At 39.5% G+C, this 57,671-nt stretch carries 57 protein-coding genes (2 of these 57 cut by a window edge); 31 read left to right on the plus strand and 26 right to left on the minus strand.

Going from position 1 to position 57,671, the window contains the following annotated elements; all coding sequences use genetic code 11:
- Together BN988_RS14190 and BN988_RS14195 are read left to right on the plus strand one after the other, a co-directional pair.
- A protein-coding gene (locus BN988_RS14190) for a C45 family autoproteolytic acyltransferase/hydolase (protein ID WP_036577414.1) crosses the window boundary here: on the plus strand, positions 1 to 294 show its 3' portion. 759 nt of this gene lie to the left of the window's left edge; the window shows 294 of its 1,053 coding nt (coding positions 760-1,053); its start codon lies off the left edge, out of view; its stop codon occupies positions 292 to 294.
- Positions 295 to 478: 184 nt separating this feature from the next.
- The gene (locus tag BN988_RS14195) at positions 479 to 1,150 is read left to right on the plus strand and encodes a hypothetical protein (RefSeq protein WP_036577415.1); all 672 of its coding nucleotides are present in this window, start codon (positions 479 to 481) and stop codon (positions 1,148 to 1,150) included.
- A gap of 222 nt (positions 1,151 to 1,372) precedes the next feature.
- Here BN988_RS14195 and BN988_RS14200 read toward each other — a convergent pair whose 3' ends face one another.
- The 5 genes from BN988_RS14200 to kynU form a co-directional block, all read right to left on the minus strand.
- Positions 1,373 to 2,722, minus strand: a complete 1,350-nt coding sequence (locus BN988_RS14200; protein WP_036577416.1) for a CoA-disulfide reductase — start codon at positions 2,720 to 2,722, stop codon at positions 1,373 to 1,375.
- 15 nt (positions 2,723 to 2,737) lie between these two features.
- Positions 2,738 to 4,081 (minus strand): sodium-dependent transporter, encoded by a 1,344-nt coding sequence (locus tag BN988_RS14205; RefSeq protein ID WP_036577417.1) that lies wholly within the window; start codon positions 4,079 to 4,081, stop codon positions 2,738 to 2,740.
- A 192-nt stretch (positions 4,082 to 4,273) separates the two neighbouring features.
- Positions 4,274 to 5,122, minus strand: coding sequence for a tryptophan 2,3-dioxygenase (kynA, locus tag BN988_RS14210; RefSeq protein WP_036577418.1), 849 nt, complete (start codon positions 5,120 to 5,122; stop codon positions 4,274 to 4,276).
- The gene (gene kynB, locus BN988_RS14215) at positions 5,122 to 5,766 is read right to left on the minus strand and encodes an arylformamidase (RefSeq protein ID WP_036577419.1); all 645 of its coding nucleotides are present in this window, start codon (positions 5,764 to 5,766) and stop codon (positions 5,122 to 5,124) included. The genes kynA and kynB overlap by 1 nt, the downstream gene beginning before the upstream one ends.
- A complete protein-coding gene (gene kynU, locus BN988_RS14220; protein ID WP_036577420.1) occupies positions 5,766 to 7,037 on the minus strand; it encodes a kynureninase in 1,272 nt (423 codons plus the stop codon). Before kynU ends, kynB begins: the two co-directional genes overlap by 1 nt.
- A 377-nt stretch (positions 7,038 to 7,414) precedes the next feature.
- Here kynU and BN988_RS14225 point away from each other — a divergent pair, with 377 nt between their 5' ends.
- Together BN988_RS14225 and BN988_RS14230 are read left to right on the plus strand one after the other, a co-directional pair.
- Positions 7,415 to 8,905 carry an aldehyde dehydrogenase family protein gene (locus tag BN988_RS14225; RefSeq protein WP_036577421.1) on the plus strand — a complete coding sequence of 497 codons (1,491 nt, stop codon included), beginning with the start codon at positions 7,415 to 7,417 and terminating at the stop codon, positions 8,903 to 8,905.
- A gap of 26 nt (positions 8,906 to 8,931) precedes the next feature.
- Positions 8,932 to 10,080: a saccharopine dehydrogenase family protein gene (locus BN988_RS14230; RefSeq protein WP_036577422.1), complete on the plus strand. Its 1,149-nt coding sequence runs from the start codon at positions 8,932 to 8,934 to the stop codon at positions 10,078 to 10,080.
- 327 nt (positions 10,081 to 10,407) lie between these two features.
- Here BN988_RS14230 and mreBH read toward each other — a convergent pair whose 3' ends face one another.
- Positions 10,408 to 11,415 carry a rod-share determining protein MreBH gene (gene mreBH, locus BN988_RS14235; RefSeq protein ID WP_036577423.1) on the minus strand — a complete coding sequence of 336 codons (1,008 nt, stop codon included), beginning with the start codon at positions 11,413 to 11,415 and terminating at the stop codon, positions 10,408 to 10,410.
- Positions 11,416 to 11,848: 433 nt separating this feature from the next.
- Between mreBH and BN988_RS14240 the strand changes: the two genes are divergently transcribed.
- The 3 genes from BN988_RS14240 to BN988_RS14250 all read left to right on the plus strand — a co-directional run bounded on the left by BN988_RS14240 (position 11,849) and on the right by BN988_RS14250 (position 14,952).
- Positions 11,849 to 12,814, plus strand: coding sequence for a CAP domain-containing protein (locus BN988_RS14240; protein ID WP_036577424.1), 966 nt, complete (start codon positions 11,849 to 11,851; stop codon positions 12,812 to 12,814).
- 444 nt (positions 12,815 to 13,258) lie between these two features.
- Positions 13,259 to 14,254: a glutaminase gene (locus BN988_RS14245; RefSeq protein WP_036577425.1), complete on the plus strand. Its 996-nt coding sequence runs from the start codon at positions 13,259 to 13,261 to the stop codon at positions 14,252 to 14,254.
- A gap of 29 nt (positions 14,255 to 14,283) precedes the next feature.
- A complete protein-coding gene (locus BN988_RS14250) occupies positions 14,284 to 14,952 on the plus strand; it encodes an SOS response-associated peptidase (protein ID WP_036577426.1) in 669 nt (222 codons plus the stop codon).
- Positions 14,953 to 15,076: 124 nt separating this feature from the next.
- Here the strand turns inward: BN988_RS14250 and BN988_RS14255 are convergent, their stop codons facing one another.
- Both BN988_RS14255 and BN988_RS14260 read right to left on the minus strand, forming a co-directional pair.
- Complete coding sequence (locus BN988_RS14255; protein ID WP_036577427.1) at positions 15,077 to 15,277, minus strand: hypothetical protein; 201 nt, start codon at positions 15,275 to 15,277, stop codon at positions 15,077 to 15,079.
- Between the two features lie 178 nt (positions 15,278 to 15,455).
- Complete coding sequence (locus BN988_RS14260; RefSeq protein WP_036577429.1) at positions 15,456 to 16,817, minus strand: alanine/glycine:cation symporter family protein; 1,362 nt, start codon at positions 16,815 to 16,817, stop codon at positions 15,456 to 15,458.
- Between the two features lie 216 nt (positions 16,818 to 17,033).
- Here BN988_RS14260 and BN988_RS14265 point away from each other — a divergent pair, with 216 nt between their 5' ends.
- From BN988_RS14265 to BN988_RS14280, 4 genes are all read left to right on the plus strand, one after another.
- Positions 17,034 to 17,330: a YtxH domain-containing protein gene (locus BN988_RS14265; RefSeq protein WP_036577430.1), complete on the plus strand. Its 297-nt coding sequence runs from the start codon at positions 17,034 to 17,036 to the stop codon at positions 17,328 to 17,330.
- Between the two features lie 30 nt (positions 17,331 to 17,360).
- Entirely contained in the window at positions 17,361 to 18,182 is an 822-nt protein-coding gene (locus BN988_RS14270; RefSeq protein WP_036577431.1) for a YihY/virulence factor BrkB family protein, read from the plus strand.
- A gap of 219 nt (positions 18,183 to 18,401) precedes the next feature.
- Complete coding sequence (locus BN988_RS14275; protein ID WP_036577432.1) at positions 18,402 to 19,286, plus strand: transporter substrate-binding domain-containing protein; 885 nt, start codon at positions 18,402 to 18,404, stop codon at positions 19,284 to 19,286.
- Between the two features lie 12 nt (positions 19,287 to 19,298).
- Positions 19,299 to 20,000 carry an amino acid ABC transporter permease gene (locus BN988_RS14280; protein ID WP_036577433.1) on the plus strand — a complete coding sequence of 234 codons (702 nt, stop codon included), beginning with the start codon at positions 19,299 to 19,301 and terminating at the stop codon, positions 19,998 to 20,000.
- 301 nt (positions 20,001 to 20,301) lie between these two features.
- Here BN988_RS14280 and BN988_RS14285 read toward each other — a convergent pair whose 3' ends face one another.
- Complete coding sequence (locus BN988_RS14285) at positions 20,302 to 21,465, minus strand: MFS transporter (RefSeq protein ID WP_036577434.1); 1,164 nt, start codon at positions 21,463 to 21,465, stop codon at positions 20,302 to 20,304.
- Positions 21,466 to 21,595: 130 nt separating this feature from the next.
- Between BN988_RS14285 and BN988_RS14290 the strand changes: the two genes are divergently transcribed.
- The 4 genes from BN988_RS14290 (at position 21,596) to pdaA (ending at position 25,543) form a co-directional block, all read left to right on the plus strand.
- Positions 21,596 to 21,985 (plus strand): OsmC family protein, encoded by a 390-nt coding sequence (locus BN988_RS14290; RefSeq protein WP_036577435.1) that lies wholly within the window; start codon positions 21,596 to 21,598, stop codon positions 21,983 to 21,985.
- Between the two features lie 70 nt (positions 21,986 to 22,055).
- Positions 22,056 to 22,847: a YfkD famly protein gene (locus BN988_RS14295; RefSeq protein ID WP_036577436.1), complete on the plus strand. Its 792-nt coding sequence runs from the start codon at positions 22,056 to 22,058 to the stop codon at positions 22,845 to 22,847.
- 509 nt (positions 22,848 to 23,356) lie between these two features.
- A complete protein-coding gene (locus BN988_RS14305; RefSeq protein ID WP_036577438.1) occupies positions 23,357 to 24,667 on the plus strand; it encodes a Na+/H+ antiporter family protein in 1,311 nt (436 codons plus the stop codon).
- Between the two features lie 81 nt (positions 24,668 to 24,748).
- Complete coding sequence (gene pdaA, locus BN988_RS14310; RefSeq protein WP_036577439.1) at positions 24,749 to 25,543, plus strand: delta-lactam-biosynthetic de-N-acetylase; 795 nt, start codon at positions 24,749 to 24,751, stop codon at positions 25,541 to 25,543.
- A gap of 281 nt (positions 25,544 to 25,824) precedes the next feature.
- On the opposite strand, the gene BN988_RS14315 is transcribed toward pdaA, so the two are convergent.
- The 3 genes from BN988_RS14315 to BN988_RS18425 form a co-directional block, all read right to left on the minus strand.
- Entirely contained in the window at positions 25,825 to 27,114 is a 1,290-nt protein-coding gene (locus BN988_RS14315) for a sensor domain-containing protein (protein ID WP_187120253.1), read from the minus strand.
- Between the two features lie 131 nt (positions 27,115 to 27,245).
- Positions 27,246 to 29,765: a sensor domain-containing protein gene (locus BN988_RS14320; protein ID WP_147629726.1), complete on the minus strand. Its 2,520-nt coding sequence runs from the start codon at positions 29,763 to 29,765 to the stop codon at positions 27,246 to 27,248.
- 134 nt (positions 29,766 to 29,899) lie between these two features.
- A complete protein-coding gene (locus BN988_RS18425) occupies positions 29,900 to 30,226 on the minus strand; it encodes a hypothetical protein (RefSeq protein ID WP_051557969.1) in 327 nt (108 codons plus the stop codon).
- 179 nt (positions 30,227 to 30,405) lie between these two features.
- Here BN988_RS18425 and mbcS point away from each other — a divergent pair, with 179 nt between their 5' ends.
- The 8 genes from mbcS to BN988_RS14365 all read left to right on the plus strand — a co-directional run bounded on the left by mbcS (position 30,406) and on the right by BN988_RS14365 (position 39,419).
- Complete coding sequence (gene mbcS, locus BN988_RS14325) at positions 30,406 to 31,980, plus strand: acyl-CoA synthetase MbcS (RefSeq protein WP_036577441.1); 1,575 nt, start codon at positions 30,406 to 30,408, stop codon at positions 31,978 to 31,980.
- Positions 31,981 to 32,615: 635 nt separating this feature from the next.
- Positions 32,616 to 34,751, plus strand: coding sequence for an ATP-dependent Clp protease ATP-binding subunit (locus BN988_RS14330; protein WP_036577442.1), 2,136 nt, complete (start codon positions 32,616 to 32,618; stop codon positions 34,749 to 34,751).
- Between the two features lie 296 nt (positions 34,752 to 35,047).
- Positions 35,048 to 35,926, plus strand: a complete 879-nt coding sequence (locus BN988_RS14335; protein WP_036577443.1) for a ComEC/Rec2 family competence protein — start codon at positions 35,048 to 35,050, stop codon at positions 35,924 to 35,926.
- A 68-nt stretch (positions 35,927 to 35,994) separates the two neighbouring features.
- Positions 35,995 to 36,840, plus strand: a complete 846-nt coding sequence (locus tag BN988_RS14340) for an SPFH domain-containing protein (protein WP_036577566.1) — start codon at positions 35,995 to 35,997, stop codon at positions 36,838 to 36,840.
- Positions 36,841 to 36,865: 25 nt separating this feature from the next.
- The gene (locus BN988_RS14345; protein WP_036577444.1) at positions 36,866 to 37,045 is read left to right on the plus strand and encodes a hypothetical protein; all 180 of its coding nucleotides are present in this window, start codon (positions 36,866 to 36,868) and stop codon (positions 37,043 to 37,045) included.
- A 460-nt stretch (positions 37,046 to 37,505) separates the two neighbouring features.
- Positions 37,506 to 37,883 carry a GntR family transcriptional regulator gene (locus BN988_RS14355; protein ID WP_036577446.1) on the plus strand — a complete coding sequence of 126 codons (378 nt, stop codon included), beginning with the start codon at positions 37,506 to 37,508 and terminating at the stop codon, positions 37,881 to 37,883.
- Positions 37,873 to 38,730, plus strand: a complete 858-nt coding sequence (locus BN988_RS14360) for an ABC transporter ATP-binding protein (protein WP_036577447.1) — start codon at positions 37,873 to 37,875, stop codon at positions 38,728 to 38,730. The genes BN988_RS14355 and BN988_RS14360 overlap by 11 nt, the downstream gene beginning before the upstream one ends.
- A gap of 2 nt (positions 38,731 to 38,732) precedes the next feature.
- The gene (locus BN988_RS14365; RefSeq protein WP_036577448.1) at positions 38,733 to 39,419 is read left to right on the plus strand and encodes a hypothetical protein; all 687 of its coding nucleotides are present in this window, start codon (positions 38,733 to 38,735) and stop codon (positions 39,417 to 39,419) included.
- A gap of 50 nt (positions 39,420 to 39,469) precedes the next feature.
- Here the strand turns inward: BN988_RS14365 and BN988_RS14370 are convergent, their stop codons facing one another.
- The 6 genes from BN988_RS14370 to BN988_RS18430 form a co-directional block, all read right to left on the minus strand.
- Positions 39,470 to 40,246 (minus strand): ABC transporter permease, encoded by a 777-nt coding sequence (locus BN988_RS14370; RefSeq protein ID WP_036577449.1) that lies wholly within the window; start codon positions 40,244 to 40,246, stop codon positions 39,470 to 39,472.
- Positions 40,243 to 41,157 carry an ABC transporter ATP-binding protein gene (locus BN988_RS14375; protein ID WP_036577450.1) on the minus strand — a complete coding sequence of 305 codons (915 nt, stop codon included), beginning with the start codon at positions 41,155 to 41,157 and terminating at the stop codon, positions 40,243 to 40,245. The genes BN988_RS14370 and BN988_RS14375 overlap by 4 nt, the downstream gene beginning before the upstream one ends.
- Positions 41,158 to 41,361, minus strand: a complete 204-nt coding sequence (locus BN988_RS14380) for a PLD nuclease N-terminal domain-containing protein (protein ID WP_036577451.1) — start codon at positions 41,359 to 41,361, stop codon at positions 41,158 to 41,160.
- Between the two features lie 18 nt (positions 41,362 to 41,379).
- A complete protein-coding gene (locus tag BN988_RS14385; protein WP_036577453.1) occupies positions 41,380 to 42,483 on the minus strand; it encodes a DUF1648 domain-containing protein in 1,104 nt (367 codons plus the stop codon).
- Positions 42,480 to 42,875 carry a GntR family transcriptional regulator gene (locus BN988_RS14390; protein WP_036577454.1) on the minus strand — a complete coding sequence of 132 codons (396 nt, stop codon included), beginning with the start codon at positions 42,873 to 42,875 and terminating at the stop codon, positions 42,480 to 42,482. The genes BN988_RS14385 and BN988_RS14390 overlap by 4 nt, the downstream gene beginning before the upstream one ends.
- 240 nt (positions 42,876 to 43,115) lie before the next feature.
- Positions 43,116 to 43,538, minus strand: a complete 423-nt coding sequence (locus BN988_RS18430) for a helix-turn-helix domain-containing protein (protein ID WP_051557971.1) — start codon at positions 43,536 to 43,538, stop codon at positions 43,116 to 43,118.
- A 137-nt stretch (positions 43,539 to 43,675) separates the two neighbouring features.
- On the opposite strand from BN988_RS18430, the gene BN988_RS14400 reads away from it, so the two are divergent.
- Positions 43,676 to 43,993 carry a hypothetical protein gene (locus BN988_RS14400; protein WP_147629727.1) on the plus strand — a complete coding sequence of 106 codons (318 nt, stop codon included), beginning with the start codon at positions 43,676 to 43,678 and terminating at the stop codon, positions 43,991 to 43,993.
- A 59-nt stretch (positions 43,994 to 44,052) separates the two neighbouring features.
- Here the strand turns inward: BN988_RS14400 and BN988_RS18960 are convergent, their stop codons facing one another.
- From BN988_RS18960 to BN988_RS14410, 3 genes are all read right to left on the minus strand, one after another.
- The gene (locus BN988_RS18960) at positions 44,053 to 44,187 is read right to left on the minus strand and encodes a YfhE family protein (protein WP_119578445.1); all 135 of its coding nucleotides are present in this window, start codon (positions 44,185 to 44,187) and stop codon (positions 44,053 to 44,055) included.
- Positions 44,188 to 44,251: 64 nt separating this feature from the next.
- On the minus strand, positions 44,252 to 44,809 hold the full coding sequence (locus BN988_RS14405) for a GNAT family N-acetyltransferase (RefSeq protein ID WP_036577456.1): 558 nt from the start codon (positions 44,807 to 44,809) through the stop codon (positions 44,252 to 44,254).
- A gap of 447 nt (positions 44,810 to 45,256) precedes the next feature.
- A complete protein-coding gene (locus BN988_RS14410) occupies positions 45,257 to 46,147 on the minus strand; it encodes a TIGR01777 family oxidoreductase (protein WP_036577457.1) in 891 nt (296 codons plus the stop codon).
- 317 nt (positions 46,148 to 46,464) lie between these two features.
- On the opposite strand from BN988_RS14410, the gene recX reads away from it, so the two are divergent.
- Positions 46,465 to 47,274, plus strand: a complete 810-nt coding sequence (recX, locus tag BN988_RS14415; protein ID WP_036577458.1) for a recombination regulator RecX — start codon at positions 46,465 to 46,467, stop codon at positions 47,272 to 47,274.
- Between the two features lie 68 nt (positions 47,275 to 47,342).
- Positions 47,343 to 47,687 (plus strand): YfhH family protein, encoded by a 345-nt coding sequence (locus tag BN988_RS14420; protein ID WP_036577459.1) that lies wholly within the window; start codon positions 47,343 to 47,345, stop codon positions 47,685 to 47,687.
- A gap of 27 nt (positions 47,688 to 47,714) precedes the next feature.
- Here the strand turns inward: BN988_RS14420 and BN988_RS14425 are convergent, their stop codons facing one another.
- Positions 47,715 to 48,701 carry a metal-dependent hydrolase gene (locus BN988_RS14425; protein ID WP_036577460.1) on the minus strand — a complete coding sequence of 329 codons (987 nt, stop codon included), beginning with the start codon at positions 48,699 to 48,701 and terminating at the stop codon, positions 47,715 to 47,717.
- A 141-nt stretch (positions 48,702 to 48,842) separates the two neighbouring features.
- Between BN988_RS14425 and mutY the strand changes: the two genes are divergently transcribed.
- On the plus strand, positions 48,843 to 49,913 hold the full coding sequence (gene mutY, locus BN988_RS14430) for an A/G-specific adenine glycosylase (protein WP_036577461.1): 1,071 nt from the start codon (positions 48,843 to 48,845) through the stop codon (positions 49,911 to 49,913).
- Positions 49,914 to 49,960: 47 nt separating this feature from the next.
- On the opposite strand, the gene BN988_RS19105 is transcribed toward mutY, so the two are convergent.
- Entirely contained in the window at positions 49,961 to 50,134 is a 174-nt protein-coding gene (locus BN988_RS19105) for a hypothetical protein (protein WP_182858846.1), read from the minus strand.
- Positions 50,135 to 50,297: 163 nt separating this feature from the next.
- On the opposite strand from BN988_RS19105, the gene BN988_RS14435 reads away from it, so the two are divergent.
- From BN988_RS14435 to BN988_RS14450, 4 genes are all read left to right on the plus strand, one after another.
- The gene (locus tag BN988_RS14435; RefSeq protein ID WP_036577462.1) at positions 50,298 to 50,549 is read left to right on the plus strand and encodes a gamma-type small acid-soluble spore protein; all 252 of its coding nucleotides are present in this window, start codon (positions 50,298 to 50,300) and stop codon (positions 50,547 to 50,549) included.
- A gap of 189 nt (positions 50,550 to 50,738) precedes the next feature.
- Positions 50,739 to 51,209 carry an IS200/IS605 family transposase gene (tnpA, locus tag BN988_RS14440; RefSeq protein WP_036573920.1) on the plus strand — a complete coding sequence of 157 codons (471 nt, stop codon included), beginning with the start codon at positions 50,739 to 50,741 and terminating at the stop codon, positions 51,207 to 51,209.
- A gap of 497 nt (positions 51,210 to 51,706) precedes the next feature.
- Complete coding sequence (ntdP, locus tag BN988_RS14445; RefSeq protein ID WP_036577463.1) at positions 51,707 to 52,234, plus strand: nucleoside tri-diphosphate phosphatase; 528 nt, start codon at positions 51,707 to 51,709, stop codon at positions 52,232 to 52,234.
- A gap of 180 nt (positions 52,235 to 52,414) precedes the next feature.
- A complete protein-coding gene (locus BN988_RS14450; protein WP_036577464.1) occupies positions 52,415 to 54,184 on the plus strand; it encodes an ABC transporter ATP-binding protein in 1,770 nt (589 codons plus the stop codon).
- Between the two features lie 236 nt (positions 54,185 to 54,420).
- Here the strand turns inward: BN988_RS14450 and BN988_RS14455 are convergent, their stop codons facing one another.
- The 3 genes in view from BN988_RS14455 to BN988_RS14465 are tightly spaced (at most 22 nt apart) and all read right to left on the minus strand, a layout consistent with a single transcriptional unit that may run on beyond the window.
- Positions 54,421 to 55,719 (minus strand): glutamate-1-semialdehyde 2,1-aminomutase, encoded by a 1,299-nt coding sequence (locus BN988_RS14455; protein WP_036577465.1) that lies wholly within the window; start codon positions 55,717 to 55,719, stop codon positions 54,421 to 54,423.
- A 22-nt stretch (positions 55,720 to 55,741) separates the two neighbouring features.
- A complete protein-coding gene (locus BN988_RS14460) occupies positions 55,742 to 57,658 on the minus strand; it encodes an FtsX-like permease family protein (protein ID WP_036577466.1) in 1,917 nt (638 codons plus the stop codon).
- Positions 57,633 to 57,671, minus strand: the 3' portion of a protein-coding gene (locus BN988_RS14465; RefSeq protein ID WP_036577467.1) for an ABC transporter ATP-binding protein. 738 nt of this gene lie beyond the right edge of the window; 39 of the gene's 777 nt are visible here — the last part of the coding sequence; its start codon lies beyond the right edge, outside the window; its stop codon occupies positions 57,633 to 57,635. The genes BN988_RS14460 and BN988_RS14465 overlap by 26 nt, the downstream gene beginning before the upstream one ends.

Below are 57,671 nucleotides of genomic sequence, written 5' to 3' on the forward strand. Positions count from 1 at the left end.
TCCATCGAAAGTCAAAAAGAAAATGTCCTTGATCCTTACAAAGCTTTTCGCATGTTAAATGATACAGACAAAGGTGTATTTTCAACAAAATATAAGCAATGGGCAGGAACTATTCATACATCCGTTTATTTCCCTCAGGATGGGAAGGTATGGTTCGCGCTTGGTGGTGATCGGGAGCCTATGATATTTAATTTCCAAAAGTGGCTACAAGGGGAGAAGATCCAGGCAAAACGGATATTGGGACAAGTGGACACAGAATTGCCGTTCGTTCATATGGAGAAAAACGTCCGTTAGCCTTATATGAAGGGCAACAAAACGTCGGGGATGTTAAAAGTGGCGATCTACCACTTGTATTCAATAACTTACAAAAAAGATGTTTAATTTGTGCAACTTTAAGGAAACATAATTTAAGACTTTATTTTTGTAAAAATGCAGTTATAATAGACTCAGAATGCATTACTATGTAGGAGGTTGCGGAATGAAGTTATTTCAGGTTAGAAAGGGACAGTTCGTATTCTATAATAACGAGCTACATAAAGTATATACGGTAAAACCTATGTTTAAGAAGTCTGTCCATTTATATCGTCTAAAGGATATGAAACAAATCTTGACGAAAGCAAGTGAGATTACGCTATACAGACCACAGCATAATGATACCTTTATCTTTTATGGAAAACGTTATACTGTAGATAAAGATCGTAAGCCAGAGCCAGGTGATTATATTTTAATTACCAAGCCTGCACCAGACTTCCTTGATCACTATTCATTGAACGAGATTGAAAAAGTGGACAGTGTTGAAGATGGTAACGTTGTTACAACAAGAGATAATGGCGTAAAGCATAGTGAATATGTTGTTATGGTCCCTGGAAGATCAGAAGCAAGCCAGGAAATTGCTTACTACGATAAAAATCTTGTACCGGAAGCACAACAGCTGGAGGATGAATCAATTAGCTATCTGGCTGAAAGTGATAACTCGCTTAACCCGGTAGTCGGTGACATTTATATTGATGTTAGAAATAGCACAAAGGCAATGATTGTGGCTATGACAGAAGATGAAGTCGTATTTGGCCATGGTGTACGTGTTCATGTTGCAGAGCTACTTGATGAGAACAACTATACACTTGTCTATCGCTTTGAAGAAGACTTATAAAGTGAAACTTCAATCAGTGGGGGATTTCATTTTTCCCCCACTGATCGTTAGTTGAACGAATCGGAGTGTTAGCGTCCGTATACTCCCAATTAAGCATTAGGGTTTCACTTCATGTTTTGAAGGGGGAGTCTTACGGACGGTTGCACCAGGATAAAATTCGTAAAAGAAGAACCGCATGAATGTAGGCATTTTCGCCTTCACTTCATGCGGTTCTTTTTCTATTTATGATATAAGTGATGCAGCCTTATATCCTAAAATATTTAGCGGATCCTTAGAGTTAGAAAATGGTGGAGCATAGCCTATTTCTAGTTCTTGTAAATCATAGACAGTCAGTTTTCCTTTAATAGCTGTTGCAAGGACCGCCAATCGCTTATCAGCTCCTGCGTAACCTACAACCTGTCCGCTGTAAATTAAACCGGTCTCTGCATCAAATAATATTTTAATCCATAGCCTATTTGACCCCGGGTAATAGCCAACATTGGAATTCGCCTGCAATATAGCCTCTTTAAACGTATAACCTTCCTGCTTTAATGTCGTGCTCGTATGACCTGTTGATCCAACGGTAAGGTCGAACACCTTTAAGATCCCCGTGCCCATGGTTCCTTGATATGCAATTTTCTTGTTTGTTAAGTGGCTGGCAATAATAAATGCTTGCCGGTGTGCTGGCCACGCAAGTGCAACGTTTCGTTTTACTCCTGTGATGCTATCAGGTGTTTCGACGACATCTCCTAGTGCATAAATGTCTGGATCTGATGTTTGCATAAATTGGTTAACAGTGATTGCTCCCGTGTTACCAATTTTTAAACCAGAATGAACTGCAAGCTGTGTGTTTGGTCGCACACCAATGGATAAGATAGTCATATCTGCATCCACCGTTTTACCACTTGCTAGATGTAGTTTCTTGCCTTCATTAGAAAAAGAGGAAAGCCCATCATTGAGCTTAAGAGAAATATTATTGTCCGTTAAATGATCAGCAACATGGTCTGCCATGTCTTTATCTACTAATTTTGCTACCTGTTCCCCTCGGTCAATGAGCGTACAGTGAAGCCCTCTAGCTTGCAGGTTTTCCACCATTTCCAAACCGATAAACCCAGCACCGATAACTGCCGCTGTGGCTGGTTGGTGTTTTTCAATGAATTGATCAATAGCATCCATATCGGGAATGGTATGCAAAGTAAAAGTCCGTGCTTCAGCCATGCCATCAATTTGAGGACACAAAGCGTAGGCACCAGGAGAGAGAATAAGCTTATCGTATGACAAAGTCTCCTCTTGCGTGGCGCTGTCTTGCTTTTGGAACGTAACCTGCTTCTGCTCACGTAGGACCCGCGTAACTTCTGTTTCTGTATGCACGTGAAGGTTGAAGTTCTCTTCAAACTCCTCGGCTGGATAAAGAATGTCATCCCGGCTTTCAAGTACGCCACCAAGGTAATAAGGCATTCCGCAGTTCGAAAAGGAAACATAGCTTCCTTTTTCGAAAAGATGAATTTCGGCTTCTTTGTCGGTCCGTCTTATTTGTGCAGCTACTGTCGCGCCACCACCTACTCCTCCGACAATTACTATTTTTTTCTTCAACGTCATTCCTCCTGATTAAATTATTCCAAAAGAATTTAAGACGACAATGATGATCGTAAAAGGAACGAGCCAACGAATCAGCTGGAACCACAATTGGTACATACCTGATGGTAAATTGTTTCCATAGAAGAACTCATTTCTGACTAGTTGCTTATCCATCTTAAAACTAATAAATAATGCTATGAAGAGACAGCCACCCGGCAACATAATATTACTTACAAGAAAGTCTGATGCGTCAAAGATAGTTAAACCAAATAGTTTAAACTCTGACAGATTACTTGATGACAAAGCTGCAGGGATACCAGCAATGAAAATAAATACGCCAGCAATAGAAGCAACCTTTTTTCGTGAACGCTGTTTCTTCTCGGTGAAAGCAGAAGTTATTATTTCCAACATACTAAAGGATGATGTCAGTACCGCAAATAAAAATAATAGCAAAAATAAACTCAAGAATACTTCACCAAAAGGCATTTGGGAAAAAGCTTCCGGAAGAACGATAAATAATAATCCAGGTCCTTCAGATGGCTCAAGTCCAAAAGCGAACACCACTGGGAAAATCGCTAGTCCAGCCAACAGAGATACGAAAATATTCATAATGGATACCATTCCTGCTGACATTGGGAGACTAACATCCTTTTTTAAATAGGAACTGTATGTAACCATGACAGATATCCCCACTGCAAGGGAGAAAAAGGATTGCCCAAGTGCATAAAGAATGCTACTTGCAGTTAGCTCGGAAAAGTCTGGTTGCAAAAAGAAGGTGATTCCTTCCATTGCACCTTCAAATGTTAGTGCACGAATTACTAAGATAATAAAGAAAACGAAAAGAAGTGGCATTAATACTTTACTTGATTTCTCTATTCCATTTTTAATACCAAAGGATATGACAATAACATTGATCAGAAGGAAAAGTGCCAGTCCGAGTATTGTTAGAAAAGGACTGCCAGTTATCGTTCCGAAAAGTGCTGCGTAGTCCGCATTCTCTTTTATAATCATTCCTGGTATGGACATCAAGCTATAAAGAAGTACCCAGCCACCAACCACACTGTAGAAGGATAAAAGCAGGAAAGCGCCAGCAACGCCCCATTTACCTATGAATGACCATCCTGAGCGTGGTGCAAGTGTCTTGTAGGCCGAGACAGCTTCTTTTTGTGCCCCACGGCCAATCACGAACTCAGCGATTAGGATAGGGAGCCCGATTATAATGGTAAAAGCGATAAAGACGAGGAAAAAAGCTCCTCCTCCGTTCATTCCGGTCATGTAAGGAAATTTCCAGATGGCACCAAGACCGACTGCTGCACCTGTTGAAGATAAAATGAATCCAAGTTTTGTAGACCATTGTTCCGTTTTGTTACCCATCGTACGCCTCTCTTTCAAACATCTAAGTTGTAAAATTTTTAAGTTAAGGATTTATAATATATTGGACTAATGCTGTTCAATGACGGGAACAGCCACGTCTAGCTTCAGCGCGTGAAAATAGTGAGATTTCCCTCTTCATCTCGGGCGCCTGCACATTTGCTCAGTATATCAGTTGCTGTGCTTATTTAAAAATTATAGCTTTGTTCGAATGGACCATAGTTCTGGGAAGAAATAATGATCTAGGACTTTTTTTAAGTACCCGACACCAGAAGAGCCACCTGTACCAGTCTTATGCCCAATAATCCGCTCTACTGTCTTCATATGTCTGAAGCGCCATTGCTGAAACCAATCTTCAATATCAACGAGTTTTTCTGCTAGCTGGTAAAGCTCCCAATTATTATCGACATCTTGATAGACAGCCAACCATGCTGCTTCCACGGAATCATCTTTTTCATATGTTTCGGAAAAATCTCGGTTAAGTACTTCAGGGTTAATGTCAAAGCCAGCTCGAGATAGGGCTTGAATGGAAACATCATAAAGGCCTGGTGCATGGTAGGCTTTTTCCATTATAGTATGCACTTTAGGATCTTTTTCATATATTTTTAAAATGAAAGGTGTTTTATAGCCGAGCACAAATTCTACAAGCCGATATTGATAAGATTGGAAGCCGGATGCATTTCCCAATTGATCGCGAAACTCCATATACTCAGCTGGGGTAAGGGTTGAAAGAACATCCCATGCTTGAATAATTTGTGCCTGCGTTCTGGAAACACGTGATAGCATCTTAAAAGAAGCTTGTAATTCACCTTTCTGTATTGCTGCAATCGCAGCCTGTGTTTCATGGATAATTAATTTAAGCCAAAGCTCGCTCACTTGGTGAATTACAATAAAAAGCATTTCATCATGGTGATTGGACAGCCGTTTTTGACTATCTAGTAGGGTATCGAGTTGTAAATAATCACCATATGTCATCTTTTCCTTGAAATCGGTGTGAATGCCTTTTTCTGATTTAAATGTATCGTTCGTCTGGTTGCCCTTCATTATCTGTTTCGCTCCTCTATATCTAATGGTCTGATGACAGCTCTTACTGGACTGCCGTCTGCACCATGGATGGCCAGTGGCAATGCGATCAGTTCATATACACCAGTTTCAACGTGATCTAGCATGATATTTTCTAAAATGTTAATCCCATGGTTGTATAAAGCATGGTGTGTAGCAAGCTCCTTACTGTCCGTCTGATCAACTGAAGGGATATCGACACCCAGCAAGGTAACGCCTTTTTCCTGCAAATAGGCTGCTACATCAGGCGCAATAGTGGGCATGTTATCAGGAAAATTTTTGGGATTGTTAGGAAGGGACGTTTTCAGTAAAACTCTTGTCTTGCCCTTTAGATCCGCCTTCTTCAACACATCCATATTGATTTCATCGTGTTGACTCACGTCTACAACAACTGCTTCTCCGATGTAGCGCTCCAAGTCAAGCATGTCGATGGTCTTTCCTTTTGAGTCATAATGAAATGGAGCATCAACATGGGTACCGGTATGCAAACTAGCTGTCATTTGGCCGATATTGACAGAACCAGTCTCTTCCTTGGAATAGGTTAGGCTATAACGAAAAGGTGTATCACCAGGCCAGTGTGCCATATCATTTGTGAGAGGTTGCGAAATATCAATCCAGTTTGCCATTATGCAATCACTCCTCGTTTGTTCGCATAGTTTTTATAGGTTTTCTCATCCATAATTTCCTTGAGGCGGGAAACCATTTCCCATACCTCCTCAAAAGTGTTATAAAGTGCCACAGGTGCAAGGCGAATGCCATTTGGATTACGAAAATCTGGTACTACGCCGGCAGCTTTTAGTGCTTTACATATTCGGGCTGCTTCTGGATGAATTAAAAACACATGACCACCACGTGTCGTTTCATCCTCAGGGTTGGCAATTGTGAACCCGTAAGAAGATAGTTCAGATTTAATGAGGTCCATCAAGTATCCAGTTAATCGGATTGACTTATCTCTTATTCTGTCTATCCCTGCTTCTTGAAACATTTCCAGTGAACCGATCAACGGAGCGATACTTAGTACATGTGGTGTTCCAATTTGATAGGCACCTGCAGTGTCGGCTGGTGATAGTGTATGCTCCATATCAAACTGCTTATCTTTTGCAGAACTGAACCATCCTGCAAGTCCTGGCCTTTTTCCGAAATGCCTTCTATTTACGTAGAGACCACCAACACTTCCTGGGCCGCCGTTTAGATGCTTATATGTACACCAGAATGCAAAATCAACACCCCATTCAGATAGATGGTGCGGAATAGAACCAATGGAATGACAGAGGTCAAAACCAATCATAATGCCACGCTGATGTGCCTCTTTGGTTAAGGTCTGAATATCAAGGAGCTGCCCGCTTCTGTACAGAACACTTGGCAAAATAATTAAGGCAATGTCTTCAGTCATCGCTGCTACTATGTCTGTTGTTTCCAATGTGTTCCCATTTTTGCTTTTCACTTGAACGAGATGTTCATCGGGATCCAGCCCTTTCAACTCTAACTGGCTTTTAATGGCATAAATATCAGAAGGAAAATTCAATTCATCTGCCAGGATCTTCGTCCGTTTTCCTTCTGGATTGAAAAAAGTAGCAGCCAATTGATGAAGGTTGGTGGTAGTCGATCCTGTCACGATCACCTCATCTGCCTCCGCACCAATTAGTGGAGCTGAAAGCTTTCCTAATTTTTCTGATACGTAATACCAAGGATGAGTTCCTTCCGTCCATCCATCAATAGCATGTTCTTTCCAAGAAGCCATGAGTGACAAAACGCTTTGCTCCGCTCGCCTTGATAAAAGGCCAAGTGAATTTCCGTCAAAATAAATTGTGTCATTTCCTAAATAGAACTCTTTGCGAAAACTGTTTAATTCATCCTGCTGGTCTAACTCTTTAGCATGAGATTTTTCTGTGTTCAATCAGACCGCCTCTTCCTGTAAAAGTATTGTGTCTACTATTCTAACAAAAGCCATCACTATATTTCATGATTTTTTTAAACATTACGCATAAATCGTTTTAGCCTTATTGGAGATTTTTAGCCTCAATGCTTTACGGCCATGGTTTTAGCCATTTAAACGGTTAGCTCTTATTATGGATTACCAAATAATGGACTGTTGAAGGAAATACGTCATATGAAAGTTTTTTAGAAATAAAATATATAGTAGCAGACAAAAAGGCTAGCGGCATCTGGAAAAATGGCTAGGGACGAGATACACGCTTTTTGTGCTAAGGGTTCGATTGTGTCCCTTCAAGGACTATCATTGCTGTTCGAAATTGTTATAGGGAGTGTTGCTAAATGGCAAAGCTGCAGGCGGAGAAATTACGTAATTTTATTAATGGTGAATGGCAGGATGTTGCTCGCACAACAGCTGTTTTAAATCCTGCTACTGGAGAAGAAATTGTCCAAGTGCCGTTATCATCTGGGGAGCAGGTAGATAAAGCAGTATTCGCAGCGAAGAATGCCCAAAAGGAGTGGGCCCTTGTTCCGGCACCGCAACGCGCGGAGGTATTGTATCGTGTTGGATATTTAATGAAAGAGAGAAAAGAGCGACTTTCACAGCTTTTAACAAGTGAAAATGGAAAAGTTATTGAAGAAGCACGCGGTGAGGTGCAAGAAGGAATTGACATGGCGTTCTACATGGCTGGAGAAGGGAGAAGGCTATTTGGCCAGACAACTCCTGCAGAGCTGAAGGATAAGTTTGCGATGAGCCAACGTGTGCCAGTCGGTGTAATTGGGATCATTACGCCATGGAATTTCCCAATCGCTATTGCTACATGGAAGTCATTCCCAGCAATCGTTTCAGGAAATGCTGTGGTCTGGAAGCCAGCGACAGAAACGCCAATTATGGCCTTTGAACTTGCCAAAATTTTCGAAGAGGCAGGTCTACCTAAAGGTGTACTTAATGTCGTATTTGGTTCAGGGAATGAGGTAGGCAATGCACTCGTTAATCATGAAAAAGTGCAGGTGATTTCGTTTACAGGTTCTAATGATGTCGGAAGAGAGATTGCTGCGGTTTGTGGCCGACAATTAAAAAAAGTATCACTGGAAATGGGCGGAAAAAACGCAGTTATCGTAATGGATGATGCGGATATTGACCTGGCTGTAGAGGGAATACTATGGAGTGCGTTTGGAACGAGTGGGCAGCGGTGTACTGCGTGCAGCAGGGTGATCACCCATGAGCAAGTAAAAGCCACTTTAGAAACTCGCTTGCTTGCGAAGATGGAAGAGCTAACTATTGGGAATGGGCTAGATGAAACGATAAAAGTTGGGCCGATTATTAATGATAGGGGACTTGCAAAAATAGAAGAATATATTCAAATCGGAAAAGAAGAAGGAGCCAAATTACTCGCAGGTGGGCATGCATTAAAAGAAGGAGCCAAACAAAATGGGAACTATTTTGCCCCTACCTTGTTTACTGATGTTTCTTCAACTATGCGGATTGCGCAAGAGGAGATATTTGGACCGGTCGTTTCATTAATACCCGTTAAGAGTTTTGAAGAGGCAATTGAGGTTAACAATAGTGTTTCCTTTGGTCTTTCAAGTTCGATATTTACAAATGATGTGAACCGAGTTTTTCGAGCCCAGCGCGATCTTGATACAGGAATTGTGTATGTGAATGCTGGTACAACTGGGGCAGAAATTCACCTGCCTTTCGGTGGAACGAAGGGGACAGGGAACGGACATCGCGATTCAGGAGTTCAAGCACTCGATGTTTTTACAGAATGGAAAGCGATCTATGTCGATTATAGCGGGAAACTCCAGCGGGCACAGATCGATATCGACTAAAGAACAATTCCAAGAGGAGTGATGGTATGAAGATAGGAGTTCTAGGAGCAGGGTTGATGGGGAAAGAAGCCGCTCGTGATCTTGCAGCAAGTGACGGTGTAAGCAAGATTGGCCTAGCAGATATTAATCTATCACTGGCCCAAGAAGCGTGTAATCAGATTGCCTCAACCAAGCTAAACGCGTTTCGGGTGGATGCTGGGGACGAGGATGATCTAACTGCATACATGCGCCAATATGATGTCGTGATCAATGCGCTATTTTACTCTTTTAATGAAAAGGTAGCCAAAACGGCAATCAAAGTTGGTGTAAATGCTGTTGATCTAGGTGGGCATATTGGAAATATGACAAATGCAGTCTTGGCATTAAAAGAGGAGGCAGTGAGTGCAGGTGTGACGCTTATTCCAGATCTTGGGGTAGCGCCAGGCATGATCAATATTTTATCTGGCTATGGTGCTAGCAAACTTGATAAGCTAAATACAATAAAACTGTACGTGGGTGGAATTCCTGTGAAACCTGATCCTCCCCTTGAATACAATCATGTCTTTTCCATGGAAGGTGTTTTCGATCACTATACAGACCCATCTCTCATCATTCGTAATGGATTAAAGCAGGAAATTCCTTCATTAACAGAAGTTGAAAACATTTATTTTGACCGATTTGGTCCATTGGAGGCTTTTCATACATCTGGTGGGACATCGACCCTATCCTTGACCTATCCACACTTAAACACATTGGAATACAAAACCATTCGCTATCCAGGGCATGCGGAAAAATTTAAATTACTGGTAGATTTAAATCTAACAAAAAAAGATTATAAGGTAGACGTTCGGGGAAACGAGATTAACCCAAGAGACGTTCTGCTAAAAGTTTTGGAGCCAATCGTAGAACTAGGTAATAAAGAAGATGCCGTCCTGTTAAGAGTAATTGTTTCAGGTGAAAAGGCTGGAAAAAAGACGATCTATCATTATGAAATGGCAACTTTTAAAAAGAAAAATGTTACCGCAATGGCCAGAGCTACTGCAAATACTATCTCCGTGGTTGCGCAAATGATCGGCAATAAAACAATAACCAAGCCTGGCGTATATCCACCCGAACAAATTGTGCCAGGAAAGAAATACATGCAAGAAATGAAAAAACGCGGCGTGATGATAACGGAAAACGAGAACTATGGCTAATCTAATAATCTACCAAAGACGCTGTGGGCTATGCGAGGCGGGTGCGATCGCCAGTGAATGTGCGTCTATCGGGTGAGAGCGCGGAATTATCGCCTGAGCGCGTGGGAGTATCGGCCGATCGCATGGTGGCATCGGCTGAGAAGGTAGAAGTATCGCCAGAGAGCGTGGCCGCATCGGCTGTGAAAGCGCAAGTATCGCCTGAGAGCAAGTCTCATCGCGCGTGAAAGTGGAAATAACGCCCGAGCGCAACTCAATCCGGCTCAAATTCTGCCCACAATAATTTTCAGCTAATAAAAAAGCCTGTGCTATGCACAGGCTTTAATTTGGTTATTTCGCTGCTTTTTGTAGTTTGTTAATCATTTTCAGAGCACGTCCTGTACCGATTGCCACAGATTCAAGTGGGTTTGGCGCAAGGTGTACGGGAACGATTAGTTCATTTGATAACCACTCCTGCATGCCTCTTAGCAATGCTCCTCCACCAGTAAGCACAATACCGTGATCGACAATATCCCCACTTAGTTCAGGAGGACAGTTTTCAAGCGTAGCGCGAATGGTTTCTAGTATTGAATCTAGTGATTCTTTTAAAGCATAATGAATTTCAGTAGAAGTGATCACCACTGTTTTTGGAAGTCCTGATACCATGTCACGTCCACGGATTTCCATTGTTTCTTCTTTATGGTTTGGATGAGCATAGCCGATTTCCATTTTAACATTTTCTGCTGTGCGCTCACCAATTAAGATATTATATTTCTTGCGGATATGGTGAATAATCTCTTCGTCCATTTTATCTCCGCCAGTACGTACAGAGTTACATGATACAACCCCGCCAAATGAAATAATTCCTACTTCTGAAGTACCGCCCCCGATATCAACGACAACATTGGCTACAGGTTCGTCTACAGGTAGGTCAGAACCAATTGCTGCAGCTACAGGTTCTTCTATTAAATGTACCTGTTTTGCACCATAGCTTGTAACAGCATTATGGATCGCGCGACGTTCAACTGTTGTACTACCTGATGGCGTACATACAACAACAATTGGCTTTCTCATGGACATGCCAATTTTCTTACTTACTTTTTTCAAAAACTCTTTTAGCATTTGAGCCGTTACATCATAATCCGCAATAACGCCATCCTTTAATGGGCGAATTGGAATGATATTTTGCGGTGTTTTACCAACCATTTGTTTTGCTTCGGTTCCTACCGCTACCACTTGCTTCGTATTAACATCAATTGCAACAACCGATGGTTCATTTAATACAATTCCTTTAGTCTTTGAATATATCAGTATATTTGCGGTACCTAAATCAATACCGATTTCTGCAGTAGATAACATATAATATCCTCCAATGATGACAATTTTCTCATACAGTCATTCTATTAAATAGTATACTTTCTGGGGGTAGTAATACAATGCACATATTTTGGCAATAGATTCTACCTAGGTTGTGACCAAAATAAACCATACTGCCGGGTAAAATCAAGTGACATTTTCGTTACAAGTTATTGGTTTCTGTAACAAACAATTGCTGTTTTAAAGGTTGTCAATAGTGCTTTCGATGTAATAATTTCCATTGCGCTGAACTTTTTCCTATTTACCCGTTTTTAGGTCAAGTGACACCTCTTTTATTTACAAGGGTTTTTGGAATTAACCGCATAAAAAGTGAGTCTACGTATCTACTTTGGCAAAGAATGCCACTAATATTACAGAAAACCCATGCTATGATAATTTTGCAAAACAAAACAAGCCAAAAGGAGAGTGTAGCAAGATGTTTAAGAAAGTAAGCATGGTTACAGCACTATCAGCTGCTTTATTATTTGGAGGAGCTTTTCAAAATTCTGTTGATGCACAGGCGAAGGATGTAAATCAGAATCATATATATAAAATCTACTATTCTATTAATGGGAATTGGGGAAAAGTTTCTGATGATAACATCAATGAACTTGTAAATAAATACCTTACTAAGTTCCAACTTAACTGGAAAGACTTCAACTGGGATAAAATTCAAGTTGAACAAAAAGAAAACACAGAATCAGCTCAACCAACAAGAGAAGTGAAACAACCTGAAAAACAAGAAGAGCAACCAGCAAAAGAAGAAAAAGCTGACGAGCCAAAAGAAGAAGTAGTTGAGAAAGAAGAACCAAAACAAGAGCAACCAAAACAAGAGCAACCAAAACAAGAGCAACCGAAACAAGAACAGCCTGAAGAAGAGGCTCCTGTTAAAGAAGAACAACCAAAACAAGAACAACCTAAGCAAGAGGAACCAAAACAAGAAGAAAATACAGAAGCACCAGCACCACAACAACCAGTAGCTGAAGAAACTGAACAAACAACTGAACAAAACCAATCTTCAGAACTAAGCCAATTTGAACAAGAAGTTGTAGAATTAACGAACCAAGAAAGAGCCAAACAAGGTCTTTCACCGTTAAAAATTGATACAGAACTAAGCAAAGTTGCAAGAGAAAAATCACGCGACATGGCATCAAATGGATACTTTGATCATAACAGTCCTTCATACGGATCTCCGTTTGATATGATGAAACAATTCGGTATTAGCTACAGCACTGCTGGTGAAAACATTGCTAAAGGGCAACGTACACCAGAAGAAGTAGTAAATGCTTGGATGAACAGTGAAGGTCACCGTGCTAACATTATGAATGCTAACTTTACTCATATCGGTGTTGGATATGTTGAACAGGGTAATCACTGGACACAACAATTTATTGGAAAATAATATTTCTGCAAAGAGGCTAACTTAGGTTAGCCTCTTTTCTTGCGTTTATAGACTTTTAATCGACTGGAGCGGAGCGCCAATCGACCGCAATGAAGCGCCAATCAATCACATCGTAGCGCCAATCAATCACATAAGCAATTCAATCAACTACTCCGAAGCACCAATCAATCACATAAGCGATTCAATCAACAATATAAGAGCGCCAATCAATCACATAAGCGATTCAATCAACAATATCGGAACGCCAATCAACTACATAAGCAATTCAATCAACCACATCAGCACTCCAATCGCGACCACAGCCAAACATCAATCAAACACGCACAACTACCACACTCAAACAACGATGAATCATAGTTCTAATAACGTTTTGTTGATAATTCCATGTGTTTAAGGGAAAAACAGAAGGGAATGTATTTATAGATTACGAACAGGAGGTTTATTATGGTACAGGGAGCAGTAAACTGGAATACGGGGATGACACAAAAATGGTTGCAAGAATACGTGGATGATTGGGTATCTTTTTACAGGAAGCATACTGCTGAGGGAGAGGTCGCTTCATACATACCTGCATTAAAAGAAGCGAATCAGGATCATCTTGGGATTTCTATTATTGGTATGCATGGGATGAAGATACGCTCTGGTGATGTCGATGTTCGGTTTACCATCCAAAGTATTTCCAAAGTACTTAGCTTCATCGTAGCATGTATGCAAAGAGGGGTTTCCTATATGCTAGATAAGGTGGATGTGGAGCCAACAGGGGAGGCATTTAATTCCATCATGCATTTAGAAATGAAACCATTAAAAAAACCATTTAACCCACTCGTAAACGCAGGGGCCATTACGGTATCTTCCATGCTAGATGGTGAAACATCCAAGGATAAGCTAGATCCGTTGCTTTCATTATTGGAAGAAATAATTGGCCATCGACCACCCATCAACCTTGAAGTATATGAATCAGAACGTGAGTCCTCCATGAGGAACAGAGCGATTGGCTACTATCTTTTGGAAACAGGATTTTTGGACTCAGATATAGAAGTTACACTTGATACCTATTTCAAACAGTGTTCAATCGAAGTTACAATTGATGATTTAGCTAGAATTGGCCTTATCCTAGCAAACGATGGAAAAGACCCAGATTCAGACCAGGAAATTATACCGAGGCAGGTTGCTCGATTGGCGAAAGCACTAATGTTGACGTGTGGCATGTATGATGCTTCTGGGAAATTCGCAGCCTATGTCGGCATACCTGCAAAAAGTGGGGTGTCAGGCGGGATTATTGCAGTGTCCCCACCTCGAGTTAGAAATGAACCACTTCCTTTCATGGATGGCTGTGGAATGGCGGTTTACGGTCCGGCGCTGGATAGCAAAGGAAATAGTACAGCAGGAATCAGGCTGTTGCGTCATATTGCGACACAATGGGATTTAAGTATATTCTAGAAACAAATGAAGATAGGGTGGTGGAGTAAATGTGTGGACGATATACGTTGTTGGCAGATGAACTTGAGGTCTTAAGGGCGTTCGACTTGGAACAGGACGGGATAGATAACTTTGGACAAAGCTATAATATTGCACCTGGCCAGAATGTGCTTGCTATTATTCATGATGGAAATAATAAGCGTGCAGGCTATATGCGTTGGGGGCTGGTGCCATCCTGGGCAAAGGATGAAAAAATTGGCTATAAAATGATTAATGCACGGAGTGAGACGGCGCACGAAAAACCTAGCTTTAAAAAGTTGATGGCGCAAAAGCGCTGTTTAATTATTGCCGATAGCTTCTTTGAATGGCAAAAGAATGACGCTGGAAAACAGCCGAAGCGAATTCAATTGGCAGATCGCAAGCTCTTTGCGTTTGCAGGACTTTGGGACAAATGGGGGCAGGAAGATAAAGACCTTTTCACCTGCACCATTTTAACGAAAGAGGCAAATCCTTTTATGCAGGACATCCATCATCGTATGCCAATTATTTTGCCAAAAGAAAAAGAGGCAGAGTGGATCGAACCACAAAAAGAGAAGCCTGACACGATGCATGCATTTCTTCAAAATATAGATATAGACGACCTTCACGCATACAATGTTTCTTCTTATGTGAATGCCGCGAAAAATAATGATGCCACATGTATTGCACCACTTGCATAGGTTGAGAATGATAAGTTAAGTGGTTAAACGAGAGAAAGAAACCCCCTGCGATATTAGCAAACACGAAAAATGCTCAGATAATGAAGTATCCAAGCGTTTTCATTCTTACTCACTTATAGCAAATTTACCACTTCCCATTATTACCGATTTTACCTTTTGCATCCTCCAATGTTTTTTCTGCATATATATCTTTGGCTTCATTTAGACTTTTTACGCCTCCCTGAAAATCAGTATTCATATTCTTTTTCTTTGCCACCAAATCGTACAGTAGACCAAAGATTATAAAGCCGCCAAATATGATAAGCAATATTATCCATAATTGCACACGATCACCTCCCATTTTCAATGCAAGATTAATCCTATTAAAATTTTTATCTTACTGTTATATATTCGTGTTTAACCAAAAATGACGTAATAATAATTAATTTGCTTTCAATCTTGTATGGGATATCAAAAAAATAGCATACCAATCACAATGTAATTTGATATGCTATTTAGTTCTACTATCCTACTCGAGCTTTTCTTTCTTTATCTTGAAGTTTTTCTTCTTTGGCTACTTTTAGGAATCGTTTTGTTTCATATACCACTACTCCTGATAAACCAACCAAGCCAATGATGTTCGGTGCGGCCATTAGAGCATTCATAATGTCTGAGATTCCGAATACAACACTAAGTTCTTCAAGAGCACCGTACATAACAGCAGCAACGAATACAACGCGATAGTAAGGGACAGCCTTATCGCTGAATAGATAAGAAAAGCACTTTTCCCCGTAGTAAGACCAACCTACCAAGGTAGAAAATGCGAATAGTACAATCCCAATTGTGACAATGTACCCGCCAGTATCGCCTAGAAATGCCGCGAATGAAGCTGAGGTAAGCTCTCCGCCTTCAAGTCCGCCACCATACATATCTGCCATAACGATCGTAATTCCTGTAATGGAACAAACAATGATTGTATCAATGAAAACCTGGGTCATGGAAACAAGTGCCTGTCTTCCAGGTAAATCTGTTTTAGCGGCAGCAGCTGCGATTGGAGCGGAGCCTAGTCCTGCTTCGTTAGAGAATACTCCGCGTGCCACTCCGTACCGAATTACTGTTCCAAGTATACCACCACCAATGGCGCTTCCTGTAAATGCATCATTAAATATTATTCCGACAGCTTGTGGGACAAGATCAAAATTTAAAATCATAATAATAAGTCCACCCAAAACGTAAAAGGCTGCCATAATCGGGACGAAGAAAGAAGTAACTCTCCCAATACTTTTAATACCACCCAAGATAACCAAGCCAACTAGTACAGTAAGTAAAATTCCGGTGACCCACGTTGGTACATTAAAAGAATCTGAGAGTGCTTTAGAAACAGAATTGGACTGAACCATGTTACCAATTCCAAAGGCAGCACACGAACCAAAGATTGCGAACAGAACGCCGAGCCACTTTGCCTTTAGCCCTTTTTCTAGGTAGTACATGGGCCCACCTGAAATTTCGCCCTTGCTGTTAACTTGACGGTACTTTACAGCGAGAATAGCCTCTGAATACTTTGTTGCCATTCCTAAAAGGGCTGTAACCCACATCCATAACACGGCACCTGGGCCACCTAACACAACTGCTGTTGCTACCCCAACAATATTACCGGTCCCAATCGTTGCGGCCATGGCAGTTGTTAAGGCCTGATAATGGCTGATATCCCCTTTGGATTTCTTGTCCTGACGTGCTGGACTAAAAGCTAGCTTCAATGCATAGGGTAATGTACGAAATTGTAAAAAACCTAGGCGTAATGTTAAGTACAATCCGGCACCAACGATCAATATAAGCATTGGTGGCCCCCATACTATGTCACTTATGGAGCTAATTATTTCTTCCATCCAAACCCCTCCCCTGTTATTTTACTATATTAAATATTAAGAAAATTTAAGTCAAGCGTTTTTTAGTGTAATTTATTACAGAACACCTAATCCATTGCTTCCTACTTACTAAGTTGCTTATAATAAAGATATTATCGGATGAGCTCTTAAAATATAAAAGTTTGGAAAAGCTAGAAAGAGCGATGGATTCTATACAGAAAAAGGAGAGAAACAAACATGGGCAATCGTAAGCTTATAGTAGGTGTATTAATTGGAGCAATAGTTGGGGGAGCAGTTACTTTATTCGACAGAGAGACTCGAAACTACTCGCGAATGAAGTTATCGAACATGAAATACAGTTCGCAATCTGTTTTGAAAAACCCTTCTGAGGCAGTTAGAAATATAAGGAAGACTTTTGATACATTTAATCAAAACTTTACATCTGGGGTGGAAAGTACCATTACTGCATTAGAACAAGTAGAAACAACTTTAGAAAAATATACAAATAGAAATGGATCAAACAGAATAGAATAGGGATGACAGAACGTATAGGAGTGTGTCCACGTGAGCAAAGTATTAAACTTTGTTAAACAATTATATGACAAGCTTGAAGAAGTAGACGTGTTTGGTCTGGCTGCACAGCTTGCATATTTTTTCCTGTTATCATTATTCCCTTTTCTTTTGTTCCTTTTGACATTGGTTGGCTATCTGCCATTTGATGACATCGCCATACTTGATATGATCAGAACCTATGCACCAGCTCAAATTGTGGACCTTATCAGTACGAATGTCAGTACCTTGCTGGAGCAACAAAACGGTGGGTTATTGTCATTTGGTTTTATTGCAACACTTTGGGCAGCTTCCAATGGTGTAAATGCTATTATGCGAGGCTTTAATATTGCGTATGGAGTGGAAGAGAATCGTTCTTTTATTGTTTCACGGCTTATTGCTATCGTGCTTACCGTAGCGATGGTACTAGTGATTGCAATAGCGTTTCTCCTCCCGATTTTTGGACGGATGATCGGTATCTACCTATTCTCGTTTGTTGGCCAATCAGCAGGCTTCTTACTCGTTTGGCAGGGACTTCGTTGGGTTTTATCCTCCATCGTCATTTTTATTGTGCTGGTCGCATTATACAAGCTTGCGCCAAATCTCCGTGTTTATTTTAAGAATACGGTATGGGGTGCGCTGTTTGCTACCATTTTATGGCAGCTTGCTTCACTTGGGTTCTCGTATTATGTCAGTACAGCCGGTAATTACTCAGCCACATATGGAAGTTTAGGAACCGTAATTGTCCTTATGATTTGGTTTTACCTATCAGGCATTATTATTATGGCGGGTGGCATAATGAATGCTGTCATAAGAAAGAATAAGCTGGAGTCTTAAAAGACAATAGCTAACATAGCTTCTAAAATAAAAATCAGCGAGGCTTTATCAGTCTCGCTGATTTTTATTTTGCACGGTCTTTTGTGGATTGTGCGGGGTAAAATTCTCTCCTGAAGCCAAACTATAGGGAAAAGCAAAAAGCGAAGTAAATAAATTTTGAAATTATTTAGATAAGCTGTTACAATCATAGTGTCATTTTAAATATAACAATAGGGGTGAATGGTATTGAAGAAGTTTCTGTTATTGGTTTCATTAGTTGCTATTGTAGCGTTCTTTAGTGCGTGTGGTAATGGAGAGGAAGAAAGTAACAGTGATAATGGATCTAGTGGAACAGATGAAAGATGGGAAGCGATACAGGAGTCTGGTGAAATCGTTGTGGGCACATCTGGAACACTACTGGCTGCTTCTTATTACGATGGTGAAGAGGAAAGTAAGGACCAGCTTACAGGCTATGATGTAGAAGTGATGCGCGAGATTGCCAAGCGCCTCGACTTGGATATCACATTTGAAATCATGGGAATTGACGGTATGCTTCCAGCGGTGAAAAGCGGAAGAATAGATGTTGCAGCTAACGACGTGGAAGCTACAGATAAAAGAAAAAAGGAATTTAATTTTAGTGAACCATATAAATATTCTTACTCCACAATGGTTGTAAGAAAAGAAGATAATTCTGGTATTGAGTCCCTGGAAGATCTCGATGGGAAAATTGCTGGTGGTGGAGCAACCACGATTTACAGCCAGATTGCCGAGCACTATGGTGCAGAAATAAAAACATATGGCAACGCGCCAAATGAAGCGTACTTACGTGATGTTGACAATGGCAGAACAGATGTTATTGTAAATGATTACTATTTATCTAAATTTGGTGTTGCAGGTTTTCCTGACTTCGATATTCATTTACATCCAGACTTGAAATTCCATCCAACAGAACAGGCAGTTGTGATACCAAAGGATGCGGATAAGCTGACTGAAGAAATAAATAAAGCGCTTGAAGCAATGCGTGAGGATGGTACGCTTACAAAGCTAGCGGAAGAATTTTATAATGAAGACGCATCACAGAAACCAGAAGAAGAAATCAAAGAAATCGAAGGAATTGACCTCTAAGGGGAGGCTATTATGAATTTAAGTGCTTTTAACTTTGGGGGATTATTTAATCCAGTACTAGCATGGGAAAGCCTTCCCTTTGTATTAGGTGGCTTACCAGTAACCATGCTCATTGCTATTGTAAGCATGGGCATGGGGCTCATCCTAGGGCTTTTTCTTGCATTAGCCAGAGGCTCGAACCGAATTATATTGCGTTGGCCTGCAAGAATCTATATTTCTTTTATGCGTGGAACACCTATCCTCGTATTTTTGTTCATACTATACTTTGGTTTACCGGTGGTTGGAATTAAATTTACAGCAATTGTTGCAGCTTGTTTAGGCTTTGGTTTAAATAGTGCTGCCTACATAGCAGAAATTGATCGCTCGTCAATCAATAGCATTGATCGTGGGCAATGGGAATCAGCAAAGGCTTTAAATATGAGCTATTTGAAGACATTGCGTAAAATTATTCTTCCACAGGCAACACGAATTGCAATTCCGCCACTTACAAATGTATTTATGGATATTGTAAAGGCAACTTCTCTAGCAGCCGTTATTACAGTGCCGGAAATGTTTCAGAAGGCACAACTTGTAACAGGTAGGGAATTCGATGCGATGACGTTGTATATTCTCGTTGCATTAATCTATTGGCCGGTGTGTATCGTTATTTCCTTCTTCCAAGATCGCTTGGAAGTTCGTTATAGCCGATTTTTATCCCGGAGCAATCGTCCGTAAGACTCCCACTTCAAAACATAGAGTGAAACCGTAAGTTTTTAGTGGGAGTAAACGGTCGCTAACACCCCGATTCGTTCAACTAACAATCAGTGGGGGCAGAACGAAACCCCCCACTGATTGAAGTTTCACTTTATAAAATAATTGATAGGGTGTTTTTTAACGTTAAAAGGCCGAGTGACCTTACGTATCAACTACGTAATGGTCGCTCGGCCTTTTTGATTATAGGAACAATCAGCAGAGTGATCCTTTTGCATGAATAAACAGTTATCGCATACGCAAAGCTACATAAAGACTCGGTGTGCTAGCTTACCGAAATTTGTTTCTCACGTTTAAAATAGATCGCAGTAAGAATGAAAACAAGCATGATCCCAATCATGTAGAAAAAAGATAGTGTTGGGAAAAACTCGACATACAATCCACCTAAAAATGGACCGCTAATGCTTCCAAGACTGAAAGCAATTCCGATCATGAGGTTACCAGCAGGCAGTAAATTACCCGGCAACAGGTCTGTCATATACGAAATACCTAAAGAGAACAGGGATCCTACGAACATCCCCGCTAATGTAAATAGAATGAAGAGCGCAGTAACGGATGTCTCGAGGTATGCTGCCATCATAAAGCAGGCAACTCCGCCAACAAGTACATATAATAATATGCTTCTTCTGCCGATTCTGTCGCTAAGTATCCCGAGCGGAAGCTGTGTAAGAAGACTTCCGATCGCAAAGCAGGGAATAAGTAGTGAGAGTATGTCCACATCATGGCCAATTCTTAATCCATAAATCGGGAAGATACTATGTAGTGTTGCTTCAAGAAAGCCATATCCAAAACTAGGAAGTAAAGCAACCCAGGCAATTTTCCCTGTTTGAATAAACCGTTTAGTGGAACTTGAGCCACTTCCAGAATCATAATCCTCTGCGGGCCACATATTTTTAACGAATAGCATAAGGGACCAGACGATAATGCTTAAACCTGCGGATACAAAGAAAGGAAGTACTTCATTGATTGAAAGTAGCCTTGTCATTAACGGACCAAGCGCAAACCCTAAGCCGAAAAACATGCCATAATAAGCGATATTGCGACCACGCGTTTCTTTTGTTGCTGTTGTGGTAATCCATGTTTGGGTACCAAAGTGAAGCATTTGGTCTCCGATTCCTACCATCATTCGTAACACAAACCAAAACCATAAAGACTGCCATAATGGAAACAATGCTAAGGAAGCAAATACGAGAAATCCACCTATGACGATTATCGGCTTAAATCCTAATTTACGCATTGGTTTCTCCATGAACGGGGAGGCAATTAAGACTCCAACATACAAACCAGTTGCATGAAGTCCATTAATGGAGGAAGAGATTTGGTTTTGCTCTAGAATAATAGCCAAGAGGGGAAGCAACATACCTTGTGAAAAGCCTGAAATAGTTACAAGTGAAATTAATATCCAAAATCGTGTTTTAGCTGATACCATGTTGTTCTCCTTCTGTTGGGTTCTCTTTATTCAATTTAATGGCTTTATTTGCAATCGTCAATCATTTAGATTGTAAGATGTTAGGAAAAATCTGTTTTAGGAAATAGTATAGAAAAAGGAGGAGTTTAAGATGGATTTTTATCTTAAAGAAAATGGTATGAGAGCAGAATTGCCATATGGAGAAATTGATATTTCTGGGAATGAGGATTATGGCTATCGTCCTTTCCAATTAATGGTTGCCTCCATAGCTGGTTGTAGTGCATCTGTCTTTCGCAAAATTCTAGAGAAGCAACGTACGGAGATTGCAGATCTACAGGTTCATGCAGAAGTGGAGAGGAACCCGGAGGAAGCCAATCGTATAGAGAAAATAACCTTAAAATACACGGTGAAAGGGCGACAACTTGACCCTGAAAAGTTATATAAAAATATGGAAATAGCTCGTAAAAATTGCTCTATGATAAGGTCTGTCGAAGGGAGTATTACGATAGAGGAGCACATCGATACGGTAGAATTAAGCTAACGATAGCAGATACGAGGTATAAAATTTTTATGTCCGAAAAAACTAGAGGAAAAAGAAGGGACATAAAAATATGAAAAAAAGCAATGTTGGTTTTCTATTATTAACTGTATTCGTGTTGACGTTTCTTTTTCCTGCAACTGGTTTAAGCAAAGAAAAGAAGGAAGACTTTGAAACACCAAGCCATGTCTTAACCATTTCAAAGGAAAATACATTTCCAAATGCCACTGAGGATCAGGAAGTTATTGAGCCTAGCGAGCTAACGCAGGAATTAATGGATGGGTTAAAAATTAAAATTGAGAATCCTGATCTAATTAAAATGCTGAACGAATCTACTATTAACCCATCCCCCATTGCACTAGGGTATCGTGGGATGGTTTTTATAGGTAGATGGCCACTAAATTATGAGTCTCTAGAGACGACCATTAACTGGGAGTACCAGCAGATAAACAAAAATGAACTCAACAATTTAGGTGGAGAATCAGATCAGAAGATTAACTATGTACAGCAAGAAGAGAAGGAAGTAAAAGGTGCGTTAACAAATAAAATTGCCAATCCTGATGATATTAAGAGCATGATGTTAATTAAGTCGAAAGAAAAAACAAAGCTTCCTTTGGCTTACCATACTGTTATCGGTAAAAACACGAAGAAGGATAATTCCTATGCCGTCCCAACGGATAAGCATGCAACTCTAGATTCCTACGCACCTGCTGTCAATGAGAAGGGGCAGGTTACGTTTGGAGAGGTATATATTCAATTAAAAGGCTCTAAAAAGTCCCTCGTGGTTAAAAATGTAACAAAGCAAGGGATAGGTGCATGGATTCCGATCCAGGATCATGTTTCCTTCTCCTATAATGTGAAATAACTTGCTTGTTAGTACGTTTCTCAGCCCCGTGCTTTTTTGCGGGGTTTTTTAATTCTGCCTAAGAAACGCGGCGAGTACTCAAAGTGACGCGGCAAGTACTCAAAGAGACGCATCGATTGTTCGGAATGACGCAATGGCATGCATGAGAGACGCACCAACCTCCAAAAAGACGCACCAACCTCCAAAAAGACGCACCAAGTATCCAGAGAGACGCAGTGATCGTTGGGAATGGCGCAACGGGACCCATGAGAGACGCACCAACTCCCAAAGAGACGCACCAACATCCAAAGTGCCACACCACCCCCTCGAAACAAGCGCTGGAAAAACAAATGCCTTATCAATACCAATTAAAATTATCTGTCCTTTCCAGTCAAGGAACACGAGTCGACTCAAAAATATACCCCAAAATCGATTATAAAACGGCTTGACAAGTAATGCTTCATTGCTTTATCATAATAAAGTATTAAAGCGAATAAATGATTTGGTAATAGAGAAAGGGGAAGAGAAACATGGAATGGGTTGTTATTGTATCTGTTCTCGTAATGACTATCTTAAGTTTATTACGTGTTAATGTCATAATAGCTATTATTGCTGCCTCACTTACTGCAGGATTGATGGCAGGTTTATCTACTGTAGACTCAACTGAATTACTAGTTAATGGAATGGGCGGAGGAGCCAATACTGCATTAAGCTACATCTTACTTGGAGCATTTGCTGTTGCAATTAGCTATACAGGTATTACTACCATATTAGTAAATTTTCTTATACGTGTGTTAACTGGTAAGAAGACAATGATGCTATTGGTTATTGCAGGTGTCGCGTCCTTATCACAAAATTTAGTCCCGGTGCATATTGCATTTATACCAATTTTAATTCCACCGTTACTAAAATTATTTGATAATATGCGAATGGATCGCCGTGCAGTAGCTACAGCTCTAACTTTCGGTTTAAAGGCACCGTATATTATGATCCCGGCAGGCTTTGGGTTAATTTTTCACGAAACGATCGTGACGGGTATGACGGAAAATGGTGCGAATATCACAGTTAGTGAGTCTGCGCTATCCATGCTAATACCAGGTTCGGGAATGATTGTTGGACTGCTTATTGCGATTTTCGTTTCTTATCGCAAGGACCGCGATATGCCAGAAGGAGCAGGTGGAATCGAAGCATCTGCGATTATTGAGCAGGAAGCAGTATCATTCAATCGTAAGCATGTCATGACTTTAATTGCTATCGCAGCGGCTTTAGCTGTACAGCTTATTACTGAAAGCCTTGTAATAGGGGCACTAACTGGCTTAGTACTTATGTTTCTTTTATTAGCAGTACCTTTTAAAAATGGAGACAGAGTCATGTCAGAAGGGATTGCCATGATGGGTACGATCGCAATTGTGATGCTTGTTGCTTCAGGCTATGGGAATATCCTTACTGAAACAGGAGCAGTGCAAGCTTTAGTTGAATCATCATCAGGATTTTTAGATAGTAGTAACCAAGCTCTCATTGCTTTTATCTTGCTCTTAGTGGGGTTACTTGTAACATTAGGGATTGGGTCATCCTTTGGAACAATTCCAATCTTGGCAGCTCTATATGTGCCTATTTGTGTGGCAGCTGGTTTTTCACCAATGGCTACTGCAGCACTAATTGGAACAGCAGGTGCACTAGGTGATGCAGGTTCCCCTGCTTCTGATAGCACGCTCGGCCCAACCTCTGGGTTGAATGCTGACGGAAAGCATAATCACATATGGGACACCGTTGTTCCTACATTCATACATTATAATATTCCATTATTCTTGTTTGGATGGGTAGCAGCAATTATTTTATAAAGAGATGCATATCGTAAGGATTTATCTCACGCATAATTAAATGGAAAGGGGAGAAAGTAAGGTAAAAACAGGTGGGTTGTTATGAAGAAGTTAATAATGTTATCCATGGTTGTTTTCCTTACCTTTCCTCTTTTCCAAATGTCTACAGTACAGGCTGCAGGGTATGGCTGGGGGTATAAAAAGAACTTCAACCATGAACTTCCGTATATAGGTAAGTACGAAAGTATGCTTGAGGAATACGGAGCCTATTATGCAGATAAAACCGGACAAAAAAATATCTACCTAACCTTTGATAATGGGTACGAAGAAGGCTACACAGATGACATACTGGATGTACTGAAGAATAAAGATGTGCCTGCTACATTCTTTGTTACAGGGCATTATGTTGAGAGTGAACCGGATCTGGTAAAGCGAATGGTGGATGAAGGCCACATCATTGGGAATCATTCTTACCACCACCCAGACTTTTCCATCATCACCAAAGGTGCGATTAAAGAAGAATTAGAGGATCTAGAAAAGGCAGTTGCCGAAGTTTCGGATCAAGATGAATTAAAATACTTACGTCCACCTAGAGGGATTTTTAATGAACAAACATTAAAATGGTCTTATGAACTGGGGTATATACATGTGTTCTGGTCTTTAGCCTTTATTGATTGGGAAACAAATAAACAAAAAGGCTGGGAGTATGCGTTTAATCAGATTATGGACCAAGTACATCCTGGAGCGGTAGTATTGCTTCATACCGTATCCTCTGACAATGCTCAGGCCTTAGAAAAGCTTATAACAGAGCTACAAAAGGAAGGGTACTCCTTCAAGAGCTTAGATGATCTCGTTTTAAAAGATAAGCTTCCAGATCCCGTTTACGGGTATGAGTGAACTAGAAAGAGGTTGGGACAAAAGTTCTCTAAACAATTGAAAACCCGAACTATCATGCAACTCCTTTTATAAAGGTTTGCCTAGTTCGGGTTTTCTTATTTTAGCGTAGGCAGAATGCGGAGACTCCAACGGGAATAGCGCGAGTCCGAAGACCCCACAGTGGTGCCTTTTCCACGAGGAGGCTGAGGCCGTGCCCGTGGAAAGCGAAGTGTTCTGCCAAGCGACGCTAAAAAGTATTATTCGTGTTACGGCAATAATATAATTTTGTCCCAGCCTTTTCCTTAGCTAAAAAAATAGGTGTTTCTTCCATTTTCTTTTGCCTTATATAATGCAATATCTACCTGTTTTAATATTTCCTTCGCTGTAGTTTCTTTATTTGAAGCTATGGCAATACCAATACTTGTGGTTATCCTGATTTGTTTGCCATGTACATGAACAGGGATTTGCATTTTTTCATAGATAAGATTAGCAAGTTTGATGGCAGGTTGTTTAACGTCTGCTGGTAATTCAAGCAAAATGATAAACTCATCCCCTCCATATCTTGCCACGGTGCCCGTAGTACTAACACAGTGGGAAAGCTTTGTCGCAAAGTCTTTAATCACCGTATCCCCTGCATCATGCCCCAACTTGTCGTTGATTTCTTTAAAGTGGTCAATATCGAGCATTAGAAGCGCAAAATGCCTTTGCCTGTGTACAAGGTTGTCCAGTGCATATTCTAGGCGCGCATCAAAGTGTCTTCTATTTGGCAAATCGGTAAGTGGGTCATGTAACGCGATATATTTAAGCTTTTCTTCATATTGTTTTTGTAGAGTGACGTCTTTAAATATAGCAAAGACACCCGTCGTTACGCCCTCCATTATAATAGGAGTGAATTTTACGATAATATTCATTTCTTGACCAGACTTATCATAGACAGTTAATTGTGATTCCTTTGCTTTTCGCTTTAATGCTTGCTCAAATCCTTTAATTGCCGTAGGTATTTCTCGAGGGATTACATATTTATAAAAATTTTCCCCTATCAAATCTTCGTCTGTATAGCCTGTTATGGTTTCTACAGCAAGGTTTTTAGAAATAATACGACCATTTGTATCAATGGAAAGCACTGCATCAAGGTTGTATTCAAACAGCGATTGGTACCGTTGTTGGTTTTGGAAGAGCAAATCGCTTGATGTTTGTACCTCTTCTTGGGCCTTTTTTTGTATCGTAACATCCTTCACAACAGCGGCCAAGTGCGTACAAATGCCAGATTCATCATGAAGTGGTGTCACGCGTGTTTCGGAATAAAAACGTTCCCCATCAGGAGTAAGGAAAGAGTCTTCATACGTAATAGACGTACCTATATCAATCGCTCTTTGGTACTCTTGGTTAAGGTATACGGCCATCTCTTTCGGGAGTACAGCCTCAAGTGATTTTCCTATAGCTCGCTCTCCAAGACCGGTATGGGTACTTGCTGAATGATTCATAAACTCATATTGAAAAACAGGGCCAGGTAATACGTTCATCACAAACACCATGTCCCGAATGCCCTCCATCAGTACTCGGTCATAAGAAATAGAAGGATAGTGATTCATGGGCATCGTATCTCCGGATTCATACATGTAACAAACGTTAAGCCTTTTCTGTTTTTCATATCTAATTTATTATAATTCATAGTCGTTGAGTACCTCATTTTTATAGCCTCATTTCAAATACTGTCTTCATATTAATAAGCTTGGCTGTTCCCCAGATAGGTACAAGGGTTTCCTGTGAAAAAGTCAGTATCAGGTAACTCCTTGTTGTCATCTTTTAACCTAGTTAGTTTCTCCATGAGCTCGCTTAGTTTTTCTTCTTCTCCTGTATGAAACTGTATTCCGTAAATAACATAAGACTGCTTTGTTTCTTGTTGCCATACGGGGGATCCAGTTAGACTATAGGGTTCACCCATAATGGAAAAAGAAAATTCAAATGCCATATCGGATGGTACAGGCAAGATAACGGATGTGATAATTTTAACCCCTTTTAAACTGATATCCTTTATCAAAATCTTCGCTGAGCCTAGTTCAATCTCTTGTTTATCATATTCTGAGATAATTAATTTCCCTTTGAGCCAGTGATGGAACTGGTACCGTGTACTTTCCCTTCTGTCCTTTAGTGGCATGTCTTGTTTTTGGTTCTCTTTAGGAATGAGGTAGCCCTCGTGTAACAATTCTTCAAAGTCTGGCAGAGGGACAGGCTTGGAAAAGTAATAGCCCTGGATAAGATCACAATTTCTTTCTTTCAAAAATTCATATTGTGCTTTCTCTTCCACACCTTCTGCCACTATTTGCATACCAATTTCTTTAGCTAAGTGCATGACAGCAGAAACGATGGCAGCATCTTTTTTGTTTGCAGAAGTAATATTTTGAATGAAAATCTGATCTATTTTAATAATATCTGCTTCAAATTCATGCAGGTAATTTAAAGAGGCATAGCCTGTACCAAAATCATCTATGGCTATTTTTATACCGAGTTTACGAAGCTCCTCTAGTGTTTTGAGCACACCTATCTCGTTCTTTAATAAGGAGCTCTCTGTTATTTCTATCTCAAGCATGGAAGCAGGAATTTTATATAGAGCTAGCTGTCCTTCCACTAACTCAACCAGGCCTCGCTTTAATAAACGAATGGGTGAAAGGTTAATCGATATCGGGATGACAGGATACCCTGCTTCTCTCCAACGCCATAGCTGGGCACATGTTTTTCGAATTACCCAATCACTAATGTGGTGGATGAGATGGTTTTCTTCAGCGAGCGGGATAAATTCGTTAGGTGGGACCATTCCCCAGTCACGGTGATTCCATCTTATAAGTGCTTCTGCTCCTTTAATTCTCCCAGTAGCAGCTTCTACTTGAGGCTGGTAATACAACTCGAATTCTTCATTTACGATTGCTCTTCGCATATCTTTTTCCAATAAGAACTTTTTATAAGAAGAAATATCCCTTGAGAAAGAATAGAATTGATAGTTGTTACTACCTTGTTGTTTGGCATGATAAAGGGCGGAATAAGCATTTTCCAATAACCTTAACTTACTTGTACCATCTTCAGGATAAAAGCTGATCCCCACGCTTGTTGTAATATGTAGTTCATAATCCTTTACCATTAAAGCTTTTCCAATCGATTGTATGGTCTTCTGTGCAAGTTCAAATACTTCTTCTTTTCCATTATATTGTTGAAGAATCATAACAAAATCGTTATTGTTTAACCTTGCAAGATAGCCAGTTGATGGCACGATCTCCCTGAGACGTTCAGCTAGCTGGTGTATAACCATATCTCCGACTTGATAACCGAGCGAGTGGTTAATTACATTGAATCTGTCAAGATCTAGGTGGAGAATAGCAAATGGTTGATCTTCATTAATCAGCTTGTCCAATGTTTCATGTAAGCTTTGTTGATTAGGAAGATCGGTTATCTCATCATGTGTAGAGATATAACGCAAGTGATCTTGCATTTGCTTCTCATCCGTAATGTCCACTAAAACGCCGAATAAATGCGTGATTCTCCCGTCATCATTGACCCAAGGAATTGTTTGATCATAAACCCATTTGGTAGAATGATCTCCACAAATGATCTTATATTTATGCTTTATAGGCTTGCCAGCCATCAGTTGATCCTGTTTTTGAAATACCTTATCTCGAAAGTCAGGATGAATGATATTTTCCCAAACAGCAGGGTCCTCATATATTTTTTCTAGTGGGATCTGAAGTAAGTCAACAAGTTGCTCAGAGGCAAGGGTGACTTTGTTTGTATTCAATTCCTTCATCCATATACCGCCGTCAAGGTTATTAAACATATGGACCATACTATTTAATGTATTACGCAGCTCTATTTCCAGGTTCTTCTCTTCTGTGTAATCCATCACCACACCAATTAATTTCCATGGAGCATTATTCTGCCACAAAACCTCTGCTTGCACCCTTAAGTAACGGAGCTTGTTTTCATTTCTTTCATGATAGATTCTATAATCCACTTTATAGGATTTTCCTTCTTTTAATGCAAGCTTATAGATGGAACTGGTTTTATCGCGATCATCAGGATGGATATAGCGTAATAATAGTTTGTTCATCGTTACGTCTTCCGATTTTGGCAGTCCAAAAATTTCATAAAATGACGGGGAGCAGAAAAGATCATCGTCAGGTATTATATATTCCCAGCTCCCTACAGAAGCCACTTTTTGTGCAGCGAGAAGGTGTGTTTTGTGTTTCTTCAATTCTTCGGCTAGTTCCTTGATCTCACTCGTATCCTCAATAATAATATAAACACCATTTATTTTATCAGACCCCCATATGGGCACAAAGGTGAGACAAGCATGAATAATTTCTCTTTTAGAATAATCCTCAATTGCTATTTCGTGTCTTTCTGAAACACCGTGAAGTGCTTTTTGAAAGGCATCAATAAGCGTTTTTTATAGGACTTTGGAATCAAATCCATAAGATTCACTTCATCCATTGAAGGAATGCCAAGAAACTTCCCAATACTATCTTTATTTTTTGATAGAATTTCCCCTTGTGGTGAAAAGGCAATAATCAAATCAGGATGATGCATAGCAAGGGAAGCGTAATAATTAAGCAATTCCTGTTTTATGTTCGCATTTGCATTGTTGGACGATTCTGTGTTGGGTGGAACGGAAAACAATTTACCCAAAGAACCTTCTTTATCAAAAGATGTCATATGCTAACCCCATTTTCGGAAGTTTGTAATAAGAATTTAACAATTAAGAACAGTATAATATACCCAAAAATAAATTGAAATAGCTAACTATATGGAAATTAGTACTACAAATCCTAAAGCGTTTAAATTTTTATAAAATTTTGATATGATAGTTAAAATTAAGTGAGGAGGGGATTTTGGTGGAAAAGCAGGATTTAATAGCTCCAGAGTCATATAACATCGTGATGGAAGTGGAACGCTTTGCAAAAGAGACAGGTAAGAAAGCTCTTATTTGGGAAAATGAAAATGGTGACCGAAAAGAACTCACCTATAATAAGTTAATAGAGAATGCAAATAAAATTGGCAACGCTTTCCTAGAAAATGGTCTAAAAAAAGGTGACAAGCTACTTGTCATGATCCCCAAGGTAATAGACGCGTATGAAGTGTACCTTGCAGCATTAAAGACTGGAATCATAATCATTCCTTGTTCAGAAATGTTGAAGGTTAATGACTTACAGTACAGAGTCACACATGCCGAGGTAAGCGGAATAGTAAGCTACCATCCATTCGTCGACCAATATGAGGGGATCGAACAATTATCCAAGCTAAAACGTTTTGTAGTAGGGGAGCCAGCTGACGATTGGATGTATTTGGATGAATTAAAAAAAGAAGCATCTGATACGCTTGAGATTGTTAAAACATCACGTGATGATATTGCGTTTTTGCCATATACTTCTGGAACAACAGGAAATCCCAAAGGGGTTGTCCACACGCATGGTTGGGGTTTTGCTCATTTAAAAACGGCTTCTGAAAACTGGCTTTGCATTAACGAGGGGGACAAAGTATGGGCTACGGCTGGGCCTGGTTGGCAGAAGTGGACTTGGAGTCCTTTTCTTTCGGTGCTGGGATCAGGAGCTACAGGCTTTGTATATCACGGTAAATTTAATGCAAAGAAATATCTGCAGCTTTTGGAGGATAATGAGATTAACGTGCTGTGCTGTACACCAACAGAGTATCGTATGATGGCAAAACTCAATAATCTTGATACGTATCAGCTACCAGCTTTGCATAGTGCAGTTTCCGCTGGTGAACCGTTAAATGTAGAGGTTATCGATACATTTAAGAAGCACTTTAATATCATAGTAAGAGATGGCTACGGACAAACAGAAAATACATTATTACTTGGAGTAATGAAAGGGATGGAAGTAAAACCAGGGTCTATGGGTAAACCAACGCCAGGGAATGAGGTAGAAATCATAGATGAGGCAGGTGTTCCTTTAGGTGTGAACAAGGTAGGCGATATTGCAGTGAAACTTGATTGCCCTGCATTATTCCGTGAGTATTATAAGGATAGTGAACGCACAAAAATGACACAGCGCGGAGAATACTATGTAACAGGAGATCAAGCTTCTAAGGATGAAGATGGCTATTTTTGGTTTGAAGGTAGAAGCGATGATATTATTATAAGCTCTGGTTATACGATTGGGCCTTTTGAAGTAGAAGATGCTCTCGTGAAGCACTATGCTGTCCAAGAATGTGCAGTGGTCGCAAGCCCGCATGAGGACCGTGGAAGTATTGTAAAAGCCTTTGTTGTCTTGAGAGAGGACGTTCATCCAGATGAAGCATTAATTAAAGAGCTTCAAGACCATGTGAAAGAAACGACAGCCCCTTATAAATATCCGAGGGAAATAGAGTTTATTAAAGAGCTACCAAAAACCACGTCTGGTAAAATTAGACGAATAGAGTTGCGTAATAAAGAGAAAGAACAAGTATAAAATCCACTTAATATATTTGCAATTTGCAGGACGGATTCTAGTTTTTGGATTCGTCCTGTTTTTGTTATACATATTTGAGATGGGGTGCGAATTGGTTAGATGAGCGGTTTACTTAATAGAGGTGTGGTTCAATCTAACGCCTGGGTGCTTCAATCAACTGGTTGAGGGTTCCAATCGATCACAGGTTAACTTCAATCGACCGGATGAGCGTTCCAATCGATCGCAGGTCAGCTCCAATCAACGGGTTAGGCGTTCCAATCGATCGTAGTTCAGCTTCAATCAACAAGATGAGCGTTCTAATCAATCACAAGGCAGCACCAATCAATAGCATGAGCGTTCTAATCGATCGCAAGGTAGCTCCAATCAACGGCATAAGCGTTCCAATCGATCACAAGGCAGCACCAATCAACAGCATGAGCGTTCCGATCGATCACAAGGCAGCTCCAATCAACAGAATGAGCATCCCCATCAACCATACGAACCGCAAAATCACTCTTATAAAACTCCCCCTAAAAATTTTAAACAAAAGACTTGAAAGTCAAAAAAGGTCAGAGTATAATATGAATCAAAGGTCAAATATAGTCAAAGTCAAATTTGATTAACATTTGATTTAAATAGTCAAGGAGGAATGGAAAATGCTTTGTCAAAACTGTGGTGAAAACCAAGCAAATATAAATGTCGCAATGAAAATGAATAATGAAATGTCTGAATTGCACCTTTGTAATGATTGCTTTCAAGAAATCCAAGGACAAATGATGAATTCTAATGATTTCTTCTCTAATTCACCTTTTGGAAATGCAGAGCAAGCATTTTCTCAGCATTTTTCTCAAGGGAATAGTAAAGCAGGTACAAAAACAAAAGAGAAAAAGAATAATCGTGGAAATGGCTTAATTGACCAATTGGCGAAAAACGTGACCCACGCTGCAAGAGCAGGTCTAATTGACCCTGTTATTGGACGAGATAATGAAGTGAAACGTGTCATTGAGACTTTAAATAGAAGAAATAAAAACAACCCAGTATTAATCGGGGAACCAGGTGTCGGTAAAACAGCTATTGCTGAAGGATTGGCATTGAAGATTAGTGAAGGAAATGTTCCAGCAAAGCTAATGAATAAAGAAATTTATATGCTAGATGTCGCATCTCTTGTAGCTAATACAGGAATACGCGGTCAGTTTGAAGAACGAATGAAAAAACTTATTCAGGAAGTTCAAGAGCGCCAGGATGTTATTTTATTTGTTGATGAAATCCATCAAATTGTAGGTGCGGGAACAGCTGAAAGCTCACAAATGGATGCAGGGAATATCCTGAAGCCAGCACTCGCAAGAGGAGATCTTCAATTAATTGGTGCAACAACTTTAAAAGAATACCGTCAAATTGAAAAGGATGCTGCGTTGGAACGTCGTTTACAACCGATTATTGTGAAGGAGCCATCTGCCGAAGAGGCAGTCCAGATTCTTCATGGGATCAAGGATCGCTATGAAGCATATCATGAGGTCCGTTATTCTGATGAAGCCATTCAGGCGTTTGTAACGTTATCAAACCGTTATATTCAAGATCGTTTTCTACCAGATAAAGCGATTGACCTAATGGATGAAGTCGGATCAAGGCTAAACCTTGCGAATGCAGAAAAGGACTCTAATTCCATTAATCAACGCTTGGAAGAAATAATTAAGGAAAAAGAAGAAGCAGCTGAGAGAGAAGACTATGAAAAAGCAGCAAACTTACGCTACCAAGAAATTCAACTACAAAAGCAATTGGAAAAAGCAAAAGATGAAGAACAGGTAATAGATGTAGACTTATCGGATATTCAATTGATTGTAGAAGAAAAGACAGGTATCCCTGTTACAAAACTTGCAGCAGATGAACAAATGAAATTGAAAAGCATTGGAGAAAATCTCCGTGCTAAAGTTATTGGACAGGATGAGGCCGTCAACAAAGTAGCGAAAGCAATACGCCGTAGTCGTGCCGGTCTAAAATCTAAATATCGCCCAATCGGCTCCTTCCTTTTTGTTGGACCAACTGGGGTAGGGAAAACCGAATTAACAAAATCACTAGCTGAGGAACTGTTTGGATCTAAAGAATCGCTTATTCGCCTTGATATGAGTGAATATATGGAAAAACACGCAGTCTCCAAAATTATCGGTTCCCCTCCTGGTTATGTTGGTCATGAGGAAGCTGGTCAGCTAACAGAGCGTATTAGAAGAAATCCTTATTCCATTCTTCTTCTTGATGAGATTGAAAAGGCTCATCCAGATGTGCAGAACATGTTCCTGCAAATTATGGAGGACGGTCATCTAACAGACTCTCAAGGTCGAACAGTCAGCTTTAAGGAAACCGTCATTATTATGACAAGTAATGCTGGTACAGGAGTAAAAGAAGTAAACGTCGGATTTAATAGCGCACAGCATGATGCAGTTTCTACTTTAGAAAATCTTGGTGCATACTTTAAACCAGAGTTTCTTAACCGTTTTGACTCTATCATCCAGTTCAATGAATTGGAAGAAGCGCATCTGTTAACTATTGTCGACTTAATGATCAATGATCTGCAAAAAAATATGGAAGAAAATCATATAACTATTTCGATTTCTGATGAAGCCAAACGTCAACTTGCTAACCTGGGTTATGATCGTCGCTTTGGTGCACGACCGTTACGTCGGGTTATCCAAGATAAGATTGAAGATCAACTAACAGATTTAATCTTAGAAGAGGATACTATTGAACACGTTGAAGTAACTGTTAAAGAAGAGGATATCGTTGTAGAAAAAGCTTAAAAAATTAGGCGCTGGACAAAAAATGTTCAGCGTCTTTTTTATTAGATACTAAATCATAGTCCAACCTTTCCCCAACTTGTTCGACTTATAAAGTGAAACTTCAATCAGTGGGGAATTTCATTCTTCCTCCAGTGATTGTTAGTTGAACGAATCGGGTGTTAGCGTACTTTAACTTCCTTTAAACATTACGGTTTCACTTCATGTTTTGAAGTGGAAGTCTTACAAGACGTTTGCACCGGGATAAATACTTCTCAATTGTTGAAAACTAACCCTATTACGAAACAGAGGGTGTCTACATGTGTTGTCATAAACGTCTAATTACCATTTTACTTCTTTTTGCTTATTTCATACTCCTTTCGCTACCTGTCTCGGCTGAAGTTAAACCTGGATTATTAAAGGTTCACTTTCTTGATGTAGGTCAAGGGGATAGCATTCTAATGAATACACCGTCAGGAAAAAACATCTTAATTGATGGAGGGCCTCCGGGTTCTGGCAAAAAAATAATTGCTTATTTGAAGGAGAAACAAATTAATAGGATAGACTTATTGATTACAACCCATCCAGATATTGATCATATAGGTGGCCTGCCTCAAGTATTAAAAAAGGTGAAGGTAAAGCAGGTAGTTGATTCTGGGAAACTCCATACAACTCGGACGTATGCAAAGTACATCCAGCAAATTATAAAGCATGACATACCTGTTAGGCTGGCTGAGAAAAATGAATTATTAAGAATAGACCCACTGTTAACGATACGGATTTTGAATACGTATGGAACTTCGAAGAACAACAACCAATCATCGATTGCATTAAAAGTGACATACGATGACATTGATCTTCTATTAATGAGTGATGTTGAAATGAAACAGGAAAAAGAATTTTTAAAATCGTATGATGTCAATGCGGAAATTATTAAAGTAGCACATCATGGATCAAATACAAGTTCCTCTCTGGACTTTTTAAAGGCTGTATCGCCTGAAACAGCAATTTTGACATATAGTATTGAAAATGATTACGGGCATCCAGTTGATCGGGTTATCCGTAATTTGTACAAAGTAAAATCAGATATTTATTCCACCGCTGTCTTTGGCGACTTAGAAATTAGGTCAGATGGAAAAAGTTATTTGGTGCTCCCAAGTAGGGACCCACTATCAAATATTAGAAAAGAGGCTGGATAGTTATTTACAATTTAATACAAAAGTGATATCATAATGATACAAAACAGTGGGGATGGTGTAGACTTATGATGAAAGAGAAAAATGCTTGGATGATGAATGGTTTTTTAGGTATTATTCTTATTGCTGCATTGCTAGCAGGTACAGTGTTCAGCTTTGTTGAGCAACAATTTATGATCGGTGGTTTATGTCTTATTGTTGCGGTAACATTAGGTAGTGGTATTACACTGGTACAACCGAATCAATCAGCGGTAGTTATTTTTCTCGGAAAGTACATGGGGAGCATTCGTAGAGAAGGGATTGTCATTACGGTACCTTTTTCGGTTAGAAAAACCATTTCATTACGTGTACGAAACTTTAACAGTAAACGTTTAAAGGTAAATGACGTAAATGGGAACCCAATTGAGATCGCTGCAGTTATCGTGTTTAAAGTTGTAGATGCTGCAAAGGCAGTGTTTGATGTAGATCGCTACGAACAGTTTGTAGAAATTCAAAGTGAAACAGCAATTCGCGCTGTTGCTACAAAGTATCCATATGATACATTTAAGGATGTTGAGCTTACCTTAAGAGGGAATGCTGAAGAAGTATCATCTCAATTGACGTCAGAATTACAAGACCGCTTGACCGTAGCAGGAGTCGAAGTAATTGAAGCAAGACTTACACATTTAGCTTATTCCACAGAAATCGCCCAGGCGATGTTGCAAAGACAGCAAGCGAGCGCAATCATTGCAGCACGCAAACAAATTGTAGAAGGTGCAGTTGGAATGGTGCAGGATGCAATTTTGCAGCTTGAAAAAGACGGCGGAATGGAATTAGATGATGAAAGACGCGTTTCCATGGCAAATAATCTTCTCGTATCCATTGTTTCAGATCATGGCACCCAGCCGGTAATTAATACTGGATCGTTATATCAATAAATTCTTTAAGTAAAAGAGGGTTTCTATGCCTAAGAAGAAGAACTTTCCGCTTCGAATTGATCCAAAGCTTTATGACATACTGCAGTCATGGGCAAAGGATGAATTCCGCAGTGTTAATAGTCACGTCGAGTTTTTGCTTCGGGAAGCAGCAAAAAAATCCGGAAGATTACCAAAAAGTGAAGATAAAAAAATAGGTGAAGATTAGGACCTGTACATGGATTGTACGGGTTCTTTTTTGTGTGAGGAGCTTCTGTAAAGTGGATCGAGAATAATGCGAAGTGAACCGTGATCGTAGCAAAGTGAATCGTCAGCCCCCAAAAGTGAAACTAAGTAGAGCAAAGTGAATCGTCATAGCCCAAAAGTGAAACCAAAGCTTCCCAAAGTGAAACGTCAGCCCCCAAAAGTGAAACCAAAACATCCCAAAGTGAATCGTCATAGCCCAAAAGTGAAACCAAAACATCCCAAAGTGAATCGTCAGCCCGAAAAGTGACACCATAGCTCCCCAATAGTGGAACCTTCATCCTACAAACTTAAACGAACCCTTCCGCTATTCGCTCCCAAATTCACAAAAGTAACTTAAACTAAGCAAATACCTATTGACTTTCGTGTTCTTTAGTTATATGGTTAGTTACATAAGTAATTAACCAAATAACAAAGGTGATGAGATGAAAAATAACTTAGATGAAACGAAACCCATTTTTCTTCAGATTAAAGAACAGCTGGAAGACTCTATCTTAAGTGACTCCATTAAGGCTGGGGAGCGGGTTCCTTCAACAAATGAATTTGCATCCTATTACCAGATCAATCCAGCTACAGCAGCCAAAGGGATTAATGAGCTGGTAATGGAAGAAATACTCTATAAGCGAAGAGGTGTAGGGATGTTTGTCACTGAGGATGCCAAGGAAATTTTAATAAAAAAGCGTAAGCAGACGTTTTACAATCACTATATTCAACCATTGCGACAGGAGGCAGCTAAGCTGCATATCAGTAAAGAAGAATTGCTTGAGATGATTCAAAAGGGGGATGAGACAGATGAAGATTGAAGTGAAAAACCTAACGAAAAAATATAAGGATAAGCTGGCGTTAAATAACATTTCGTTCACATTAGAAGGTCCAAAGCTTTACGGACTTTTGGGAAGAAATGGGGCAGGGAAGACGACTTTTATGGATATTCTTGCTGGAAATATCCGTGCAAGTAAGGGAGAAATTTTAATAGACGGAGAAGTTCCCTTTGATAATCAGAAGTTAACGGAATCCGTTTGTCTCATTAAAGAAGGGCATAATTTCAAAAGAGATTTAACGGTGAAAAATGTGCTTAAAATTTATTCCTACTTTTACCCAAAATGGGATCAAAATCTGGCTGATGAACTAATAGAGTTTTACGATCTAAATAAAAATGCAAGGGTAAAGTCACTATCCAAGGGGATGGAATCTTCACTTGGTATTATTGTGGGGCTCGCAAGCAAAGCGCCGATTACGGTATTTGATGAGCCCTATATTGGCCTTGATGCAGCTGCCAGAAAGAAATTCTATGAACTTCTTTTAGAAGAATTCGAGACAGATAAACGAATGATTATTTTATCCACACACTTAATTGATGAGGTTAGTCTTATGTTTGAAGAGGTTTTGATTATTCAAAAAGGCTCTCTTGTGATGCAGGAAGAAGCAGAGTACTTACGGAACAATACATGTGCGGTTACTGGAACAAGAGATGAAGTCAGCACATTTATCCAAGGAAAAGAAGTGCTCGAAACGAAGGAACTGGCCGGTGTTATGACAGCATATGTTTATGGAAATGCAGCGGATGCTAAATCGCAAGGGCTTCGTGTAGAGAGTATACCAATTCAAGAATTGATGATCTATTTAACCGAAGGAAAGAAGGGAGCATAACAATGGGGAGACAATTTAAAGGACTATTATATTTCTTTAGCTCAAATGTACGTCATTCCTTACTGATTTTTTGGACCATTTTAATGAGTATTCTTGTAGTAACATTAACCATTTCCTATTTTCTATTGAACGTGGAAGGTGAAATGGCCTTTTCTCTTACAGCACCAATGTATGTTTATTGCGGTATCATGGGTTTTATAACAGTAAAGGAAATGGTGCCTTTCTCAATTAAGATGGGGGCTACAAGAAAAAATTTATATGTAGTAATAGCTATCTTCTTTTTGCTATTATCTTTATTTAAAGCTATTGCTGGCACAATCATTCAGGTTCTTGTTACCAGCATGAATGAAGCGATAGGGTTAAACAACTTTGATTTTCTTCACCTAGCTCAATTTATAGACGATACGTGGTATACACGAGTAGTTATTGATACAGCTGTCATGTTTTTCTTCTTAACACTTATGTTTTTACTTGGTTTACTGTTCTATCGATTTGGATTTGCAGGTGCAGGTTCAGTTCTAGGAATTCTGCTTGTAGGCTTGCTGCTCTCTATTGCAAAAGGCTGGGCTTGGGACTTTATTACAAATATAGTGGAATCATTTGGCATGACGTTCTTTTTACAAATGACCATCATGAGTATCGTGTTTTATGTATTATCCTTCTTCCTTGTAAGACGCATCACAATTTAAAAACCAGAATAACCAAGCCGAACAACTCTCTGTTCGGCTTAAAGTTTCATTTATCCATTCTGTTTTCGGCGAAAGCTATAAACAGACAGAACAACAAGAAGTATACTTAAAGCTAATGAAGTAAAGGCTGTGCCGAGCAACTTTTCAGAAATCGTATTTGTCCGTAATAACTCTTGAACGTAGGTGGATAAATGACCTGGACTCCATGTGAGGATATGACCAATCACCTGTGTTAACAAACTAAGAAGCATAACCGAAACAATGGTTAAAAACACGACAATTCCAGGTTTCGAGACAAATGTATTAAAGAGAATTGCCAGACTGATAACGAGTAAAAACCAAAGGCCGTAGAAGAGAACACCTTTCGCCCATGTCATAAAAGGCAAGTTACCATATAAAATGTTTGTATAATACCACCCTGCAAATAAACCAATAGTGGAAGAAACTCCGACTAACACAATTAACGATGCCCATTTCGTAGTAATATAATTTGTATAAGAAACAGGCTTCACAAGAATGAGTTCTGATACGCCGCTAGCTTTTTCGCCCGCTATCGGATTCATTGCTAGAAATGCTACTAATAAAACGCCTAAGGTACTATATTGGCTTAAGCTCATCATCATGATCTCTGCTGGGGCATAATCAGGAAGTTCGATAACGGTCCCATCTGGAAACCCACCAGCGGATTGGATGATTTCCGGAAGGTAATAAGTTGATATGGGATCCATAACGGCAAGTATTATAAAGACGATTGGTACCCAGATCCATTTTTTGTTTCGCCAGCTCTCCAGCATCTCTTTCCGAAACATCGTAGCCCATTGCATCATTGCTTCACCACCTTCATAAAAATATCTTCCATTTCAGCTTTATTTAATGAGAAACCAATGAGCGGCCAATTCTCTTGACCGGCTTTTTCTAAAAGGGTTTTTCGCAATAGGGTTAAATTATCTGTTATAACAGCTATGCTATTTTGGTTTACCTTTACTTCGGTCACAAAAGGGATGTTACGAATCCTTTCTTCATATTGCTGCAAATCCTGTATACTCTGAAACTCAAGTTCAATCACGTCTGTTTGGTATTTCTCTCTCAGTTCCTGCATGGTACCAGACTCAATAAGCTTGCCTTTGTGAAGGAGTAGCATTTCATCACTAATTGCATCGGCATCACTTAAAATATGTGTGGAAAAAAGAATAGTCATAGACTCTTTCAACTCTTTCATTAGTGTCAGTACATCTCTTCTACCGAGCGGATCGAGGGATGATACTGGCTCATCTAAAATTAAGACCTTTGGTTGATGGATCAAGGCCTGAGCCAAACCAAGTCTTTGTTTCATCCCCCCAGAATAGCCACTAATCCGCTTATTTTTGGCCTCTTCAATACCAACTTTTTTCAACATCTCATCAGCAGCTTTTGTAGCCTCGACTTTTGAAAGAAGGGATAACTGGCCACTATAAATAAGAAATTCCCTCCCCGTCATCCAATTGTAGAAGACGGGGTATTGTGGCAGGTAACCAATGTGTTCCCGATAGTCAACATGGTTCACAATATTATCTAAACTTACATCACCGTTAGTTGGTGATAGGAGACCTGAAAGCATCCGCAAGATGGTTGTTTTCCCAGCTCCGTTAGGCCCAATCAACGCAATACATTTTCCTTCCGGCAGCGAAAAACTGACATCGTCCACAGCGGTGTGTGCGCCATATTTTTTTGTAACATGAGTAGCAGATAAGATCGCCATTTAATCATTTCTCCTTCCAAAGATAAAATAGGCGATTGGTCCAATTGTATTGAGAACAACTACAATGAAAACCCACATAACCTTTCGTCCGTTCACATTATCAGCCTTGATTAAATCAATAAGTGCAATAACCATTAATATGGCTTGAATAATAAGAAATGGTGCAACAATTGCCCAGTCAATATTTTCGAAAAGCTCTTTCATGGTCAAATGCTCCTTTCATTACATAGATAATAGTAAAGGAATACCTGCAGCTAAGAGGATAATGCCAAGCAGTATAATCCATGCTAGTGGCCGCGCCATATTCACTGTCCAACCAATGCCAAATCGCTTTTCAAGGAACAAGGCAGGGTCATTTTTATTAAAATAGAATTGACCGAGTTTCCAATAGCGGTCGTCATCTCGATCCACATAACTACTATTATTTACGGCTTGTTTCCTGACACGACTGCCACCTTGACCTGTTGTGATAGAAAGGAATAGTGCAGCGATAATCATCCCACCGGTTAACACGAGAGGAGCTCCAACTAGCAGGTCTGATTGAATTGGCTGATAGAAGGAGTATTGGATAAAAGAAAACAATAACGTTAAACCATAGCTCGTTATCACGATAAAGGCAGACCATCTTCTTCTGAAAACTCGATTTTGTTCAGCAGATACTTCAGGGTTATCTCCATCAATCTGTTGCTTTGCTCTTGTAATGATTATATTGACAAACAAGAAGAGACAAGCAAGGAAAACTTGCATGATCGGCATCAACAGGATGACTCTATAAGACGTGTCTGCCGAGTTCGTTATATTACCGGAAAAGTCATATTGCATGGGAATCGTGTCAGGCAACGTGTCGTAATAAATGAAAGATAAGGCAGCAGTGATAAATGCGATTATAAAAGATGGTATGAACCATAGATTGCTAACTGAAAGCTTTTGCCTGCGAAAACGCAGATCAAGGGAAAGGTGTTGCTTTTTATTTTTAACCCATCCCTTTTCTGCTTTCCGCTGCTTTACTTGCCTGTGGAAATGCAAGTATAAGAAAAAGCTGATTATCAAGTAGCCAAGTATGATAGCGCCGAGTAGGATGCTAAGTGTGGTCTCATTGTCACTTGTAGTACCAAATCCAAAAAATATAATCGTAACGATTAAACTAACAATGCCAACAGCAATGGCATACTTTTTACGGAATTGTTTCATTTCATTGGTATGATAGATTTCCTCTGGTATGGAAACACCAAAGCTTTCTGTTTTCCTCGTCAAATATGGGATAAACATCATGATAATAAACACGGGGACAATAATAAAAAAGAATAATAATAGAATAAATGTCATTTTTTCTCACCTTCCTCGTTAAATTCGTTAAATAGCTCCTGGCATTGCTTTAAAAACACCTCCTCGGAAACCTGACGACAAATGGATTCAGCAACGAAGGGACGAAGCTTTTTCTGTACTTGTTCCATGTAGGCAGCATCTGCTTTTGCGACCCCATCTGGATGAATGACTACTCCTTTTTGTCTATGAATAAGGATAAAGCCTTCTTGTTTTAAATGCTGATACGCTTTGTTTACAGTGTGCAGGTTGATGCCAATATCTGCTGCCATTGCTCTTACTGAGGGGAGCGGATCACCAGGCGAAAGGTTCTTCTTAGCTATCCCTTCAATGATTTGATGGATTAATTGGGTGTAAATAGGTTCATCTGATTCAAAGTCAAGACGAATAAACATGTAAATAACCCTTTCTGTCATTTTATGTTCTAACTGTTATACATATAATATAACAGATAAACTTAAAGTGCAATATAAAAAGTGCAAGATATATATTCACATTCGCTCGTCTTTTAAAAAATGTGTTTTTTTCTTATTCTTGCACTTTCAAAAATTGTATTGACTCGTCATTGCGTCTTAGTTAAACTCTTACCTTTTCGAACGTAAAAAAAGAACTGATATCTAAAATCAGCTCTTTTCTTATAACTGTTCGTATTGGTCTAACATCGTTTCGAGTATTTTTTGAATCGACTTTTGTTTCTTTTCTGGTAAGGCTTGGATTCTGTTTAGAGATTCCTTCATTTTCGGATGCGAACGTAAATAGTCAACACTTTGGTATAGGCCTTGGTCGAGACCAGCTTTATCCTGTCCATAGACTCGTTGGAAGTCTTTTAGCATTTCTTGCTCATATGCAAAGCTCCCTGTGAGATGGTCTAGTGAGAGCTCAAATAACGAAGCAATTTTAAGTAATGAGGCGATATCTGGCACCGCAGTCCTGTTCTCCCATTTTGTTACAACAGATCGGGAAATGGCTAGTTTGTCGGCTAAATCTTGCTGAGTCCAGCCATTTTGCATTCTAAAATGTTTTATATTTACTGCGAGTTTTTCTAATTTCATTTGCATCACTAACTTTCTAATTTGAAGCTTTTGTATCTTTCATACTATCATGTCGAGAAGAAACAGAAGGGGAATTACTTGTTCATATATAGAACATATAGTAAAATGTTCCTATATAGAACTTATACGAGGTGAATTTAATGGTGAGTTGTATGATTCTTAGGCATCCTACGATAACTAACTTAACGAAGTGCAAAATGTTGCGTTTCCTTTTCCATGAAGTAAATTTTGAAATCCACGTGGTAAAACAAGATACTGTTGTTATCTATGTGTGGAATATCCAGCAAACGGATCTTTGGCAAGCAGCCGTGATGGTTGCAGTAACGGATATAGAGGTTGGCTATGGAAGAGGATTTGGTAAGCGTGAAGCAAGAAAAAAAGCAGAACAAGTGTTAAGAAAGTGGCGTAACACACCAATATCTACAGAGGAAGAAGGCTATTCTGGTAACTTTGGTACTTAAGACACAAAGAATTAGATACACCCACTGGTCCAATAAAATAAAAAGAGAAATCAAAGCGGTTAGCTTCGATTCCCTCTTTGTGATAACTGCTGATAAACGCGGTCAGCTTGCTTAAATTCTTTCTGATAGAGAACTTCTTGTGTTTTTGATAGGAATTTCTCATGCTGCTGCGATTGTTTGCCGTTGTGCTTCATTAGAACACCTCCATGTATCCATTAGGATCACCAAGAGGGAGGAATCTATACATTTTTTCTAAGTTTAACCAACTTCCTCTTCAGTATGCTGCTGTTCGGTGTTTGCAAAAGTTTGGTAAGAAACATAATGATCCTTCGAGATTAAGAACAAATCATATACTTCTTCTTGCTTATTTATCTCTTGGTACACTTCTGGATAGGTGCTATTGGCAATCGTCACATATGGTAGCTTTACTACTGCTTTAAGCGATCTGCTGTTTGTTTTCCTTACTTTCATAAACACGCCATTCATATTATGAGTCAGAAAAAGCTCATCAAAGAATTGTTCCTTCGCACGTTTATTATAGCCTTTTCCAAAATAGGGCTGGCCAATCCATGTTGCAAGAAACCCATACCCATCCTGTATATCAAATAGGCTTATCGTGCCAATCGGGTGGTAATATTCATCTAGAATTGTACGGGAAACAAGTTCTCCATTATCCTCAGCTTCCATTGTCTGTTTTGTAATGAAGAGAAACTCCTCACTAGAATAGGCTTTATGTCTAACATAGGGGAAGACCTCTGGATGTTTAATCAGTTCGTATAATACAGGCGCCTCTTGTAGGTCACGCATTTTAAGCATAAAAAATACCCTCCTTATGGACAGGTGGGTATTCTAAATAACCATAAGGGAATTTAGTAAGTTGACCCACCCACGAATTTTTAGTTAACGTTCAACAAAAATTCGGGGTGGGAATCGAACCCACTAGAACCAGCATTGCTGGTGGCGCACCATTTGCCTTCCCTATTTAATTTCTACGTTCTAATTTTTATATTTCATCTCTTTCAGTTTATGAATTTGATGTTTGATAGCATTATTTTACACATTTTTATTTAGAAAGGGAATACCCTTTTTTGTAAAATTTCCCGACAATTTTTTACAATAAATTTATAAACAAAATAGTATGTTAGTGTCCTCAGAAATATCAGCAGCTGCTGTGGCAGAAACTTGGCTTTCTGCTTTTAGGTCCATGCATTTTGACAGGTCTAGAGAACCTAAAATAGATCCTTCTAGAAAATTATACATGAGCTAGTCTTCAATCGAACCTATTGCTTCTTTTAGATGCGGATAATTAAATTGGAAACCATGGTCCTGGGCTTTTTTAGGAAGAACATATTGGCCTTTTGTGACGAGCTGCCCCATTTCTCCGATAAGTAAATGAATCATACTAGATGGTACAGGCAACCAGTAGGGCCTATGCATCACAGAAGCTAGTATACGCATAAAATCTTTATTGCGTTTTGGATTTGGGGTCGTAGCATTTACCGGACCTTCTATCTTTGGATCATTTAAGCAAAATTGAATTAACCGCACTACATCATGTATATGAATCCAGGAGAGCCATTGTTCCCCTGTTCCGATTTTTCCTCCAGCAAATAGTTTAACTGGTAAGCGCATAAGAGGAAAGGCTCCTTCGTTCCCGAGAATGACACCAAATCGCAAAAGTACGGTACGGATGCCGAGTTGATTCTCAGCTTGATTAGCCACTGCTTCCCACTCAAGAGCCACTTCCGCAAGAAAATCGTTCCCAGCTTCATTTGTTGCTTCTGTAAAAATCTTATCCTCCGAACTGCCAAAATATCCAACAGCAGATCCACTAATAAACACATCTGGTTTATTGTCCATTTTTTTAATCATTTCAACTAGTGATTGGGTTATGTTAATACGGCTTTCTAAAATAGACTGCTTTTTATTTTTTGTCCAATAGCCAAACAGGGACTCGCCTGCAAGATTAATAACGGCATTAATGTGTGGTAATGTGGTTGGATCGTGTTCATAGCCAATAAATGTTGCTAACTCCGAGTTCTGTTTATTCTCAGGGGAGCGGGTAAGTATGTACGTATGATGTCCATTCTCATGAAGCGCCTTTGTGAGATGTTTCCCCACAAACCCAGTTCCACCAGTTATTAAAATATTCATTTCTAACACCTACTTTTCAACAAAATTTATCCCGGAGCAACCGTCCGTAAGACTCCCACTTCAAAACATGAAGTCAAGCCGTTAGTTTTTAGTGGGAATAAACGGGCGCTAACACCCCGATTCGTTCAACTAACAATCAGTGGAGGAAGAACGAAAACTCCACTGATTGAAATTTAACTTTATAGTTATATATAGGATATGCAAAATCTCCGTTAGAAAACAGCGTAAGCATTGTTTGTTGGTAAATAATGTTTTCAACCTCAAACGCGAACTTTTGCTCTGTTTTTGTTAAGATAGGAAAGGAGGGGTGAAACAACTTGAAAATTACCCGAATTACTACACAGAAAAAAAGTAAAAGTCGATACAATATTTTTATTGCTGATGGTGATACAGACAAATACGGTTTTAGTGTGGATGAAGATATTTTAATTAAGTTTGGACTTAGTAAAAATGACGAACTTGATGATGCCACGATTGAACAAATTTTAGAAAAAGATTCGCTACATAAAATATATACCCAAGCCATTAACTTTTTAAGCTACCGAATGAGAACAAAAAAGGAAATTCGAGATTTTCTAATAAAAAAAGAAGCTGAGCCAGAGGAAGTAGAAGAGATAATGGACCGATTAAATGATGAGAAACTAATCAATGACAAGCAGTTTGCGGAGATGTTTGTTAGAACAAGAATAAACACTTCAAGTAAAGGACCAAATGTAATAAAGAGGGAGCTTATGGAAAAAGGGGTTGCAGCTAACATAGCTACTGAAGCGGTTTCTGTTTTCACTTATGACTTACAATATGAAAAAGCCCAACATTTACTAGAAAAAAAGAGCCAGCATAAAAAGAATGTTTCCTTTCGTAAACAGCAAGAGCAATGGCGAACACAGCTCATGCAAAAAGGGTTTTCCCAGGATGTGATAAACGAAGTATTGAGTGGGGATACAGTCGATAAGGATGAAGAAGCGGAACAGGAAGCATTAAGAAGTCAAGCTGAAAAACTAATTCGTAAATTTGAGAAGAAATACAGTGACTATGAGCTCAGGAACAAAGTAAAAGAGGGACTTTATCGTAAAGGGTTTAACTTGGATAGCATTAAGAATGTACTAGAGGAAATATTGGAGGAGTAGCAAAGCCTTTATTTACACGAAGTGAAATTAAAGCTATGATTATGGATGCAACAAGGGGAGGGATTTTTATGAGTACAAATTATAGATATAGCGATTATTCCATCGAACAATTGCGGGCAGAAATAGGAAAATTAAAGGAAAAAGCACAAAAGGCAGAACAGCTTGGAAACATTTCGGAAGTTGCAGTTAATGAACGTAAAATGCAGGTGGCGCTTGCCTATACATTAAACCCGAAAGATTTTATAGCGGAAAAGATCTATACACTAAAGACAGATCCGGGTTATACATTTAAAATTAATTATATCAATGGTGTTTTTGCTTGGGGGCATAGAATAAACCTCCTTAATGAAATGAATGAGCAAGAAGAAGCAATTCCCATCTCTTTATTAGGAGATGCCGTAAAGGATAAATAAAAACAGCAGGTAGCTTTACCTGCTGTTTTAAATCGGTGTTTCTTCAACATATAATTTACTTTGAAGTTTTCTTTCAGAAAATATCCAGCCTGTATACGAACTCATAATTCGCATGTTGTCATCAATCTGGACAACCGCAACAAACGGGTAATGCCCTTTTGAACGGTAGCGTAGATCAATGAAACGCACTTCAGTGAAATCATCAAAATCATTAATTTCCCATCGGTAAACGGGTGAGAAGGATAGGAATGCTGAAACATTTTTATCCTCTCTTGCAATTTTCATGATTTCTGTATCAGGTAAAGGTAGCTTTTTGAATTCGTCCACAATTTCGATGTGGCCATTCTGCACACTACCTACGTAGAAACGATCCTTTGTCGTCACAGCAACTCGCCAATAGTTTTGTTTAAGGGTAGGAGATGTTGCAATCTGTTCAACATCTGAATAATAACCTTTTATTTCCTTTACAATTTCCCTTTTATCATTATACCTCTTCATGTAGTACAAGAAGATAACCGCATAGATAGTAAGCCAGGTATAACCAGGGCTTGCACCTAGTAGCCATGCGCCAATCCCGGCAACGTGAAGGGCAAAGATATAGGGATCAAACGTGTTAATAAATCCGTGTGCCACCCACTTATTGGTGAATGGGCGGTATGCCTGTGTTCCATAAGCATTAAATATATCTACAAACACATGTAAAACAACAGCGAGAAACGTCCATATCCATAAATGTAGGAAGTTTACACTTGGAACAAACAGATATATGATGGTAGCGATTAAAATTCCCCACATAATCACAGCAGGGACAGAATGTGTCGCTCCTCGGTGATGTCGGATATAGGTTGCATTATCTCGCAACTTTAATACTGTATCAAAATCGGGTGCGTGAGAACCGGCAATTGTCCCTACAAGCACCGCGTTAAATAGTAAGGGATCTTGATGCACTGCGGGATCTAATGTAGCTAAACCGCCCAGTGCTACACCCATTACTATGTGGGTACCAGTATCCATAAAATAGGTCCTCCTTAAAGGTTTGGTCTTCATAAAAAAATTAGGAAGTAGAAGTATGCTGGTGCGTCGTACTGGCATGATTGTTTACTTAAATTTAAGGCTATTTCGATTTATTTATTGTATCATACAGGATGTGAATTTATGAAAAATATACCGTTACAACATTTTAACATTTCCGATTTTCAGGAAGATCTAATAAATTGGTATCAGGAAGAAAAGCGTGACTTACCTTGGCGGACGGATCAGGATCCATACAAAATTTGGGTCTCAGAAATTATGCTCCAACAGACAAAGGTTGATACCGTCATTCCGTATTTCCATCGTTTTATCTCCAATTTCCCAACAGTTGAAGCTTTAGCTGCCGCAGACCAGCAGGATGTACTAAAAGCGTGGGAAGGTTTAGGATACTATTCCCGTGCTAGGAACTTACAAAACGCAGTTAGAGAAGTAGTAGCGACTTATGACGGTGTTGTTCCTGATAATCCGGAAGAACTTGGGTCATTAAAAGGAATTGGACCATACACCAAAGGAGCAATCCTCTCTATTGCTTATGACAAGCCAGAACCAGCAGTAGACGGGAATGTAATGCGGGTTTTTTCGAGATTGTTTTATATTGAAGATGATATTGCACTTCCTAAAACAAGAAAACTGTTTGAAGCATATGTTCGAGAAGTCATTGATCAAGATGATCCTTCTTCCTTCAATCAAGCAGTAATGGAATTAGGTGCTATTATATGCACTCCTAAATCACCTGCTTGTATGCTTTGCCCGGTCCAATCGCATTGTCAGGCATATGCGGAAGGGGTAGAAGAAACGCTTCCTGTTAAGAAAAAGGCTAAGAAACAAAGAAAGGTACCTTACGTGGCACTTTTAATTCGGACGCCACAAGAGGAATATGTTATTGAAAAGCGCCCAAGTGATGGGTTGCTTGCTGACCTTTTTCAATTTCCTATGGTTCCAATTAGTGAAATTGGATATGACCATATTGAAAGCTGGTTTTATCAAGAGTATGGTATTACGCTTAATGTAAAGAATCATGCAGGAAAACTGAAGCACGTATTTTCCCATCTCATTTGGGAGCTGGAAATATATCATGCTGAAGCTGAGATAACAGCAATTGAAGATCAAAGACTAAAACTTGTTGCAAAAGAAGATGTAGCAAAATACCCTTTTCCTGTCTCACATCAAAAAATGATGAAGTACATGGGTTGAAAATAGGGGACTGGGAGAAGCATACCCAGTCCTTTTTTTATAGAGCCCTAATCTCTTGTATGCATTTCTTTGTTTATTTCATGAAGGATGGAAAGTCCTTCAGGGTTTACATATGGTAACAGCTGCGATAATGCATGCTGAAAGTAGTTTAGTTCTTCATTGTTCCATTTTGTTTTACTCATCATTGTAAGTTCTGTGAAGTCTCTTCTTGTTGAATCCATCATCATTTCTCCTCTAAATGTGATTGCTCCTTCATAAGTTATGTAATATGCCGCTTTTTATTCGTTAATGGAATTTATATCCAAATGATGATGTAATTGGAACATTTTAATTCGGATAAGTTATCGACCTCCTGGTTAAATTAGTAGTGCGGAGGTGATATTGATGGCTAAAAACCCAAACAAAACTACTTCAGGTACTAGCGTTCAGCACGTAAAACAGCAAAACCAAAAAGCTTCAAAAGGTCAAGGGCAATTCGGAACTGAGTTTGCTTCCGAAACTAACGCTCAAGAAGTAAGAAAACAGAATCAGCAGTCTGCTCAAGGTCAAGGGAAATTTGGTACTGAGTTTGCTTCTGAAACAAACGCTCAGGAAGTAAGAAAACAAAACCAACAATCTCAGCAAAACAAAAAGTAAATATCAACCTCACAACATTTCTAAGAGCTCCCTTTTTAAGGGAGCTCTTTTTATGGTCTTTGAAAACCCCTGGCTATGCCGGGGGTTCCATAGAGCTTCTAGCGTGGGGGCAAAAAAAAGCCTCTCTTCATGATAAGATAAGGTTGGTTTCCCGACCACCAAATCTCATCAAAGAAGGAGGCATGTCCAATGCAGGACAAGAATAGTTTAGCACATACACAGTGGAGATGTAAGTTCCACATCGTTTTTGCGCCAAAATATAGAAGACAAATTATCTACGGGAAATATAAAAAAAGCATCGGAGAAATAGTAAGAGAGCTTTGTGAAAGGAAAGGGGTTGAGATACACGAGGCAAATGCATGTAAAGATCACATTCATATGTTAGTAAGTATTCCACCAAAACTAAGTGTATCTCAATTCATGGGCTACCTAAAGGGCAAAAGTAGCTTAATGATATTCGATCGGCACGCTAATTTAAAGTACAGATATGGTAATCGTAAATTTTGGTGTCGAGGCTACTTTGTAGATACAGTGGGCAGAAATAAGAATCAAATTCAAGAATATATTAGAAATCAGCTTAAAGAGGATTACATGAGTGATCAGTTAACATTATTTGAAGAATTTGACCCCTTCACTGGAGAGAAAAATAAGAAGAAATAAGAGATTCTTTTAGAATCAGTGAGTGAGTGTGGTGCAAAAGGGAAACCATTCAGTGGGCCTTTTAGGCCGAGGCCGGTAACATAGGCTTTCAGCCGCAGAGCAAACCACCAGTTCACACTGGTGGTTTTGATTAGTGGGTTTCGTTTAATTTGATCTGTTGGGAGAGCGAACATCGGCCGTGAGCGAGATAACATCGGCTTAGAGGGAGTGAACATCGCCTTTGAGTCGGAGAATATCGGCCGAGAGCAGTTCAGCATCGCCTTAGAACTCTACAACATCGCCCGAGAGCAGAAGCACATCGCCTTAGAACCCAGCAACATCAGCCAAGAGCAAGAGAACATCGCCTTAGATCCCGGAAACATCAGCCGATAACAAGAACATCGCCTTAGAGCGGTCAACATCATCAGAGAGAAAGTACGTAATACTTTATATTTCACATAGTACCCCTTATAATGAAAAAAGGATTAATAACGGACTATTAGTGAGAGGAAGATGAGATGGTTGCTCCGAGGCCAGGTTCAAAGATGCAAATACAAAGCTACAAGCATAATGGACAACTTCACCGGGTTTGGGAAAACAGTCTTGTACTAAAGGGGACGGAATCAATTGTAATCGGGGCCAACGATAAAACACAGGTAACGGAAAGTGACGGAAGATCATGGGTAACTAGAGAACCAGCTATCTGTTATTTTCATGCAAAGTATTGGTTTAATATCATCGGTATGTTGCGTACAGATGGAATATATTATTACTGCAATATTAGCTCTCCGTTCGTTTTTGATGAAGAAGCACTGAAATACATTGACTACGATCTTGATGTCAAAGTATATCCAGATATGACCTACGACATCCTTGATGAAGATGAATATGATGACCACAGGCTTCAAATGAATTATCCTAGGGTTCTCGATCGTATTCTACACAACAACTTAGATTATTTACTGCGTTGGATTCGTCAAAGGAAAGGGCCGTTTTCTCCAGATTTTGTTGACCAATGGTATGAGAGATATCTAACCTATCGGTGATGAATGTTATCCTTGTTACATTTATGTAGCAAGGCTTTTCCTTTTTTTACACGTTCGGAAAAAGCGTAATTTCGAAATGGTAGGTTAAACTTAGGTCAAGGTCTACACGTGCTAGACCATTCCTTTTTAGAGGAAAGATATCTAAAAATAAATTCAACTATTGATTAAGGAAGATGGAAAATGAGCAGTATCAAGCAGTATATGCAATTTGTAAAACCATACACTTGGAAGATTATTTGGACGGTACTCGTCGGGATTGTGAAATTCGGGATACCTTTATTAATGCCGCTTATCTTAAAATATGTAATCGATAATATTATTAATGCGGAAGCAATGAGTGCAGCTGAAAAGACATCGCAATTGCTCTGGCTAATGGGAATTTCCTTTGTGATTTTCCTAGTTCTTCGACCACCAATTGAATATATTCGACAATATTTGGCGCAGTGGGTCGGAAACAAAATTCTATATGATATAAGAGATAGACTGTTTGACCACATACAAAAATTAAGCCTTAGCTTTTATGCAAAGACAAAAACCGGGGAAATTATTTCCCGGGTAATACATGATGTCGAACAAACGAAAACTTTTGTACTTACTGGACTTATGAATATTTGGCTAGACCTTGTCACAATTCTTATTGCTATCATTATTATGCTGACAATGGATATACCATTAACAATTGTCGCCATTATACTCTTTCCTTTATACGGTTTTTCGATAAAGTATTTTTACGCCAAACTACGACGTTTAACAAGAGATCGTTCGCAGGCGCTGGCTGAAGTGCAAGGTCACCTGCATGAACGTGTGCAAGGTGTCCCCGTAACACGTAGCTTCGCGCTAGAGGATTATGAACAAGAACAATTTGAGAGCAGAAATAATAATTTCCTTACAAAAGCCATTGATCATACGAACTGGAATGCAAAGACGTTTGCTGTAACGAATACCATTACAGACTTGGCTCCATTACTAGTGATTGCCTATGCAGGATATCAGGTGATAAATGGAGATCTAACAATGGGTACTATGGTCGCGTTTGTAGGTTATATGGAAAGAGTCTATAGTCCGTTACGGAGATTGATTAACTCATCTACCGTGCTCGTACAGTCAATTGCCTCTATTGATCGCGTGTTCGAATTCTTAAATGAAAAATATGATATAGAGGATAAACCAGAGGCGAAAAGCCTCCAACGAGTTGAAGGCGAAGTTTCAATTGAGAATGTTTCGTTTCGGTATGATGAAGATGAAAGTAGAGTGCTACGTAATGTAGATCTTCATGTGAAGCGTGGAGAAACCATTGCGTTTGTCGGCATGAGTGGGGGAGGAAAATCAACCCTGATCAGCCTTATCCCTCGTTTTTATGATGTCACAAGTGGTTCTATTAAAGTGGATGGATTAGACATTCGCGATGTGAAAGTAAGATCTCTAAGAAATAATATTGGGATGGTTTTGCAGGATAATACCTTGTTCAGTGAATCGATTTCGATGAATATACGAATGGGTAAACCTGAGGCAACAGACGAAGAGGTTGTGGCAGCAGCACAAGCAGCTAATGCACATGAATTTATTCAAGGTCTACCTAACGGCTATGATACCCTTGTTGGTGAGCGGGGTGTTAAACTCTCAGGTGGGCAAAAACAACGGATTGCGATAGCACGTGTATTTCTAAAGAATCCGCCAATCCTTATATTTGATGAAGCAACTTCAGCGCTCGACTTAGAAAGTGAGCATACAATCCAGGAAGCACTCGAGAAGTTAGCATCAGACAGAACGACATTTATAGTGGCGCACAGACTAGCTACCATTACACATGCAGACCGCATTGTCTTAATTGAAAATGGTGAAATAGTCGAAGATGGCCCACACAAAGAACTAATGGCCAAACAAGGCGCATATTACAACCTTTACCAAGTCCAACATCTAGACGACGACATCGAGCAAGAAAGTAAATAAGAAGATTATTGTAAAAGGCTTTGAACTCGAAAATGCCGAATGCTTTTATATAAGTATTCGGCATTTTTTATATTTGAAGTTTAGGACACACTTATTAGCAGAGGGAAATATGTAGACTCCTAGGGGAGAAAAGGCATCGGTAATACGCCGTAGTGCGTAGCACACGGAGGATTACCAGCCACCCCAGGAAAGCGAAATATTCCCGCAGCGCAGAAACCGCACTTGCTTATTAGCCCTTACACACCCTTACTCATTGTTTCAAACGCTTTTCCTACTGCCTCAATAGTTGTTTCAATATCTGCTTCCGTATGTGCAGTAGTTAAGAACCATGCTTCATACTTAGATGGCGCAAGGTTGATTCCTTGCTCAAGCATAAGCTTGAAGAAAGTTGCGAACGCTTCGCCATCACTCGCTTCAGCTTGATCATAATTAGTTATTTTACCAGTTCCAAAATAAACAGTTAATGCTCCACAAAGACGATTAACACTAATTTCAACACCATAACGCTGGGCTTGCTCTGTAATCCCTTTTTCAAGCAATGCACCAAGATTATCAAGTTTTTCGTATGTGCCATCTTCCTGTAGAACTTCTAGACAAGCAATTCCTGATGCCATGGATGCAGGATTACCGGCCATTGTACCAGCCTGATATGCAGGGCCTAAAGGAGCTACCTGTTCCATAATGTCAATGCGTCCACCATACGCACCAATTGGCAGACCACCACCAATGATTTTACCCATTGCTGTCATATCTGGTTCAATTCCATAAACCTGTTGCGCACTTCCATAAGTAAAACGAAATGCAGTAATAACTTCATCATAAATAACGAGGGCGCCTTTACTATGCGTTAAGTCATTTACAGCTTGTAGGAATCCTTCATGCGGTTCCACAATACCAAAATTCCCTACAATTGGCTCAACTAAGACTGCGGCAACTTCATCTCCCCATTTATCCAATGCTTCTTCAAAAGCTTTCAGATCATTAAATGGAACAGTGATCACGTCTTCTGCCACAGAACGCGGAATACCTGCAGAATCCGGGGTCCCTAATGTAGCCGGGCCTGACCCTGCTTGTACAAGTACAGCATCAAAGTGGCCATGATAACAACCAGCAAATTTAATAACCTTCGTTCTATCTGTATAGGCGCGAGCCACACGGATGGTCGTCATAACAGCTTCTGTTCCAGAGTTAACAAAACGTACCTTTTCCAAGGAAGGAATTGCATCCTTTAACATTTTCGCAAACTGGTTTTCCAGCCTTGTTGGTGTACCATATAAAACACCTGTCGTTGCTGCATGAGCAATTGCTTTTGCGATGTGAGGATGGGCATGTCCTGTAATAATTGGCCCATATGCACCTAGATAGTCAATGTATTTGTTACCGTCAACGTCCCAAAAATTAGCGCCTTGTCCCCGTTCCATATAAACAGGTGCACCACCGCCTACTGCCTTAAAGGAGCGAGAAGGGGAGTTCACTCCACCAACAATATGCTTTAATCCTTCTTCGTGTAATGCTTGAGATTTTGTATTATTCATTGTTGCATTTCCTCCTTTTAGTTTACATAACTTTGTTTAGCTTTGTTGTATAAATATTTCGGATGATAATGAAATTGATAAAATGTACTGCGAAATAGAGCGAATAAACAAAAATACTTGGTATGAGCACATTGGAAACCAATATATTTTGTAATGCTTTAAATGCAAACCCGGCGTGTATTGCAGCCACCGTAAAAGGCAGAAAAAATAATAGAGCCACTTGCCGGCTTGCTATTTTTCTCATTTCCTTACTTGTTAACCCTATCCGATATAAGGAATAGTAATGTTTTAAATCCTTATCAATACCCTGGTACATTCGAAAATATAAAATAGAACCTGCAGCTAAAAAGAATAAGACACTAATAAATATACCAAAAAAGAACAGATAAGACATACTCTGCCTCATCATGAGGTAAAAATCAGCTTGTGAATCGGTAAAGGCGATTTCTGGGTTAACCTGATTTAATATATTATCCGTTTCCGTAGCATAGTCAAGTGAATTAGGGATGTTCATAACGTAATTGTAGCGTATACTACTTGCTTCTGCTGCTTGTTTAAATTTTTCATATTGTTCATCAGAGACAATTAATTGCACATTTGTACCGATCGAGGAGTTTAAAGGACTTACTTCCCAGTCAAGGGATAGGTTTTTAGTTGTTTGCCCAATCCTAACTCCTAAAACATCCGGGATGCTTTTCGTATAACTATCAATAAGATCTTGAACAAACAAAAGCCCCTCCCTAGCTTGAGGCTCCGCTGTTGCCTCAACTCCATTTAGGTCCATCATTTGCTGATAGTCTGAATAGGCATACACCAACACGGGTGTTTTGTCCCAGTTACTTAAGGTCGACTCGGTTTCGGTACGAATTGCAGTTGCTAGTGTGGACTCATAAGGGATAAATTGTTCCTTAAATTGTGTCTCTACGTCTGTGACCACGCTCTCGAACTCTTCCAGTTCAGCATTTTCATTACTTAATAAAGAGACAGCTTGTGGCGTAAAACGTAATGTCTCTGCCTCCACACCCCGCAACAGACCAAATAGTACACCGCTTGAGGTAAAAGCAACAGCACTTAAGATCGTTACTATAAAGAGAATTCGAGCATTTTCCTTCAATTTATAGGATAGGTCGGAAATGGTTAAAAGATTTAAGTTTCGATATAAAAGCGACTTGTTTCTCTTTAGAAGATTGGTTGTCGCAATACTAAGCTGTGTAAACAAAAAGTAGGTGCCGGGAATAATGAGTGCTAAGATGGGAAACATTCGCCACATAATCGAAATTAAGTCAGCTGTATAAGCTAGGTAATAAGCATATACTACAGCTCCTAATGCAAGGGAGCTGAGGATCCAGGAAAACTTTGGTGTTCGTCTTGATCTCAAAGAACCGCGAAAAACCTCCATTACGGTTTTTGTGCGCAGCGTCCATACTACGGCAAGGGTGTTAAGTTCAAACATAATAAAAAATAAAAGCACGGTTAGCCCAATGGCTCGCCATGACAGGTGAAACGGTAAAATGTCATCTATACCGAGTATGGCGGAGAAAATCATGAGAAAAAGCTTTGTTAAGAGGGCACCGACTGCTATACCAGCTAGGATAGATGCCAATCCAATAATGGTATTCTCTAAGATGAGTAGCCTGTTCAGCTGGGATTTTTTAATTCCCAATGTGGTTAAGAGTCCATACTCTTTCTTACGGGATTTAATAAAGGTTCCGGTTGAGTAAAGGACAAATAGAAAAGAAAAGACGTATATCATCACCTCTGATGCAATGATTCCAGATTGGACAACATCATGAAATTCATAATTCCGTATGGCCGGATGAAAAATAACCACTGCATACATAAAGAAAACCGTGACAGCGAACATGCAGCTAAGGAAATAGCTTACATATGCTCTCGTATTTCGTTTTACATTATTAAAAGCGAACTGTCTGAAAGTCATCTGTATTTCCCCC

This window comes from Oceanobacillus picturae, from assembly GCF_000612865.1.
Classification (GTDB): Bacteria; Bacillota; Bacilli; order Bacillales; family Amphibacillaceae; genus Oceanobacillus_B; species Oceanobacillus_B jordanicus.

What these genes read in the sequence shown, in the direction of transcription:
- BN988_RS14345 (WP_036577444.1), top strand. Translation starts at nt 36,866, where the DNA reads ATGCCTAAGAAGAAGAACTTTCCGCTTCGAATTGATCCAAAGCTTTAT.
- BN988_RS14370 (WP_036577449.1), bottom strand. Translation starts at nt 40,246, where the DNA reads ATGATGCAATGGGCTACGATGTTTCGGAAAGAGATGCTGGAGAGCTGG.
- BN988_RS14250 (WP_036577426.1), top strand. Translation starts at nt 14,284, where the DNA reads ATGTGTGGACGATATACGTTGTTGGCAGATGAACTTGAGGTCTTAAGG.
- BN988_RS14285 (WP_036577434.1), bottom strand. Translation starts at nt 21,465, where the DNA reads ATGGTATCAGCTAAAACACGATTTTGGATATTAATTTCACTTGTAACT.
- BN988_RS14225 (WP_036577421.1), top strand. Translation starts at nt 7,415, where the DNA reads ATGGCAAAGCTGCAGGCGGAGAAATTACGTAATTTTATTAATGGTGAA.
- BN988_RS14425 (WP_036577460.1), bottom strand. Translation starts at nt 48,701, where the DNA reads ATGGATACTGGTACCCACATAGTAATGGGTGTAGCACTGGGCGGTTTA.
- BN988_RS18960 (WP_119578445.1), bottom strand. Translation starts at nt 44,187, where the DNA reads ATGAAGCACAACGGCAAACAATCGCAGCAGCATGAGAAATTCCTATCA.
- BN988_RS14265 (WP_036577430.1), top strand. Translation starts at nt 17,034, where the DNA reads ATGGGCAATCGTAAGCTTATAGTAGGTGTATTAATTGGAGCAATAGTT.
- BN988_RS19105 (WP_182858846.1), bottom strand. Translation starts at nt 50,134, where the DNA reads ATGGATTCAACAAGAAGAGACTTCACAGAACTTACAATGATGAGTAAA.
- BN988_RS14355 (WP_036577446.1), top strand. Translation starts at nt 37,506, where the DNA reads ATGAAAAATAACTTAGATGAAACGAAACCCATTTTTCTTCAGATTAAA.
- pdaA (WP_036577439.1), top strand. Translation starts at nt 24,749, where the DNA reads ATGAAGAAGTTAATAATGTTATCCATGGTTGTTTTCCTTACCTTTCCT.
- BN988_RS14335 (WP_036577443.1), top strand. Translation starts at nt 35,048, where the DNA reads ATGTGTTGTCATAAACGTCTAATTACCATTTTACTTCTTTTTGCTTAT.
- BN988_RS14245 (WP_036577425.1), top strand. Translation starts at nt 13,259, where the DNA reads ATGGTACAGGGAGCAGTAAACTGGAATACGGGGATGACACAAAAATGG.
- BN988_RS14280 (WP_036577433.1), top strand. Translation starts at nt 19,299, where the DNA reads ATGAATTTAAGTGCTTTTAACTTTGGGGGATTATTTAATCCAGTACTA.
- BN988_RS18425 (WP_051557969.1), bottom strand. Translation starts at nt 30,226, where the DNA reads ATGACATCTTTTGATAAAGAAGGTTCTTTGGGTAAATTGTTTTCCGTT.
- BN988_RS18430 (WP_051557971.1), bottom strand. Translation starts at nt 43,538, where the DNA reads ATGCAAATGAAATTAGAAAAACTCGCAGTAAATATAAAACATTTTAGA.
- BN988_RS14410 (WP_036577457.1), bottom strand. Translation starts at nt 46,147, where the DNA reads ATGAATATTTTAATAACTGGTGGAACTGGGTTTGTGGGGAAACATCTC.
- BN988_RS14365 (WP_036577448.1), top strand. Translation starts at nt 38,733, where the DNA reads ATGGGGAGACAATTTAAAGGACTATTATATTTCTTTAGCTCAAATGTA.
- BN988_RS14260 (WP_036577429.1), bottom strand. Translation starts at nt 16,817, where the DNA reads ATGGAAGAAATAATTAGCTCCATAAGTGACATAGTATGGGGGCCACCA.
- tnpA (WP_036573920.1), top strand. Translation starts at nt 50,739, where the DNA reads ATGCAGGACAAGAATAGTTTAGCACATACACAGTGGAGATGTAAGTTC.
- ntdP (WP_036577463.1), top strand. Translation starts at nt 51,707, where the DNA reads ATGGTTGCTCCGAGGCCAGGTTCAAAGATGCAAATACAAAGCTACAAG.
- mreBH (WP_036577423.1), bottom strand. Translation starts at nt 11,415, where the DNA reads ATGTTATCTACTGCAGAAATCGGTATTGATTTAGGTACCGCAAATATA.
- BN988_RS14230 (WP_036577422.1), top strand. Translation starts at nt 8,932, where the DNA reads ATGAAGATAGGAGTTCTAGGAGCAGGGTTGATGGGGAAAGAAGCCGCT.
- kynA (WP_036577418.1), bottom strand. Translation starts at nt 5,122, where the DNA reads ATGAAGGGCAACCAGACGAACGATACATTTAAATCAGAAAAAGGCATT.
- BN988_RS14360 (WP_036577447.1), top strand. Translation starts at nt 37,873, where the DNA reads ATGAAGATTGAAGTGAAAAACCTAACGAAAAAATATAAGGATAAGCTG.
- BN988_RS14460 (WP_036577466.1), bottom strand. Translation starts at nt 57,658, where the DNA reads ATGACTTTCAGACAGTTCGCTTTTAATAATGTAAAACGAAATACGAGA.
- BN988_RS14275 (WP_036577432.1), top strand. Translation starts at nt 18,402, where the DNA reads ATGGTATTGAAGAAGTTTCTGTTATTGGTTTCATTAGTTGCTATTGTA.
- BN988_RS14380 (WP_036577451.1), bottom strand. Translation starts at nt 41,361, where the DNA reads ATGAAAGAGCTTTTCGAAAATATTGACTGGGCAATTGTTGCACCATTT.
- BN988_RS14420 (WP_036577459.1), top strand. Translation starts at nt 47,343, where the DNA reads ATGAGTACAAATTATAGATATAGCGATTATTCCATCGAACAATTGCGG.
- BN988_RS14375 (WP_036577450.1), bottom strand. Translation starts at nt 41,157, where the DNA reads ATGGCGATCTTATCTGCTACTCATGTTACAAAAAAATATGGCGCACAC.
- BN988_RS14405 (WP_036577456.1), bottom strand. Translation starts at nt 44,809, where the DNA reads ATGCTTAAAATGCGTGACCTACAAGAGGCGCCTGTATTATACGAACTG.
- BN988_RS14450 (WP_036577464.1), top strand. Translation starts at nt 52,415, where the DNA reads ATGAGCAGTATCAAGCAGTATATGCAATTTGTAAAACCATACACTTGG.
- BN988_RS14385 (WP_036577453.1), bottom strand. Translation starts at nt 42,483, where the DNA reads ATGACATTTATTCTATTATTATTCTTTTTTATTATTGTCCCCGTGTTT.
- BN988_RS14195 (WP_036577415.1), top strand. Translation starts at nt 479, where the DNA reads ATGAAGTTATTTCAGGTTAGAAAGGGACAGTTCGTATTCTATAATAAC.
- BN988_RS14315 (WP_187120253.1), bottom strand. Translation starts at nt 27,114, where the DNA reads ATGAATCACTATCCTTCTATTTCTTATGACCGAGTACTGATGGAGGGC.
- BN988_RS14390 (WP_036577454.1), bottom strand. Translation starts at nt 42,875, where the DNA reads ATGTTTATTCGTCTTGACTTTGAATCAGATGAACCTATTTACACCCAA.
- BN988_RS14295 (WP_036577436.1), top strand. Translation starts at nt 22,056, where the DNA reads ATGAAAAAAAGCAATGTTGGTTTTCTATTATTAACTGTATTCGTGTTG.
- BN988_RS14290 (WP_036577435.1), top strand. Translation starts at nt 21,596, where the DNA reads ATGGATTTTTATCTTAAAGAAAATGGTATGAGAGCAGAATTGCCATAT.
- mutY (WP_036577461.1), top strand. Translation starts at nt 48,843, where the DNA reads ATGAAAAATATACCGTTACAACATTTTAACATTTCCGATTTTCAGGAA.
- BN988_RS14330 (WP_036577442.1), top strand. Translation starts at nt 32,616, where the DNA reads ATGCTTTGTCAAAACTGTGGTGAAAACCAAGCAAATATAAATGTCGCA.
- BN988_RS14455 (WP_036577465.1), bottom strand. Translation starts at nt 55,719, where the DNA reads ATGAATAATACAAAATCTCAAGCATTACACGAAGAAGGATTAAAGCAT.
- BN988_RS14240 (WP_036577424.1), top strand. Translation starts at nt 11,849, where the DNA reads ATGTTTAAGAAAGTAAGCATGGTTACAGCACTATCAGCTGCTTTATTA.
- BN988_RS14305 (WP_036577438.1), top strand. Translation starts at nt 23,357, where the DNA reads ATGGAATGGGTTGTTATTGTATCTGTTCTCGTAATGACTATCTTAAGT.
- BN988_RS14435 (WP_036577462.1), top strand. Translation starts at nt 50,298, where the DNA reads ATGGCTAAAAACCCAAACAAAACTACTTCAGGTACTAGCGTTCAGCAC.
- BN988_RS14340 (WP_036577566.1), top strand. Translation starts at nt 35,995, where the DNA reads ATGAAAGAGAAAAATGCTTGGATGATGAATGGTTTTTTAGGTATTATT.
- BN988_RS14205 (WP_036577417.1), bottom strand. Translation starts at nt 4,081, where the DNA reads ATGGGTAACAAAACGGAACAATGGTCTACAAAACTTGGATTCATTTTA.
- kynB (WP_036577419.1), bottom strand. Translation starts at nt 5,766, where the DNA reads ATGGCAAACTGGATTGATATTTCGCAACCTCTCACAAATGATATGGCA.